The organism is Variovorax sp. OK212, assembly GCF_900112425.1.
In the GTDB taxonomy this organism is placed as follows: Bacteria; Pseudomonadota; Gammaproteobacteria; order Burkholderiales; family Burkholderiaceae_C; genus Variovorax.
The window spans coordinates 1-57,671 of the sequence record NZ_FOLP01000014.1 but is presented as its reverse complement, the minus strand read 5'-3'; the positions used below and the strand labels follow the sequence as shown (position 1 = coordinate 57,671).

Genomic DNA, 57,671 nt, shown 5'->3' with positions numbered 1-57,671 from the left:
CAGTTCGGCCGCAGCGCGGAAGCGGCGCGCGCCTGGGTCGACAGCACCGACGCGCCGAATGCGCGGCTGATCGCGGCGACGCGGGTGCGCGCGCACCACCTGCTGCCCTGGTCCTGAAAATCTCGCGGGCCGGGGAACGCCGGCGCGCGGGAGCGCTCGAAGCCTTGCCGGCGCGGGACGCCGGTTAGCATTCGCCGCCTCATGCCGACCATGCCTCTCACTTCTACTTTCTCTTTCGTTCGCGCCCCGGTTCTGCTCCTGGGCCTGGTGTCCGCCCTCGTGCTCGCCGGCTGCGGCACCGGTTCGCGCCGCGTGACCTACGAGCCCGAGGCCTTCGGCTCGACCACCACCCACACCCGCAACTACGAAGCCACCGAGGCCCAGACCTGCGAGGCCGCGCGCCGCGCGCTGCTGAGCCAGGGCTACATGATCACGGCGGCCAATGCCGACCTGGTGACCGGGCGCAAGAGCTTCCAGCCGGCGGCCGAGGTGCATGTGGAGGTCGAATTCCGCATCGTCTGCGCGCTCGAGAGCACCCGCGGCGGCAAGGTGACCAGGAGCACCGTGGCCTTCGCCACCGCGCTGCAGGACCGCTACGGCATCAAGAAGGTCAACAACTCGGCCAGCCTGGGCGTGGGGGCGATCGGCTCGCTCTCGCTGCCGTTCTCGGGCAGCGACGACGCGATGGTGAAGGTGGCCAGCGAGACGCTGACGGACGAGCGCTTCTACGACCGCTTCTTCTCACTGCTCGACCGCTTCCTCGAAGGCCCGGACGGGGACAGCGAGGCCGAGGCGCCCGCCGAATCTCCTGCGGCACCCGCGGCACCCGCGGCACTTGCAGCACCAGCGGCCGTTGCGTCGCCCACGCCGCCTGCCTTGCCAGTGCCGCAGGCCGCCCCGGCCGCCGCGCCCGCCGTCACCTACCCCGTGAACTCGTCGCCGAACCGCGGCTGACCTGGCGGCGCGGGCCGCCTGGGTGCGTTGCACCTTTCGAAAATAACAAGACACGTCTTACAATCTGGCCGTGTCTTCCCCCACCCCAGATCCGGCGCTCTGCGCCACGCGCCTTCGCAGCGCGGTGTCGCAGCTGGCCCGCCAGTTGCGCAGCGGCAGCGTTGCGCCCGACGGCCCCAGCGTCGCCAAGCTCAGCGTGCTGGGCCAGCTGCACCTGCATGGTCCGTGCACGCCCACGGCGCTGGCCGCGCTCGAACGGGTCAAGCTCCAGTCGCTGACCCGGCTGCTGGCCGAGCTGGACGCCGAGGGCTGGACCGCGCGCACGCCGCACCCGAGCGACGGGCGCCAGTGGCTGCTGTCGCTCACGCCCCAGGGCACGCGCCGCCTGAAGGCGCTCATGCGCTCGCGCGAGGCGGCGCTGGCCGAGGCGATCGGCGCGCAGCTCGACGCCGGCCAGCGCGCCCTGTTGCTGGAGGCCTGCGGGCTGATCGACGGCATCGCCGCCGCGCTCGACAGCGGCGCCAAGGCACCGACCCCATGAACGGCGCGCCGGCCCTGCAACGCCTCACGGGCTTCTGGCGCCATGGCCGCTGGCGCCCCGGCGTGCAGCTGGCGGCGGCCGTGGCGCTGGCCTGGGCCGTGGCCTCGGCCTTGCGCCTGCCCGAGAGCTTCTGGGCGGTGATGAGCGTGCTGATCGTCATGCGGCCTAGCGCCGGCTCCACGCTCGATGCCGGCTGGGACCGCGTGCGCGGCACCGCGGCCGGTGCGCTGTGCGGCCTGGCCGGCGTCTACCTGCAGCACCACGGCGTGCCGGCGCTGCCCGTCACGCTGGCCATCGTCATGCTGCTGGCCTTCGCCGGCGCCGCGGTGCCCCGCCTGCGCAGTGCGCCCGTGGCGGCGCTGATCATCCTGTCGGCCAGCGGCATTGCCGGGCACTCGGCGCTGCAGGTGGCGCTGCTGCGCATGGCGCAGATCGGCATCGGCGTGGGGGTGGCGCTGGCGGTGTCGACCTTCATGTCGGAATACCACGCGGGTGTGCGCTTCGACGAGGGCTGCGCCGCGCTGCTGCGTGGCATCGCGAAGCGCATGGCCGGCGCGCAGCGGCCTGCCGAAGCGCAGGCGGAACGCATTCATGCCGCCACGCGCGCGTCGCTCGGCCGGCTGGCCCTGCTGGCCGGCAGCGCCGACCTCGAAGCCCGCTGGTGGCGGCGCGGCGCGGCGGCAGGTGGCGCAGGCACGGCCCGCGCCTACCGCGACAAGGCGCGGCTGGCAGCACGCATCTTCCAGGACGCCGTCATGCTCGACCGCGTGTTCCGGCAGGCGAAGGGCGCCCAGGCCGACCCGTTCTGGCGCGATGCGGCACAGGCCGCGGGGGCGGCCGTGGCAGGCATGGCCGAGGCCTTGGCGGGGAAGGGTGCGCCCGATCTGGCGGACCTCGCGCGCGTGGCCACGGTGCAGGCCACGGCGCTCAACGCGTTGCTCATCGCGCCGCTGAGCCTGCTGCTCGACGACCTGCAGCGCATGCAGCGCTGCATCGCCGCGCCGGCTGTACTGGTTGCGGGTTAGCGCACCAGCGTCGACTTGCCGAACAGGCTCTCGATCAGCTCGACCGCCACTTCGGCCGTCTGGTTGCGCACGTCGAGCGCGGGGTTCAGCTCGACCACGTCGACCGAGCCCAGCCGGCCGGTGTCCGCGATCATCTCCATGCACAGCTGCATCTCGCGGTAGGTCGGCCCGCCGCGCACGCCGGTGCCCACGCCCGGCGCATCGGCCGGGTCGAGGCAGTCGAGGTCGAAGCTCACGTGCAGGTGGGTGTCTTCGTCCACGTCCTGCAGCGCCTCGGTCATGGTGGTGCGCATGCCGTGCTCGTCGATGTGGCGCATGTCGAACACGTTCAGGCCCAGCGTGCGAATGGCTTCCTTCTCGTCGCCGTCCACGCTGCGGATGCCGATGAAGCGGATGGCCTCGTGCGCCAGTGCCGCGCGCTCGCCGCTCCAGCCCGTGAGCACCGCGGGCCCGTGGCCGAGCAGGCACGACACGGGCATGCCGTGCAGGTTGCCGCTGGGGCTCGTGGTCTCGGTGTTGACGTCGGAGTGCGCGTCGAGCCACAGCACGCGCAGCTTCTTGCCGCGCTTGCGCGCATGCCAGGCCACCGCGCTGATGGAGCCGATGGCCAGGCAATGGTCGCCGCCCAGCATCACGGGCACGTGGCCGGCACCCAGCGCGCCGTCGACCGACGCATACACCGAGCGGTTCCACGCAATCACCTCGTCGAGGTGGCGCAAGCCGTTGGTCGGCGGCGCCCACGGCGTGGCCGGGCCCGCGAGGTTGCCGCGGTCGATGACCTTGTAGCCCTGGCGCACCAGCGCTTCGGGCAGGCCCGCCACGCGCAGCGCGTCGGGGCCCATGCCCGCGCCGCGCACGCTGGCGCCGATGTCGGTGGGGGCGCCGATCAGTTCGAGGGTGGTGTTCATGGCGGGGCTCTCATGTCTGGCGGAGGGCGGCCCCCGCTGGCGGGGCGCCGGGCGACCCATTGTGCCGAGGAACCGATGACGTGCCGATGATCTGCCGTGCCCGGCGCGGGCGCAAGGCGCAATGTTCACGCCATGTTGCCGGAACAAGATGCGCCGCGGCCGCGCGACAGGCGCCGCACGGAACACACCATGCGCACCTTCCAAACCACCCTCGTCCTCGAAGTGATCGTTTTCGGCGCCTTGTTCTTGCTGGCATCCGCCGCGGCGGCCATGGTGATCGCCGGCTTCGACGCGCCGCCGCCGGCCGGCGACGAACCCCGCCGCGACGGCCGCTACAGCCTGGGGCAGGCCACGGGCTGCGAGGAGCTCCTGCACAAGCTCGAGCGCGAGGAAGAGCAGCGCCTGCGCTACCGCGAGCCCGAGCGCCAGGTGCCCGACCCGCGCCGGGACGGGCGCTACAGCGAAGGCCGGCCCGCGACCTGCGCGGAGCCGCGCAAGCGGCCGCGGCGGGAGGTGCGTGAGGTGCGTGAGGGGCGAACGGAACGGGAAGGGCGCGGAGAGCGCCAGCTCAGCCCCGGCTGAGGCCGCGCCCGCCTAGCGGATGTGCTGCCACAGGTACGCGTAGCCCAGCGCGTCCATGAAGGCGGATTCCTTGTTGTCCGTGGCCGCGCTGTGGCCGCCTTCCATGTTCTCGTAGAAGCGGCTGTCGTGGCCCAGCGCCACCATCTTCGCGTGCATCTTGCGCGCATGCACCGGGCCCACGCGGTCGTCGCGCGTGGAGGTGGTGAACAGGGCGGGCGGGTAGGCCGCGCCCGCTTTGGCGTTCTCGTAGGGCGAGAAGGTCTTGATGAACTCCCACTCGTCGGGCTGCTCGGGGTCGCCGTACTCCGCAATCCACGAGGCGCCGGCCGACAGCTGCGTGTAGCGCCGCATGTCGAGCAGCGCCACCTCGCTCACGATCGCGCCGTACAGCTGCGGGTACAGCGTGAGCATGTTGCCCATCAGCAGGCCGCCGTTGCTGCCGCCCATGGCGCCCAGGTGCGCGGGCGAGGTGATGTTGCGCGCGATCAGGTCTTCGGACACGGCCGCGAAGTCCTCGCAGGTGCGCAGCCGGTTCTCCTGCAGCGCGGCCTGGTGCCAACGCGGGCCGTACTCGCCGCCGCCGCGGATGTTGGCAATGACGTACACGCCGCCCTGCTCGAGCCACGCGCGGCCGATGCTGCCGCTGTAGCTGGGCTGCAGCGCAATCTCGAAGCCGCCGTACGCGTACTGCAGCGTGGGGTTCTTTCCGTTGGCCTGCAGGTCCTTGGCGGAAATCTCGAAGTAGGGCACGCGCGTGCCGTCCTTCGAGGTGACGAAGTGCTGGCTCACGCGGTAGCGCGCGGCGTCGAAGAAGGCGGGGCTGTCCTTCAGCACCTGGGGCTCGCCCTGGCCGATGGTGCCGATGTAGAGCGTGGTCGGCTGCAGGAAGCCGCTCACGGTCAGGAAGTAGTCGTCGTTCTCGTCCTCGTCGATGCCGCCCGCCGCGATGGTGGACAGCGCCGGCGCGCCGCCCAGGCTCTCGCGCGTCCACGGGCCCTTGCCGTCGGCCGGTGGCGTGAGCACCTCGAGCCGGTTCACCACGTCGTGCATCACGTTGACGATGAGGTGGTGGCGCGTCCATGAATGGCTGTCCAGCGCGGTGGTGTCGTCGGGCTCGAACAGCACGGTGAGCTCGCGCTTGCCGGCCATGTAGTCGTCGAACTTCGTGGCCAGCAGCGAGCCCGACTTGTAGGTGGCGCCGCCCACGGTCCAGTCGGTGCGCGGCTCGATCAGCATCCACTCGCGCGTGATCTCGGCCAGCGAGTCGTCGGGCACGTCGATCTTGGCAAGCGTGCCGTCGGCGGCGCGCAGCCAGGTCTCGCTGTCGTAGAAGTCGATCTGGCGCGAGACGAAGTCGCGCTCGAAGCCGGGCGTGTTGTCGCGGTAGGCGCCCACGGACATGTCTTCGTGCAGGCCTTCGTACACCGTCACCGCGCTGTCCAGCGGCGTGCCGCGCCGCCACTGCTTCACGATGCGCGGGTAGCTGGAGCTGGTCATGGAGCCGGGGCCGAAGTCGGTGGCCACGTAGAGGTGGTCGATGTCTTTCCAGCCCACGTGGTTCTTCGCCTCGGGCAGCGTGAAGCCGCCTTCGACGAAGCGGCTCGTCTCCAGGTCGAACTCGCGCACCACGTCGGCATCGGCGCCGCCGCGCGACAGCGAGATCAGGCAGCGCTTGTAGTCCGGGTCGAGGCAGTCGGCGCCGTGCCAGACCCAGTTCTCCCGGTCGGCGGCGGCCAGCGCGTCGAGGTCGAGCACGGTCTCCCATGCGGGCTGCGCCTTGCGGTACTCGTCGAGCGTGGTGCGGCGCCACAGGCCCTTGGGGTGGTCCTTGTCGCGCCAGAAGTTGTAGAAGCGCGCGCCGATCTTGCTCACCATCGGAATGCGTTCGTCCGAGTCGAGCACCTCGAGGATGCCCTGCTGGAGCGCCTCGAACGCAGGCGACTTCGCACAGGCCTGCACGGTGAGCGCGTTCTGCTCGCGGGCCCAGGCGAGCTGCTTTTCGCCGTCGATGTCTTCGAGCCAGAGGTGGTCGTCTTGCGAATGCGTCGAAGGCGTCGATTGTGTCGAGGGCGTCGGGGGGAGGCTGGATGTCATGGCCCCAGTGTACGGAGGCCGTGTGAAAGAGGTCGTGCACAAGCCCCCGTACAAGCCCCCGTACAAGCCCCCGCACGCGCGCCTGTGAGCAGGTGTTGCAGCCCCCTTTTGAACACGCGTGACTTTTTCATTACTTCGAGCGGCTTCGGGCAAACCCCTGTCCCGCCGGTGCCTTCCCCCCGGTGGAAACACTGAAGAACGCGGGGCCCACGAACGCAATGCCCGCGCTATCCTGCCGAACGGCGCATGCCCCACCAAGGAGACACAACACATGAAACACCTGAGCGGTCTTGATGCCACCTTCCTGCACCTGGAAACGCCGGAAATGCCCATGCACGTGGGCTCCCTGAACGTGCTCGACCTGCCCAAGGGCTACAAGGGCGACTTCTACGAAGACGCCAAGAACTTCATGGCCAGCCGCATCCACCTGGCCGACGTGTTCACGCGCAAGCTCGCGCTGATGCCCTTCGACATGTCCAACCCGGTGTGGGTCGACGACGAGGACATCGACCTCGACTACCACGTGCGCCACATCACGCTGCCCAAGCCCGGCACCAACCGGCAGTTGCAGCAGTACGTGGCGCGGCTGCATTCCACGCTGATCGACCGCAGCCGGCCGATGTGGGAGTTCTTCATCATCGACGGGCTGAAGAGCGGCCAGGTGGCGCTCTACACCAAGGTGCACCACGCGGGCATCGACGGGCAGGCCGGCGTGGAAGTGGGCAAGGCCATCTTCGACCTCGAGGCCACGGGCCGCGTGGTGAAGCCGCCGCGTTCGCGCCCGCGCGGCAGCGGCTACCAGCTGGGCATGGCCGAGCTTGCAACGGCGGCGCTGCGCAACACCGCGCAGCAGTACGTGAAACTCTTCAAGATGGCGCCGGCCATCGCGCGCGCCATCGGCGGGCTGGCCAAGCCCGACGAGAAGGCGGCCGAGAAGGACACGGCCGGCGCGCCGAAGAAGTTCAACCTCTTCGCGCCGCGCACCTCGCTCAACGTGTCGATCACCAACCAGCGCACCTTTGCCGGGCGCACCATCTCGCTGGCCGAGACCAAGTACATCGCCAAGCATTTCGGCGTGTCGCTCAACGACGTGGTGATGGCCACGGTGGCCGGCGCGCTGCGCCACTACCTGGCCGACAACAACGAGCTGCCGGCCAAACCGCTGGTGGCCGGCGTGCCGGTGAGCCTGCGCGAGGCGGGGGACCAGACGGCCAACAACCAGGCCAGCATGATCCTGGTGAGCCTGGCCACCGACATCACCGACCCGGTGCAGCGGCTGAAGGCGATCAACGCGTCGTCGAACTCTTCGAAGTCGACCATGAACCGCTTCAAGGCGGTGATCCTGGACGACTTCCCGACCTTTGCCGCGCCCTGGCTGGTGTCGGGCATCGCCTCGATGGTGGGCCGCTCGGGCCTCGTCAACCTGCTGCCGCCGGCCGCCAACGTGGCCATCTCGAACGTGGCGGGCGCGCCGTTTCCGATGTACTTCGCGGGCGCGCTGGTCACCTGCTACTACCCGGTGTCGATCGCCAGCCACGGCACGGCGCTCAACGTGACGGTGCAGAGCTACAACGGCCGCATGGACTACGGCCTGATCGCCTGCCGCCGCGCGGTGCCCGACATCACCGAGATCGGCGACTACATGCTGGCCGAGCACAAGCTGCTGATGGAGCTGACGCAGAAGCACCCGGCCGCCGCCGGTGCGGCGCCTGCGCCGGTGCCGCCGAAGACGGTCGAAGAGCCTTCGGACGACGAGGCGCCCGCCGCGGCCCCGGCGGCAAGGAAGACGCCGGCCGCGCGCAAGAAGGCGCCGGTGAAGGTCGCGGCGAAGAAGGTTGCGGTGAAGGCGCCGGTCAAGGCATCGGCCAAGGTTCCGGTGAAGGCCCCGATCAAGGCGCCCATCAAGGCTGCCGTGAAGGCCGCGGCAAAGAAAGCGCCCGCCAAGGCAGCGCCGAAGCCGGCGGCCCGCAAGGCCGCGCCGGCCAAGCGCGCCGCCGCGCCGCGTGCCGCTGCGGCATGATCGGCGCAGGTCGCCGGGCCTGGCGAAGAAGATTCGGGAAAATTGGGGCAGTTGGACTAGTTTTCCAACCGTTCTAGTTTTCCAGGCCTAGGCCCTGCAGAAGAAGATAGGCCCATCGCGATCGACAGACACCCGTTTCCTTCGCGAGCCCATCAACTTCAAGGAAATCACCATGTCCACGCAAACCACCATCGCTTCCGCAGCCCTTCACGTCGTCGGCCAGTACAACGACGCCGGCAAGACCCTGGTCGGCGCCTACCGCACCGGCGTGCACCGCCTGCTGGGCGGCGCCGCTTCGCGCTACAGCGAATTCCTCGGCAATCGCCAGATCCCGCTGGTGAGCGAACAGGTGAAGGCCAACCTGATCGGCGCGCAGGAAAAGATCAACGGTTTCCTGGCCAACCGCCTGGACATCGACACCGGCCGCATCGTGTCCGTGATGGACCGCATGGCCGCCGGCACCGCCAGCGGCATCGAAACCGTGGCCGGCCGCGTGGCCCGCGTCGAGTCGCCGGTCGCCACCTCGGTGATCAACGCCCTGGGCGCGCTGAACCAGCCGATCGCCACCGTCTCGGTGCAGATCGCCGACAAGATCGTTGCCGGCACCAAGCAGATCGAAGCCCGCGTGAGCGGCGCCGAGCAAGCCGCGCCGGTGCGCACGGTGAAGGCCAAGGCCGCCGTGGCCAAGAAGCCGGTTCGCCGCGCTGCCGCCCGCAAGGCGGCCTGACCCCCGGGGCGCCTCGCGGCGCCCTTTCTCATTTTTCCGGTACCTGGAGCACTGCATGGCGACCCGTCCTGACGAAACTGCAAAGTTGAAGAAGAGGGCGGCACCCGCAAAGCCTGCAAGGAAGACGCCTGCGGCGAAGAAAGCCGCGCCACGCAAGGCGGCGCCCGCGGCCGGCAAGCCCGCGGAACCCGGCAAGGCCGAAGGCCTGCTGCGTGCCGGCCTGAAGGCGCTGGACAACGTGCGCAACGACGTCGCCAAGCGCCAGGCCAACGTCATCGAAGGCCTGCTCGGCATCGGGCAGGGCAAGGTGCCGGGGCTCGACGGCTTCGGCATCCGCAAGTTCGAGGACGTGTTCGACCAGCGCGTCGCCACCGCGCTGCAGCGCCTGGGCATGCCCGGCGCCGAAGAGGTGCAGGCCCTGCGCGACGAGGTTGCGACGCTGCGCGAACGCGTGGCGCAGCTCGAAGGCAGCCAAGGCACCCGAAGCCCCCAAGGCACCGCCGCCACCGCCAAGGCTGCCCCGCGCAGCCGCGCCAGGCGCTGAGCCGCCGAGCGACTACGCAAGCCGTTCGTGGCCAGTTCCAACACCACACGCGACCGCATCCTGCAGACCAGCCTCGCGCTGTTCAACGCGCAAGGCCTCGCTGCCGTGTCGACGCACAAGATCGCGGCCGAGCTCGGCATCAGCCCGGGCAACCTGCACTACCACTTCAAGGCCAAGCAGCTGATCGTCGAGTGGCTGTTCCGGCGCTTCGAGCAGCGGCTCGAGGCGCTGAACGGCTCCTCGGTCGCCATTGCCGCCATCGACGACCTCTGGCTCGCGCTGCACCTGCGCTTCGAGGCCATCGACGAATACCGCTTCATCTACCGCGACATGGCCTTCCTGGCCGGCGAATACCCCGCGCTGGGCCAGCGCGCGCAGGCCATGACGGCGCAGAACCTGCTGGCCGCGCAGGCGCTGTGCGAAGGGCTGGTCGCCTCCGGCGTGATCGAGACCAGCGCGGAGCAGGCGCGCATCCTGGCGCTGCAGATGGTCTTCACCACCACCTGCTGGCTGTCGTTCGAGCGCCTCGTGCCGGGCCGCGACGCGCTCGCGCAGGCCGACCCCGGCCTGGCGGCTTTCTACACACTCACCCTGGTTTCGCCGTATGTTTCCAGCGAATCGAGGGCTTACCTCGATTACCTGAGGGGTAAATACCTCGGATAAATGACGACGTTGTCCGACGGGGCGTTGGCTGCCACAGCCCCAGGTTCGCAATGAAGAAGATAAAAACCGACAAGGAGCCATCCACCATGACCACCGCCACCCATGCCAAGGAACCCATCGCACCGCCCTCGCGCCTGCTGCTGCTGGCCGAAGCCCGCGCGCTCTGGGAAACCGGCGCCGGCATCGCCATGTGGCCCCTGCTGCAGCTCACGCCGCGCGGCGACGGCCACCCGGTGATCGTGCTGCCCGGCCTGGTGGCCGGCGACGGCTCCACGCTGCTGCTGCGCCGCTACCTGTGCAGCCGCGGCTACGACGCGCACGGCTGGGGCCTGGGCCGCAACCTCGGTCCGCGCGAAGGCGTGGAAGACGGCATGGTCGAGCTGCTCAAGACGCTGCACGAGAAGAACGGCGAGAAGGTCAGCGTCATCGGCTGGAGCCTGGGCGGCGTGTACGCGCGGCTGCTGGCGTCGTCGTACTCGCACATGATCCGCAACGTCATCACGCTGGGCAGCCCGTTCTCGGGCAGCCCGCGCGCCACCAACGCGTGGCGCGTGTACGAGGGCGTGAGCGGGCAAAGTTCACACGATCCGCGGCGCATGAAGTTCGTGCAGCCCACCCCGCCCGTGCCGACCACCTCGATCTTCAGCCGCACCGACGGCGTGGTGGCCTGGCGCTGCAGCATCGAGAAGACCGGCCCGCAGTCGGAAAACATCGAGGTGATGGCCAGCCACCTGGGCCTGGGCGCGCATCCCGCCGTGCTGTACGCGGTGGCCGACCGGCTGGCGCAGGCCGAGGGCCAGTGGAAGCCCTTCAATCGCGGCTTGCTGGGGCCGCTGGTGTATCCGGACCCCGATCGCGAGATGTGATTCACGAAAGCACGAAGAAGCCGGCACTGCCGGCTTCTTCGTTTGCAGAACGTGACTTCTGACCTTGGTGCCCCGCGGCCCTGCCGGAACAATGGCGCCCGTCATGAACTGCACCCCGCATCGCACCCATCCCCGCGTCTATCCCCGCATCGCCCACGCCGACACCCTGCGCGGTCCCGGCCCCGGCCCCGGCAGCGCAGCCGGCCCGGAGCCCACCCTCGATGCACTCGACACGCTCACCCCGCATGGCGTCCGCAGGGCCTTCACCTCGGCGCTCGGCCAGGATGCGAAGCTGGACCTGCAGGTCACCTACACCATCGATTCACCTGCGCCCTCCACCCCTGGCGCCCCCGCCATGCCGTTGACCAGCCGGTGCCTCATGGGCATGGGGCTCGACCCGCAGGCGCTGCACGAGCAGGCCCTGGACAACCTGCAGCGCAAGGCCGGAGCGAACATCGCCACGCAGGACCTCACCGTGTACAAGGCGCTGGTCACGGGCCACGACCTCGAAGCCAGCATGCTGGTGCTGCCCGAGCTGTGGGCCCGGCTGTCGCGTGGCTTCAAGGGCGAGCTGATCGCGGCGGTTCCAAGTCAAAACGCGCTCTATTACATGGACAGCGGTGCCAAGCTCGAGATTGCCGGCGAACCGATCTCGGCCTCGACCATGCTGCAGCTCATGTGCTCGTCGGCGGCGCGCGTGAAGGCCGAAGCCGGCGCGCGCGGGCTCTCGGACCAGGTGATTGCGCTGACGCCCGAGGGCTGGAAGGTGCGCGGCACCTTCGAGGCGCACGCCGCGGCGCTGCAGGTCTAGCTGCAGCACCTTCGGTGCCGGACGACCGTCAGCTGCCGGCCCACACGTCCAGCACGTAGCGCTGGTCGGCAATCATCCGGTCCATCCACGCGGCGCTGTCGTGCCCGTGCTCGCGCGCCAGGTCGCTGAGCGTGCGGCGCACGTCGGGCTCCATGCGCGAGCCGTCGCCGCACACGTAGACCACGGCGCCGGCTTCCAGCAGCTGCCACACCTGTGCCGCCTGTTCGCGGATCAGGTCCTGCACGTAGACCTTGCGCTCGCCCGCGCGCGAGAACGCGGTGTGCAGCTTCATCACGCCGCGGTGCGCCCAGGCGTTGAGCTCGTCGGCGTAGATGAAGTCCTGCTCCGGATGGCGGCAGCCGAAGAACAGCAGCGCCTCGCCCACCGCGTGCCCCGCCTCGACCTGCGCCGCGCGCTCCTGCAGGAAGCCGCGGAACGGCGCGAGGCCGGTGCCCGGGCCGACCATGATCAGCGGGCGGCTCGCCTCGTCGGGCAGCCGGAAGCCTTCGGCCGTGGTCTCGCGCACCACGCCGTGCACCGTGTCGCCGGCTTCGGCGCGCGCCAGGAAGTTGGAGCACACGCCCTCGAAGGTGCCGAGGCCCGACTTCGCGGGCCCATTCACCACGCCCACCGTCACGCTGCACCTGCCCGGCGTCATCGTCGGTGAGGAGGAGATCGAGTAGTAGCGCGGCGACAGCGGCGACAGCATTTCCAGGAACACCGCGAACGGCACCTGGCACGCGCGGTGCTCTTCCAGCAGGTCGAGCAGCGACTTGCGCTTGTGCAGCACCTCGGCCTTGTAGGCGGCCTGCGAGGCTTCGTCGCTGCCCGACAGGGCCACCAGCTTCGGTCGGGTGAAGGGGCATTCGGTATGGGCCGCGAGCGTGGCGATCTGCTTGCGCGTGGCCACGTCCTGCAGCTCGACGTAGTCGCCCAGCAGGCGGTCGACCGCAATCACCTGTTCCACCGGCAGTGCCGCCTTGCGGCCCGCGCCCGCATGCAGGCGCACGTGGGCCGTGCGGTCGAAGCCGAAACGCGCCATCGCGCGCTCGACCTGCTTCGGGCTGTTGCGCGGCACCACGCTCAGGTGGTCGCCGGCGCGGTAGATCAGGCCCTCGGGCAGCATCAGTTCGACATGGCGCGTGGAGCGGACCGCCTCACCGTCGGGGTTGCCGCTACTGCTGCCGCTGCTGCTTTGCAGCTCGCGGTTCTCGATCACCCGCAGCGCCACCGCGCCCAGCGCGTCGACGATCGCGTTCTTCTGCGGCGGCGGCAGCTCTTCCAGCGTGTAGAGCGGCTCGCTCTGCACGGGCGTGCCGGCGCCGGTCTTGATGTCGAAGGCCTTCACCAGTTCAGGCCACAACGCATCGCTCCAGTCCTGGAAGGCGCCGTCCATGTCCTCGCGCGCATCGCCTTCGCCGCGCGGATGCACGCGCGTGGCGCCCAGCGCCTCGAGCCGCTCGTCGATGCGCCGCGGCACGGCCTGGTAGGTCGCGGCCCAGTCGGTGTTGCCGCAGCCGAACACGCTGAAGCGCACGCCGTTGAGCGCATCGTCGGCCTTGTCGAGCCAGCGGTGGAACTCGGCCGCGTTGTCGGGCGCCACGCCGTTGTACGAGGCGCAGACGATCGCCACCGCGCCGTTGGCCGGCAGCCGCTCGGCGTAGTCGTCCAGCGAGGCCAGCTGCGTGGAGAAGCCGCGCATCTCGCCGGCCTCGGCCAGCTGGCGCGCCAGGTCTTCGGCCGTGCCGAGGTTGGAGCCCTGCAGCACCAGCAGCGAGGTGCCGTGGCGCGCGGCCTGCGGCTTGCGTTGCGCGGGTTGCGTGGGCTGCACGGGCGCGGCCGCCGCGTCGGTCATGTTGCCGCGCGGGCGCGTGGCCGGGTCGCGCAGCAGCGCCTTGATCCTGAAGCCCTCGGGCTTGATGGTGAGCGCCTCCTTGATCTTCAGCTGGTAGCCCGTGTGGTCCACCAGGTTGAAGCGCTGCAGGATCATGCCCAGCGTGAGCACCGCCTCCTGCAGGGCGAACTGCCGCCCGATGCAGGCGCGCTGCCCGTTGCCGAAGGGCTTGAAGGCGTTCACCGGCCGCTCGCGCTCGGCCTCGCGCGTGAAGTTGTCGGGATTGAACTGGTCGGCGTTCTCGCCCCAGATGCCTTTGTCTCGATGCAGCGCCAGCGCATGCATGATGACCATGTTGTTCTTCTTGATCGTGTACTGCCCGCCGATCGTCGTGTCTTCCTTCGCGCGCATCGAGATGGCCGGCGCGGTGGGGAACATGCGCAGCGACTCCTTCAGCACCTGCATCACGTACTGCAGCCGGTTGACCTGCGCGTAGGTGGGCTTCTGCGTGGTGTCGGGGCCGAACACGTTGTCGACTTCGGCCTGCGCCTTGGCCAGCGCCTCGGGGTTGTTCAGCAGGAAGTAGATGGCGAACGACAGCAGCCCGCTGGTGGTCTCGTGCCCCGCGATGAGGAATTCGATGCACTCGTCGCGGATCATCTTGTCGGTGAGCTGCTCGCCGCTCTTCTTGTCCACGCCCGCGATCATGTAGCTCAGCAGGTCGGGCTTGGTGGCAATGTCGGCGCCGCTGGCGCGCCGCTCCGCGATGATGTCTTCCACCATCTTGTGCATGTAGCGGATGTCCTTGCGCTGCTGCGCAAGCTCCTTCTTCAGCATGAATTCCTCGAGCGGCAGGCCGCGGCGGTTCTGCACCGTCTCCAGCGTGCGCACCATCGCATCGACGAAGGGGTGGAAGCCCTCGCGGTAGAACGAGTTGAAGCGGTAGCCGAAGCCGCACAGGCCGATGGTGTCGAGCGTGAGCGCGGTCATGTCGCGCACCACGTCCACCTCTTCGTCGAAGTTCAGCCGCTCCCACTTGGTCACCAGCTGGCCCGCGATGTCCAGCATCATCGGGTGGTAGGCCTGCATGGCGCGCTGGCTGAAGTTGGCCAACAGGATGTTGTGCGGCTTCGACCAGGTCTCCTCGTGCGTGTCGGAGGTGAACAGGCCGTGCGACGCGGCGCGCAGCCGGCGCAGCGCGCCGCGCGTGCTCTTGTCGAAGCGTGCCTCCTCGCAGAGTTCGTCGACCAGCGCGGGCGACGACACCACGATCACCGGCATGCCCGGCATGTCGAGCCAGTAGATGCCGCCGAGGTCCTGCGCGATCTTCCACATGTCGAGCACGGGAGAGTCGGACCCGATCGACAGCAGGTTGCCGACGAAGGGCTTCTTCGCCGGATGCGGGATCGGGTAGAGCGAGTTTTTGCCTGCCATGGGGTGATGTGCCTTTGGAATGGACCCGCTTCGGATATCCGGGATGTAACAACCGGAGTATCCCGATGGCACGGGGGGCGGGCGGGGCGGGGATTCCCTTAGGCCCGGCGCCCCGCGGGTGCCGCCAGCCTGTTGACGCAAGCCGGTGCCGGGGGCGCCCCCTACGCTGCGGCCACCCCTTGCTTTCACCCCGCCATGCCATGCCTTCCGCCGGACCCGAGACCGAACTGAAACTCTTCGAAGCCCTGGACCGCGCCGCGCAGCGGCATCCCGGGGTCGAGGCCTACATCGACGGCGAACGCAGCTTCACCTTCGCCCAGGCCGCGCAAGCCAGCGAGCACCTCGCCACGGCCCTGTGGGACATGGGGCTGCGCCGCGGCGGGCGCATCGCGCTGCTGTCGCCCAACCGCATCGAATGGCTGCAGCTCTTCTTCGCGGCCGCGCGCATCGGCGTGGCGGTGGTCGCGCTGAGTCCGCGCTACCGCGACAGCGAACTCGCGTTCATGCTCGCCGACAGCGCCTGCCAGGCGGTGTTCACCGTCGGGCAGGTGGACGACTTCGACTGCGCGGCGATGTTCGAGCGCCTGGCGCCGCGGCTGCCGGCATTGCAGCAGGTGGTGACGCTCGACGGCGCGCGCTTCGCCGCCATGGCGGCGGCGCCGGTGCGGCGTGACCTGCTCGGCGCAGCGTCCGCGGCCGTGCGGGCGGACGACCTCGCGATGGTCATCTACACCTCCGGCACCACCGGGCAGCCCAAGGGCTGCGCGCTCACGCATGCCAGCATGCTCGCCTCGGCCTGGGGGCAGGCCCGCCACACCGGCATGCGCCCCGGCGAGCTGCTGCAGCTGGGAAATCCGCTCAACCATGTGGGCGGCATCACCTGCGGCGTGCTGTCGCAGCTGCTGGCCGGCGGCAGTTGCGAACTGGTCGGCACCTTCAAGGCGCAGACCGTGCTCGACATGGTCCGTCGGCGTCCGCCCGCCTTGCTGGTCGGCGTGCCGACCATGCTGACCCTGCTGCTGATGCACCCCTCGTCGGCGTCGGTCGACCTGGGCAGCGTGCGGCTCATCGTCACCGGCGGCTCGAATGCCGACGCCACCTTGCTCGCGCAGCTGAAGGCGCGCATGCCGGGCGCGACGGTCATGAACCTCTACGGGCTGTCGGAGTCCTCGGGCGCCTTGGTGATGTCGCCCGCGGACTGCGCCGACGACGACCTCATGCAGGCCATCGGCCAGCCCTTGCAGGGCGTGGAGGTGCAGGTGCGCGCCCCCGGCGGCGCCGTGCTGGCGCCGGGCGAGATCGGCGAGCTGTGCTTTCGCGGCCTGGGCGTGGTGCCCGGCTACATCGGCGCGGCCGCGGGGGCCGGCGCCTTCGGCGAAGGATGGCTGCACACGGGCGACCTCGGCCTGGTGGACGCGCGCGGCTTCATCACGCTCAAGGGCCGCATGAAGGACATGTACATCCAGGGCGGCTTCAACGTCTACCCGGCCGAGGTGGAGGCGCTGATCGCAAGCCACCCCGACGTGCTGATGGTGGCCGGCATCGGCGTGCCCGACGCGGTGCTGGGCGAGGTCGGCCGCTACTTCGTCGTGCCCAGGGACGGCCGCGCGCCGACGGTGGACGCGCTGCTCGCGCACTGCGCCGGCCGCATCGCCGACTACAAGATGCCGCGGCACATCGTGCTGCGCGAGCAGCTGCCGCTGACCCCGGCCGGCAAGATCCACAAGGCGCGGCTGCGCGACGAGCCCTCATGAGGCGCCGCGCGCCGGGCGCCCGGCGTCAGGGCCGGACCATCTTGCAGTCGGTGCCCTGCGCCAGTTCGTTGCCGGTGTACACGGCGTCGGTGCGAAAGCCGTAGTTGGTGCCTTCCCAGCCGACCTTCACCGCCTTGCCGTCGACCGGCGCGATGGTGTTCACCACCTGCGGCAGCAGCAGTTGGTGGTCTTCGCCGCGCATGCGCACCGGGCCCACCACCGAGTCGAAAGTGAGGTCTTCGAGCGCGCGCGCCACCTTGATGGTGTCCACGCTGCCCGCCTTGTCGATGGCCGCGGCCAGCAGGCGCGGCGTCATGTCGATGCGCGGCGCGAGAAAGTCCTTGCCCGTCTTGGCCTTGTAGGCCTTGGCCAGCGCGTCGACCTTGGGCGTGTCCGCCTCGCCCGGGTGCCATTCGGCCACCCACGTCAGCTGGCCCAGCTTGGCCTGCGACACCGCCGTGACCGTGCCCGGCACCGAGCCCGCGCTGTGGTTGAAGTAGCGCAGGTTGTAGCCCGCGTCGCCTGCCGCCTTCAGCAGCAGCGTCATGTCCTGGCCCCAGTTGCCGGTGATGACCGAGTCGGCCCCGCTCTGCTTCACGTTGGCGATGTAGGGCGCGAAGTCCTTCACGCGGCCGATGGGGTGCAGCGTCTCTCCGACGAACTGGATGTCGGGGCGCGCCAGGCCCACCAGCTGCTTGCCGTAGCTGGCCCACTGCTTGCCGTGCGCGTAGTCCTGGTTCAGCAGGTAGACCTTCTTCACGTCGGGCGTCTTCTTGATGTAGTTGGCCAGCGCCTTCATCTTCATCGCCGTGTTGGCCTCGGTCTGGAAGTGCCAGAAGCTGCAGGCCTTGCCCGTCATCTCGGGGTCGATGGAGGAGTGGTTCAGCACGATCAGCTCCTTGCCCGGGTTGCGCTGGTTCCAGCGCGCCACCGACTGCACCAGCGCCGTGACCACCGACGAGCCCGAGCCGCCCGTCACGATGGCGCGCGCACCCTGGTCGATCGCCGCCTGCAGCGCGCTCTGGCTTTCCTGCGCCGAGAGCTTGCTGTCGAACTGCAGCAGCTGCAGCTGGGTGCCGCCGAGCACGCCGCCTTTGGCGTTGATCTCCTCGATGGCGTACTGCGTGTGCATGAGCATCAGCTCGCCGACGTTGGCGAAGGGGCCCGAGAGCGGGTCGATGTAGGCGATCTTGTAGGTCTGCTGCGCGTGGGCCGCGCCTGCGATGCAAAGCAGAGAGGCAAGGGCGGTCCGCGCCAGTCGTGCCGATGGCGCCTTCTTGAACTTCATGGTGTGTCTCCGGGGATGGTTGTCAGTTCTTCGCTTGCAGGCCGATCAAGCGGCTGGCGAGCTTCGTCAGTTCGGCCACCACCTCGTCGGGCGACAGGCGTCCGCCCGGGCGGTACCAGCTGTAGAGAAAGCCCGGCAGGCTGCAGGCCGCGAGCGCGGTGATCTTGGTCTCGCCGAAGTCGAGGTCGCCGTCGCGGCGCGCCTCCTCGAGCAGCGGGCACAGCAGGTCGTAGAAGTGGTGCGCGAGCTTCTTCTGCGCGGCGATGTACTCGGGCCGGTACACCTGCGGCTCGCGGTACGCGAAGAAGGCGCAGGGGTGGTGCGTGACGGTCGCGCGAATCAGCCGCTCGATGCCCTCGAGCACCTTCTCGCTGGCGCGGCGCGGGTCGGCGGCCGCGAAGTCGAGCGCGGTGAAGCAGTCGACCGCGGGGCGCCACGACAGCGTCTCGAAGATCTCCTGCTTGTCGCGGAAGTAGTAGTACACGAAGGGCTTGGTCACGCCCAGCGCGCGCACGATCTGCGCCATGGTGGTGTTGGCATAGCCCTGCGCCGCGAACAGCTGCGCGGCGGCCTGCAGGATGCGCTCGCGCTGCAGGTCGGTGCCCTGCGTGGCCGCGCGCTGGCGGCCGGTGCCCTGCGGCAGGTGCGGCTGTGCCGTGGTTTCGCTCTGGTCCCCAGAGGGTTTGTGCCGTGTCGCGGAAGTTATACCCATGGGTAGGATTGTTCGTGCACCATGCGGCATTGGCAAGCGCCCGCCATGCGTGGGCGGCTATCGATAACCCTGAGAAAGTGACGCCATGGAGACAAACAAGACCGCAGCACACGCGCCGTACGCGCTGCGCGAACTGCCCGATCGCGTGGAGCAGCCGCTGCACGAGTACCTGCGCGCCCACGCCCGCGAGCGCGGCGGCAGCGCCGCCTGCATCTGGTACGGCCAGGCCATGAGCTGGGCCGAGCTCGACCGCGCGAGCGACGCCTTCGCCGCGCGTCTGCAGGCGCTGGGCGTGAACAAGGGCGAGCCCGTGGTGCTCTTCCTGAACAACTGCCCGCAGTACCTGGTGGCGCACTTCGGCATCCAGAAGATCGGTGCCATCGTCTGCCCGAGCGGTCCGCTCAACAAGGAGCACGAGCTGGCCTACCAGGTCAACGACCTGAAGGCCCGCGTGATCGTCGCGGCCGCGCCGCTGCTGCCCGTGGTGCGCAAGGTGCAGCCCGACAGCGCCCTGGAGCACGTGTTCGTGGTGCACTACGCCGACCTGCTGCCGGCCCCCACGTCGATCGACCTGCCGGCCGAGCTGGCCGCGCAACGCAAGGCCGAACGCAGCGTGCCCGAAGGTTGCGAAGACTTCCTCGCCGCGATGAAGACCGGCGCGAAGCCGCAGCCCGTGGCCATCGGCATGGACGACGTCGCGCTCATGACCTACACCTCGGGCACCACCGGGCTGCCCAAGGGCGCGATGCTGAGCTACGGCAACGCGCTGTTCAAGACGCGCGCCGCGGCCGACTGCAACGGCGTGGGCCCCACCGACGTGCTGCTGTCCATCGCGCCGCTGTACCACATCGCCGGCATGCTGATGGGCGTGAACGTGCCCGTGCTCAGCGGCGCCACCTCGGTGCTGCTGCACCGCTTCGACCCGCGCGCCGTGCTGCAGGCCGTGGCCACCTACAAGGTGAGCTGGTGGTACAGCATCGCGCCGATGAACGTGGCCTGCATGCAGGTGAGCGACATCGCGGGGTTCGACCTGTCCAGCCTGAAGATGAACCCGGTGACCAGCTTCGGCATCACCTTCACCGAGCCGCTGGCGCAGCAATGGCGCTCGCACGCACCCCACTGCACGTCGTTCGAGGCCGCCTACGGCCTGAGCGAAACGCACACCTGCGACACCTACACGCCGCACCATGCGCCGCGCTGGGGAACGCAGGGCATCGCCGTGCCGGGCGTGACCATCCGCATCATCGACACCGACACCCAGGCCGACATGCCGGTGGGCGAGGTCGGCGAAATCGTGCTGACCAGCAAGGGCTCGTTCAAGGGCTACTGGAACAAGCCCGAGGCCACGGCCGCCACGCTGCGCAACGGCTGGGTGCACACCGGCGACATGGGCAAGCTCGACGCCGACGGCTACCTCACCTTCATCGGCCGCTTCAAGGAAATGATCAAGGTCTCGGGCTACAGCGTGTTCCCCGAAGAGGTCGAGACCATCCTCATCAAGCACCCGGCGGTGGCGCAGGCGGCCGTCATTGCGCAGCCCGACGCCGAGAAGGGCGAGGTCGTGAAGGCCTTCATCGTGCGCAAGCCCGGCGCCACGCTCGAGGCCGACGCGCTGGTGGCCTGGGCGCGCGACAACATGGCAAGCTACAAGGCGCCGCGCGCCGTGAGCTTCATCGATGCATTGCCGACCACCGGCGCGGGCAAGGTGCTGCGCCGCCTGCTCAAGGACAAGGCCTGAAAGGTTCCCCCACGTGTTCTCCAAAGTTCTGATTGCCAACCGCGGCGAGATCGCCGTGCGCCTGGTGCGCGCCTTGCGCGACCTGGGCATTGCCAGCGTGGCCGTGCACGCCCGTGACGACGCGGCGGCGCTGCACGTGCAGCTGGCCGACACCGCCGTCGCGCTCGATGCGACCGGGCCCGCCGCCTACCTCGACATTGCCGCGCCGATCGCGGTGGCCAAGGCACAGGGGTGCGACGCGGTGCACCCCGGCTACGGCTTCCTCAGCGAGCGCGCCGATTTCGCGCAGGCCTGCGCGGACGCCGGCCTCGTGTTCATCGGGCCGACGCCCGAGCAGCTCGGCCTGTTCGGCGACAAGGCGCGCGCGCGCGCGCTGGCCGCCCAATGCGACGTGCCGGTGATGCCGGGCAGCGCGGGTGCGGTGACGCTCGCGCAGGCGCAGGCCTTCTTCGCCGAGCAGCATGCGCAGGGCGCGGGCGTGATGGTGAAGGCCATCGGCGGCGGCGGCGGGCGCGGCATGCGCGCGGTGCTGAACGCCGACGAGCTGCCCGAGGCGCATGCGCGCTGCATGTCCGAAGCCAAGGCGGCCTTCGGCATCGAGGGCGTGTACGTCGAGCGGCTGATGCGCAATGCGCGGCACATCGAGGTGCAGGTGCTGGGCGACGGGCAGGCCGTGGCCAGCCTCGGCGAGCGCGAGTGCACGCTGCAGCGGCGCTTCCAGAAGCTGGTGGAGATCGCGCCCAGCCCGTCGCTGCCCGAGGCGCTGCGCGCGCAGGTCACGCAGGCCGCGCTGCGCATGGCGAAGACGGTGGGCTACCGCGGGCTCGGCACCTTCGAGTTCCTGGTCGATGCGGCATCGGCGACCTTGCCTTTCGTCTTCATCGAGGCCAACCCGCGCCTGCAGGTCGAGCACACGGTGACCGAGGCGGTGACGGGGCTGGACCTGGTGCAGCTGCAGATCGAAGTGGCCGCTGGCCAGCCGCTGAGCGCGCTGGGCGTGGAGGCCGATCGCACGGCGCCGCAGCGCGGCTTTGCGGTGCAATGGCGCATCAATGCCGAGACGCTCGACGCGCAAGGCAACGCGCGGCCGTCGGGCGGCACGCTCGCACGCTTCGAGCTGCCGGCCGGCCCCGGCGTGCGCGTCGACACGCACGGCTATGCGGGCCTCGCGCCTTCGCCGCACTACGACACGCTGCTGGCCAAGCTCATCGTGCATTCGCCGTCGCCTCGTTTCGAGGACGCGCTGCGCCGCTCGCTGCGCGCGCTGGACGAATGCCGCATCGACGGCATCGCCACCAACCTGGCGCTGCTGCGCGCCATTGCGGCGCGGCCCGAGTTCGTCACGCAGGCGGTGCACACGCGCTTCGTCGAAGCGCACCTGGGCGACCTGCTGGCGGCCGCGGCGCTGATCGAGAAGCACGTGAAGAAGATGGCGGCCGCGCCGGCCGCACCCGCTGCACCCGCCGCGCAAGCAGCAGTTGCCGACGACGAGCCGAACGAACTCACCGTCAAGGCCCCGATGCCCGCGCGCCTCGTGCAGTTCGAGGTCGACATCGGTGACGTGCTGCCCGCCGGCGCGCAACTCGGCGTGCTCGAGGCCATGAAGATGGAGCACCTGCTGCACGCGCCCGTGGCGGGCCGCGTGGTCGCGCTGCTGGCCGCGCCCGGCGACTACCTCGTCGAAGGCCAGTCGCTGGTGCGGCTCGAGGCCGTCGACGCGCAGGCCGTCGAGGCCGAGGCGCGCACCGAGCATGACCTCGGTGCCATCCGCCCCGACCTGCAGAAGGTCATCGACCGCCACGCGCCCACGCTCGACGCCAACCGCAAGGCCGCCGTCGACAAGCGCCACGCGCAGGGCGGGCGCACCGCGCGCGAGAACATCGCCGACCTGTGCGACACCGTCGCCGACCCCGGCAACTTCATCGAGTACGGTGCGCTCGCCATCGCCGCGCAGACGCGCCGCCGCACGCTCGAGGACCTGATCGCCAACACGCCGGCCGACGGCATGGTGACCGGGCTGGGCAGCATCAACGCACAGCAGTTCGGACCTGAAGCGTCGCGCTGCGCCGTGCTGGCCTACGACTACACCGTGCTGGCCGGCACGCAGGGCATGCGCAACCACCACAAGACCGACCGGCTGCTGGCGGTGGCGCACCAGCTCAAGCTGCCGGTGGTGCTGTTCGCCGAAGGCGGCGGCGGGCGGCCGGGCGACACCGACATGCCGATCGTCGCGGGCCTGAACAACCACACCTTCAGCCAGTTCGCGGCGCTGTCGGGCAAGGTGCCGGTGGTGGGCATCGTGCACGGGCGCTGCTTCGCGGGCAATGCCGCGCTGCTGGGCTGCGCGGACGTGATCATCGCCACCAAGGGCAGCAACATCGGCATGAGCGGGCCGGCCATGATCGAAGGCGGCGGCCTGGGCAGCTTCGCGCCCGAGCAGATCGGCCCGAGCAGCGTGCAGTCGCGCAACGGCGTGATCGACATCCTGGTGGAAGACGAAGCCGCCGCCGTGGCCGCGGCCAAGCAGTATCTGTCGTACTTTCAGGGGCCGACCACCGGCTGGCAAGGCGCCGACCCGCGCACGCTGCGCCACGTGGTGCCACAGAACCGGCTGCGCGTGTACGACGTGCGCGCCGCGATGCGCGGCGTGGCCGACACCGGCTCGCTGCTCGAGTTGCGCGCGGGTTTCGGCGCGGGCATCGTCACCGCGCTCGCGCGCATCGAGGGCAAGCCGGTCGGGCTCATGGCCAACAACCCGCACCACCTGGGCGGCGCCATCGACGTCGAGGCGGCCGACAAGTCCGCGCGTTTCATGCAGCTGTGCAATGCGCACGGCCTGCCAATTGTTTCGTTGTGCGACACGCCGGGCTTCATGGTCGGCCCCGAAATCGAGGCGCAGGCGCAGGTGCGCCACGTCTGCCGCATGTTCATGGTGGCCTCGCACCTGCGCGTGCCGTTCTTCGCCGTGGTGCTGCGCAAGGGCTACGGCCTGGGCGCGCAGGCGATGACCGCGGGCGGCTTCGACGCACCCGTCTTCACCGTCGCCTGGCCCACCGGCGAATTCGGCGCGATGGGCCTCGAGGGTGCTGTCCGATTGGGTTTTCGCAAGGAGCTGGCGGCGGTGGCGGAGGGCGCCGAACGCGATGCGCTGTTCAAGAAACTCGTCGACCAGCAGTACGCGAACGGCGAGGCGATCCACATGGCGCAGACGCTGGAAATCGATGCGGTGATCGACCCGGCCGAGACGCGCACCTGGTTGGTGCGCGGGCTGAATTCGGCCACGCGGGCGCCGCAACCGGTCTCTTCGTACGTGGACACTTGGTAACCGTGCGCTAGACCTCGTCACGCAAAGGACAAAGCCGCTGCATAAACTGAGCGGCTTTGCCTGCATGACATTGGTTTCCCGTTGGCTCGTTCACTTGCGCCATTTGCGCGAGCTTGCCCTGACGCATTGGCTGGCCGCTTTCTGCCTGGCGGCGCTCGCATTCGGCGTGCAGGCGATTCCCACGGCAAGCACGCCCAAGCAACCCGCCGAAGCGCACTGGGTGGCAAGCTGGGCCGTGGCGCCGCTGGATTTCCGCGAGATGGCCGCGAGCCCGAGCGGGCCCAGCTATTCGCTGCCCGGCGGCAATGACCTGCGCGGGCAGACGCTGCGCCAGCAGCTCGAACTGTCGCTGGACGGCGAGCGCATCCGCATCCGCTTCTCGAACCGCTTCGGCAAGACGCCGCTGCGCATTGCCGCCGCGAGCGCGGCGCGCGGCACCGGCGCCGACGCGTTCTCGCCCGCCTCGCTGCGCATGCTGCGTTTCGGCGGCCGCACCAGCCTGACCATCGCACCGGGCGCGGACGCCTGGAGCGACGGCGTCGACCTGCCCGTGCAGGCCGGGCAGACCGTGGTGGTGAGCGCCTTCTTCGATCGCGCCACGCCGTTCTCCACGGTGTCCATGCCCGAGTCGGGCACGACCTGGGTGGCCGCCGGCAACGCCGTGACGGCCGCCAAGCTGAAGAACCCCACGCCGATGGTGCTCAACCAGATCATGACCGGGCTGGACGTGCTCACCACCAAGCCCGTGCGCACCGTGGTGGCCTTCGGCGACTCCATCACCGCGGGCACGTCGGAAGGCACCTTCGGCGCCTACCCCGACATGCTGGCCACGCGCCTGCGCGACACACAGCCGGCCGGGCAGGACATCGCGGTGCTCAATGCCGGCATCGGCGGCAACCGCCTGCTGACCGACGGCATCGGCCCCAGCGGGCTTTCGCGCTTCGAACTCGACGCCCTGCGCCAGAGCGGCGTGACCCATGCGATCGTGCTGATGGGCACCAACGACATCGGCCGCACCGTGTTCGCGCGCGTGCCGGGCGCCGAGCTGACGCCCCGCGACTGGCCCACGGCCGAGCGCCTCACCGAAGGGCTGCAGCAACTGATCAAGCAGGCCCGCGCCAAGGGTGTGAAGGTGCTGCTGGGCACCGTGCCGCCATTCAAGAACACGCCTTACTGGAACGGCGCGAACGAGGCCTTGCGCGAGGCCGTCAACCGCTGGATCCGCGGACGGCAGGACGTGGACGGCGTGATCGATTTCGACGCGGCGCTGCGCGACCCCGCGGACCCGCAGGCGCTGAACCCGCTGTTCGATTCGGGCGACCACCTGCACCCCAACAAGGCCGGCCACGCGGCCATGGCCGCGGCCGTCGACCTGCGCGAACTGATGGAGTGAGTGAGCGCTCGCAAGAGCATGAAGAGCGCGTCACAGCTTTACACAAGACTTCGCGTACGGCTTACAGGCGGTTCACATGGCGTGGGCAGCATGAAGGCTTCTCCAACAACTCATGAGGAGTCCTTCATGAAAACAATCGCATTGGCTCTTTCCATCGGCGCGGCTTCGCTTCTGTCGGTGGGTGCATTGACCGTCCCCACCGCCGCGCAGGCACAACCCGTGGTCACCGTGCAGGTGGCGCCGCCTCCGCCGCGCTTCGAACGCGTGCCGCCGCCGCGTCGCGGCTACGCCTGGGCGCCGGGGCACTATGAATGGCGCGGCGGCCGCCACGTGTGGGTCCGCGGTGTGTATGTGCGTGCCCGCCCGGGCTACGCCTACCGTGCGCCGGAATGGCGCCAGGACGGCGGCCGCTGGCAATACAGCGCAGGCCGCTGGGACCGCGACGGCGACGGCGTGCCGAACCGCTACGACCGCCGTCCGAACAACCCGAATCGCAACTGACGGGTGCCGGGGCCGTCGTGCGCGGCGGCCCCCGGTCTGCGAATCCCGGCCCTCGAGCTTCAGCGGATGCTGACCAGTTCGAGGGCTTCGTTGAGCTGGAACGCGGCGGCACCCGCGCCGCCCCGTGTCTGCGCCTCGAAGCGCACGACGCGGCCCAGCTCAGTCGAGTACCAGACGTTGGCGCGGTACCGGCCGTACTGGTTGCCGAACACGGCGCCCGCGTCCGGGAAGCGCTGCGTATAGCCCCTGTACTCGATGCGCACGACCTTGAACTCCTTGCCGCCGATGGTCAGCGCGGTGTCTTCCATCACGGTGGCGTTCAAGTCCATGTTCGCGCGTGAGCCGCCCAGCGTGGAGCTGTAGCGTGCGCGCCAGGCCGCTTCTTCCTTGAGGTTCTCCTTGGTCCAGCCGCCCGGCGGCATGACCGAATCGAACTCGCCCGCGATCGCCGAGGTGACGCTGACCACTTCGCCGCCCGGCTTCTCGACCCAGCCCCCGTTGTTGAAGCTGAGGCGCTCGTCCGTCGCCGCATCGGCGCGGTAGATCACCTTGCGGTAGGTGTTGGTGATGCGGTCGTGCAGCTGGTATTCGATGACGCTCGGCCGTGCCGTCGCCGGCATGGTGGAGGCCACGGATGCGAAAGCGGATGCCGATGCCGCAGACGGCGGCAGCTTCTTCGCGGCGTCGACCGCCAGGCGGCCGCGCGCCGGCAGTTCCGTGATCCAGGACGCGGGCATCGCGAGCCTGGCCGCGGCCGAGCCCGCGGGCGCCGCGCTGACGAGGCCGGCCAGCCGGCCCTGCGCGTCGAACAGGCCAGCGCCGCCAAGACCCGCCTCGGGCGCGGCGGCCAGCTGCAGCGCCTCGAGCTCGCCGGCATTGCCGCGGCGCAGGCCGGAGAGCATGCCGATGCCCAATGTCAGCTCCCTGCCCCTGGGCGAACCGACGGCGTACAGCGGCATGCCCACCTGCAGTGCGCTCGCCGGCGTGATGCCGAGGGCGGGCGCGTTGAAGTTCGCGATGCGCAACTGGCAGAGGTCGCGCTCGGCGTCTGGAAACTCCAGCGTCGCGCCGTAGCTGACGTTGTCGCGCTTCACCGCCACCGCGCTGGCTTTCGCGAGCAGCTGGCAGCTCGTGACCGCGCTGTTGGGGCCGGTGGCGACCGCGCTGCCGGTGGCGAGCACCTTGCCTTGCGCGTCGCTCGCCTGCACCACCCAGACGCTGGACGACACGCGCGCGAAGAGCGCGTCGGGGGCGAGGTCGGGGCCGTGGCGCGCCTCCTGGGCGGACGCGGTGGCAACCGTCAGCGCGATCGCGAGGGTAGCGAGGGTGGCGGGCGTGGCAAACGCCGGGCGCGCCGGGGAAGACTTGAATCTCATGGCAGGTGTGGTCTCAGCGGTTGGCCGGCAGGAGCAGCCGCAGGTCGTTCAGGGGTGTCCTGGCAAACGGCGCGGCCTCGGACGCAGAGGTGGCCGCGACGCGCGGCGGCGGCGCAGGCGCAGGCGCAGGTGCAGGTGCGGGCGCGGGCAGTGGGGTGGGGATCGCCGCGAGAGGCTGAGCTGCCACGGCGGGCTGGGCGGCAACCGCGGCAGCGACCGCGACCTTAGGGGCGGCAGGAGCACCAGGAGCATCAGGTGCCGCGGCGGCCTTCACGCTCCTGGCGGCGGGCAGGCTGTCGTCGTACGCCAGCGATTGCAGTTCCTTGCGGCCTTCCGCCTCGGACACGCGCTCGAAGCCGGGGCGTCCGACGGCAATGCCGAAGTTGATGCTCATCAGCACGTAGGCCGTCTGCCTGGGCCGCAGCACCACGTTGATGGTGGCTTCGGCCTCGGTCCGGGCGCTGGCCCGGTAGGTGCCTGCCGGGCGGTCGATGTAGAAGAAGCTGTTGGGCCGCGACTTGCCGACCACCTGGCCGTCGACCACCACTTCGGGCTGCAGCGCGGCGCCCATGATCGAGTTCCGGTAGAAGTAGATCCGCCCCTCGTTCTCGCCGAGCGACGGCATGCTGCCCGCCATTTCCGAAAACCGGGGCCCGCTGGCCGAGCACCCGAACAGGCCGGCCGAGAGCACGGCCAGCAAAACTCCACCCATCCAACGTCGCATCGCGCCTCCTCGTTTGGCGCAGGATGCTACACCCGCTTACAAGCGGGCTGAAGGGTTACAGGGCTACAGGGGACAGGTGTCAGCGGAAGACGACCGTGCGGTGCCCGTTGAGCAGCACGCGGTGCTCGCTGTGCCACTTCACCGCGCGCGCCAGCACCTGGCTCTCGGTGTCGCGGCCGCGGGCCGTGAGGTCTTCGACCGTGTCGGTGTGGTCGGCGCGGGTGACGTCCTGCTCGATGATCGGGCCTTCGTCGAGGTCGGCCGTCACGTAGTGGGCCGTGGCGCCGATCAGCTTCACGCCGCGGTCGTGCGCCTGGTAGTAGGGCTTGGCGCCCTTGAAGCTCGGCAGGAACGAGTGATGGATGTTGATCGCGCGGCCGGCCAGGTTGCGGCACAGGTCGTTGCTCAGGATCTGCATGTAGCGCGCGAGCACCACCAGTTCGGCGCCCTCGGCCTCGATGATTTCCAGCTGCCTGGCCTCGGCCTGCGCCTTGGTCGCGGCCGTCACCGGGATGTGGTGGAACGGCACGTTGTAGCTGGCGGCCAGCTGGTAGAAGTCGCGGTGGTTCGAGACGATGGCGCGCACGTCGATGGCCAGCAGGCCGCTCTTCCAGCGGAACAGCAGGTCGTTCAGGCAATGGCCTTCCTTGCTCACCAGGATCACCGTCTTCATCGGCTGCGCCGCGGCGTGCAGCTGCAGGTTCATGCCGAAGCCGGCGGCGAAGGTCTGCAGCGCCTCGCGCAGCACGGCCTCGCTGTGCTCGGCGCAGGCGAAGCGCACGCGCATGAAGAACAGGCCGGTGCCGTGGTCGTTGTACTGGGCCGCCTCCTCGATGTTGGCGCCGCGTTCGAGCAGGAAGCCCGACACGGCGTGCACGATGCCCGTCCGGTCGGGACAGGAGAGGTTCAGGATGTAGGCGGGCGCGATGTGCGTGGGCGTAGTGGTCGTCATCAGGGGCGTCATTGTGGCAGGGGTGCCAGAATTGCGATTTTCGTCGACCCCATACCCTCAGGAGCGAGACATGGCCCATCAGGACTTCAACATGGACAACCAGTGGTTGCCCTTCACCCCCAACCGCCATTTCAAGAAAGACCCGCGCGTCTTCGTGGCGGCCGACGGCATGGAGTTCACCACGCACGACGGCAAGAAGGTGATCGACGGGATCTCCTCGCTGTGGTGCGTGGGCGCGGGCCACAACCGCAAGCCGATCAACGAGGCCATCAAGAAGCAGCTCGACACGCTCGACTACGCCACCGCCTTCCAGGTCAGCAACGACCGCGCGTTCGAGGCGGCCGAGCGCATCGCCGCGCTGGCGCCGGGCGACCTCAACAAGGTGCTGTTCTGCAACTCGGGCTCCGAAGCCGCCGACACCTCGATGAAGGTGGCGCTGGCCTACCACCGCGCGCGCGGCGAGGGCCACCGCAACGTGTTCATCGGCCGCGAGAAGGGCTACCACGGCGTGGGCTTCGGCGGCATGTCGGTGGGCGGCATTCCGGGCAACCGCAAGGTCTTCGGCTCGGCCTTCCTGCCGCGCGTGGACCACATGCGCTTCATCCATGACCCGGTGAACCACGCCTACATCCACAACGAGGAACCGGTGTGGACCGAAGACCCGCTGGTCGAGCTCGAGACGCGCATCCTGCCGCTGCACGACCCGAGCAACGTGGCCGCGATCATCGTCGAGCCGGTGGCCGGTTCGGCCGGCTGGTACCTGCCGCCCAAGGGCTACCTGAAGCGCCTGCGCGAGATCTGCGACAAGCACGGCATCCTGCTGATCTTCGACGAGGTCATCACCGGCTTCGGCCGCATGGGCACCAACTTCGCGTCCGACTACTACGGCGTGGTGCCCGACATGCTGAACTTTGCCAAGTGCGTGACCAACGGCGTGATTCCGCTGGGCGGCGTGATCTGCCGCGACAAGCTCTACGACGCGATGATGAAGACCGACGCGCCCGAGCACGTGGTCGAGTTCTTCCACGGCTACACCTACTCGGGCCACCCCGTGGCCTGCGCCGCGGCCGTCGCCACGCTCGACCTGTTCAAGCAGGAGAACCTGTTCTCGCGCGCCGGCGAAATGGGCAAGGTGCTGGGCGATGCCTTCCACAGCACGTTCAAGGGCCTGCCCAACGTCGTCAGCATCCGCAGCCTCGGCCTGGCCGCGGCGGTGGAGCTCGCGCCCATCGCGGGCACGCCGGGCAAGCGCGCGTACGACATCTTCCTGGACTGCTTCCACAAGGGCGCGCTGGTGCGGCCCGCGGGCGACGTGCTGGTGATCGCGCCGCCGTACATCGTGGAGAAGTCGCACATCGACACGCTCGTGAACACGCTCGCGGATTCGATCAAGGCACACGCCTGAGCCGCGGCGGGTTCGCCCGCCATCGACCCGCAGGCCGCAAGGAGCGTTTCGCTCCTTGCGGCTTTTTTTCGCGCGTCTTCAGGCAACCATGCGCGTTCCTGCGTGCTCTCGCGTGCTCTTTTCGCGCGCCGGCGCGCCGCGCGGCCTCGGTGTTGGTTCGGCGCAGTTCTACCGATTCCCGGGATACCGGCCAGCGCACCCGGTCCATAGCATCGCCCTCCAGAAACTTAGCACTTACGAATTCATCGGGTGCGTTTTCCAGAGAGGGATCGTCATGCAACGCGTATTTCTTTTGGCGGTGGCGTGCGCGCCGTTGATGGCACTGGCCAACAACGTCGGCGAGAACACGTCCTGGCAGTTCCAGTCGAGCGCCGACAAGGTCAACCAGGCGGCCATCCAGGACATGGTCCGCAAGCAGAAGAGCGGCTACTACGCGGCCCCGGTCTACAACACGACCATCGGGCGCCAGTACAACTGCAACGTCTCGGCCACCTCGACCGGCAACGACGGCAACAACAGCACGGTGGCCAATTCGCCGTCGAACGCGGGGGCGACCTCGAGCGCTTCGGGCAACGACAGCCGCACGGCGGTCGGCACGCTGGGCGGTGCCACGGTGGGCACCTCGCAGGCCAATGCCGGCGCGGTGGGTTCGGCGGTGGTCGGCGGCACCAGCACGCAGGTGCAGGGCGCGGCCACCCAGGCGCTGAACTCGACCCAGGGCAACGCGGGCGCGCAGACCGCGAGCGTCGGCGGCAGCTCGGCATGCGCCTTCGGCGTGCTCAATTGAACGGGGCACGCACCATGCACATGACTCGCAGATTCACGCTCGCCGCCACGGCGCTTGCCTCCATCGTGCTCGCCGGTTGCGTCGCCGCGCCGCAGCAGCGCTTCGCACCCGGCGAAGCGCCGGTCGTTCTCGGCCCCTCGGTGCGCGACAACATCACACCCATGGAAGCCGTGCTCGCCTGCTACGCCGACCACGTCGCGGCCACGCGGCGCCCGCCCATCGTCATCGGCGTGGGCGACGTCAAGGACTACACCGGCAAGTACAGCATCAACGAAGGCAACGCCATCACGCAGGGCGGCGCGCTCATGGTGTATTCGGCCCTGGGCAAGCTCGGCGGCGCGGTGAGCATCGCCGAGCGCTTCGACCCGGTGATCGCCGAGCGCGAGCTGGCCTACGCCGACCGCCGCCAGCTCGGCGACGGCCGCGCGCACCAGCTCGGCGGCCCCGGCGGCGGACAGAACGTGCCGTGGCTGCCGTACTTCGGCGGCACCATCAACAAGTCCGACTACTTCATCGTCGGCGGCATCACCGAGCTGAACTACAACATCAACTCGGGCGGCGTGGAGGCCGCGGTGAACCAGGTGGGCGTGAAGGCGCGCACCTTCAGCCAGTCGGTGAGCGTGGACCTGCGCATCGTCGATACCAAGTCGCTGATGGTGGTGCGCACGGTGAGCCTGACCAAGCAGTTCAACGGCTACGAAGTGGGCCTGAACGTGTTCCGCTTCTTCGGCAGCAAGCTGTACGACGTGGACATCGGCGCCAAGGGCCAGGAGCCCGTGCAGATGGGCGTGCGCGCCGCGCTCGAGGAAGGCGTGGTGCGGCTCATGGCGGCCGTCACGCAGGTCGACCACCGGCCCTGCATGACGATGCGCCCGGGCACCGGCGAACCGATTGCGCTCACGCCCGCGGCCGAGCTGCGCAAGGTCGACAACCCCGGCGACGCCACCGCGGGCGGCACGGCGCAGGCCATGCCCGTGACGCAGGGCGGCGTGGCCGTCAACGCCGGCGGCCCGGGCGGCGCGCGCCTCACGGGCAACGCCACGCAGGTGTCGTTCGACTTCGGCGCCACCACGCTCGGCGGCAGTTCGCTCTCGCTGCTCGACCAGATCGCCGGCGCCGCCAGGAAAGGCGCGACCGACATCGTGCTGGTGGCGCGCGACACCGAGAACTGGGATGCCCGCAAGCGCGACGAGCTGACCGACCAGCGCATCGCGGCCGTCACCTCCGCGCTCGCCAACCGCGGCGTGGCACCGGCCGCCATCAGCGTCACCTGGCGCCCCGACGCGGCCGACACGTCGATCCACCGCGACGGGCCGGGCCTGCAGGAGATCGCCAAGCTGCGCGTCGGCAGCCCGGTGGTCGGCGGCGCCGTGCCTTCGGCCGCGGACGGCACCGTCAAGGGCGACTGAGCCACCGCTCCCGCAATTCCCCCAATTCCCTTCATCTCCCCCGTCTCCCGCAGCGCGCCCGTGCCCATGCGCAGCCGTGCGCGCCGCCTTCTTTTTTTCCGACCCTGACCGCTTCCAACACCCGAGGAGTCACGCCATGAAAGCACGCAAGATCCAAAGCCGGGCCGCACGCGCGCCCATGTTCAGCCGCAGCACCATCGCCACGGCCGTGGCGACGGCGTTGATCGCCGCCTCCGGGGCGCAGGCCGCGGAAACGCTGGTCGATGCCACCTACCACGGCACGGCCACCGGCACGCCGACGGTGAACTCGGGCAACGCCAATGCCGCGAACGTCGCGGCGTCCATCACCAACGCCACGGTGGGCACCACCTCCACCGGCACGCCGTCGAACCCGAACCCCGTGGCCGCGAGCACCACCGGCAACCTGATCGGCGCCACCGCCACCGGCAACAGCTTCGCCAACGGCATCCAGCCGGCCACGCCCCTGCCGGTGAACAACGCGGCCACGCTCGGCGTGTCGACCAACACGGGCGTGATCAACAGCAGCGTGCTCAACAGCAAGCTGGTGCTCGAGTCGGCCGTGCTGCAAAGCGGCAGCGTGGTGAATGCCGACAACACCATCTCGGCGGCGACCACGCTCAACAGCGGCAGCTCGGTGGTGTCGGGCACGGCCGCGACCGGCGCCGCGCCGCAGGCGGGCAGCTCGGTGCTGACCTACCCGGCCGGCGCGCAGCTGTTCGACGCCAAGGGCAACATCGTGGTGACCTCGCTGCAGTCGGCCACCGGCGGCGGCTCGGAGGCGCGCGTGCAGGGCAGCCTGGTCGACCTGATGCTCACGGCCAACGCGGGCAACACGCTGAGCACGGCGGCGGTGCTCGAACGCAATTCGATCTCCGCGGTGCTCAAGGCCAACAGCGCCACCAGCACGGCCGAGATCCAGGGCAGCGCGTCCTTCGCGGGCTCGGCGGTGGTCGCCAACCTGCAGGCCAACGGCAACGGCATCCTGGCCACGCACTCGGCCGTCAACACGGGCTCGGTCGTCATGGGCATCGTGAGCGGCGCGCCAGCGGGCGGTGCCAACGTGCTGACCGGTTCGCTGTCGGTGCGCGGCAACGACATCTCCAGCGCGGCCACCGGCAACGAGGCGCTCGGCGCGGCCGGCGTGGCGGGCAACCGCATCGTGATCGGCGACCTGAGCGTGGCGGGCACCGGCACCGCCGCCACGGCCGCCAACAACAGCACGCACAACGGCGTGGGCGTGACCACCAACGTCAACAGCGACCTGGCCATCGTCAACAGCCAGGGCAACATCGGCGCGGCCACCTTCGCGCAGACCGACGGCGCGCTGATCCTGGCCGGCGTGCAGTCGAGCAAGGCCGGCGCGGTCACGCTGTCGGACAACGGCATCACGGCGGACGCCACCGGCAACACCGCGTCGAGCGCGATCGCCACCGGCAAGAACGCGGCCTCGTTCACGGGCACCGCGGCGGTGTCGAACCAGCAGGCCAACTTCTCGGCCCCGGTGACGGCGTTCATCACGCCCTCGGTGATCGGCGCGCAGACCGGCGAGGCACCCGCGCCCGGCGCCGGCCAGACCAGCGGCAGCGCGGTCACGGTGGCCGGCAACACCGTGGCGGCCACCGCGCAGGGCAACCAGGTCACGCAGAGCCTGGCGCTGCAGGCCGGCAGCGTGGCCATCGGCAACGGCAACGCCGTGCTCACCGGCGGCACGAGTTCCGACGGGCGTGTGTCCGCCGGCGGCGCCGTGACCATGAGCAACCTGCAGGGCCTGTACGACGGCGGCGTCGCGGCCATCAACATGGGCTCGCAGCTGGCACTGATCGCCAACGGCGGCGGCGCGGACGTCGCCAACAGCACGCTGGCGATGAGCGACAACCGCCAGGAAGCGGTGGCGCTGGGCAACGGCGCCACCCACACGCTGACCTTGAGCGGCAACGCCGTCGGCACGGGCGCGGGCATTGCGAGCGTGCAGATGGCCGATGCGAACTCGGGCGTCGGCGCGGGCCTGTCGAACCCCGAGGCGCGCGTGACGGTGAACGGCAACCTCGCGGGCGGCTCGGCCACGCTCAGCGGCAACCTGCAGCGCGCCATTGCCTACGGCAACGCGGCCACCAACACCCTGGGCGTGACCGGCGGTGCGCTGGCGGCCACGCCTTCGGCCGGCGCGGCGTCGAGCGTGAACGTCAACGTGGCGAGCGGCCTGCCGTTCGACAACAACGGCGCGACCCAACCCACGGTGCGCGCGGCCTACGGCATCCTCAACGACCAGTCGGTGCAGGCCAACATCAACACCTCGGCCACCGGCACCAACACGCTCGCGGTGACCGTCGGCGGCAACGTGTCCGACGCCAGCGTGGTGAACGACCGCAACGCCCTGGTCGCCGCCACCTACGGCAACGACGCGGCCAGCGGCCTCACGCTGAAGCTCGGCGACGTGAGCGGCGCGAACGCGGCGGTGGCCAACGTCACCAACACGCAGGCGGTCGCGGGCGCGGCCACCGGCGTTTCGGCCATCGCGGCCGGCGGCACGGTGGTGCGCACCACGGTCACGGGCACGCTGGCCGACGGCTCGGTGTCGAGCTCGGGCAACACGGCGCAGGCGCTGGCCTACGGCAGCCGCGCCACCGGCAACACGGTGGCGGTGAAGGCCAACAACATCGACACGGCGGGCTTCGCGCTGAGCGGTGCCACGCTCACGGGCAACACGCTGAACACCAACGCCGCCTTCAGCGTGCAGAACGCGCAGTCGGGCCAGGGCACGGTGTCGGCGCAACGCAGCGGCGGGGCCGAAGTGCTCACCACCGTCGTGGGCGCGGTCGCGGATTCGAAGATCGATGCCAGCGGCAACGCCACCCTGGCCGGCGCCACGAGCAACAGCGCGGTCAACGGCGTGAGCGTGGACGGCCTGGGCGTGGCGACCACCACGGCGGTGCAGAACCTGCAGCTCACCAGTGCAACGGTCACCTCGCTGACGGGGCAGGAGGGCGCCTCGCTCGCCAACAAGGACGGCGTGCGAGTGGTGCTGGGCGGTGCGAGCCTGCAGGGTTCGCAGGTCAGCGTCGACGGCAATGCGGCCAGCGGCTCGGCCACGGGCAACGCCGCGGCCAACCGCATCGACGTGAAGGGCGAGGCCATTGCGGTGGGCAACGGCCTGCCGCTGGGCGGCGCGGCCAGCGTGGCGGGCGCGGCCGGTGCCATTGCCGACCATGCGCTGTCGAACGTGCAGCTGGTGACCGGCACGGCGCCGATTTCCTCCAGGGTGGCGGCGGCCTTCGGCGTGGACACCCTGCCCGGTGCGCCCATGGCCGGCTCGACGCTGAGCGTGTCGAACAACGCGCAGGGCGCCAAGGCGGTGGCCAACACCGCCAGCAACGCCATCGCGCTCACGGCCACCGACGTTGCCGCCCGCGCGGCGCTGCTGTCGGCGCAGGGCAGCACGGCGGCGGTGTCGTCGCGTTCGTTCATGCAGGCCTTTGCACAGGCCTCGGCCACGGGGTCGTCGGTGAGCATCGCGAAGAACAGCAACACCGCGCTCGGCGTGATCAACGACGTGGACAACAAGCTGAGCGTGGCGGGCGGCAGCTCGGGCGGCGGCCTGCCGCTGCCGGGCGTGGCGCTGCAGGGCGCGGTGCCGTCCGCCAGCCTCGCGCTGGGCGACCAGGTGCTGGTGAACGTGCAGTCGGCCGGCACCTCGGCCACCGCCACGGCCGACACCGCGCTCTACAACGAAGACCGCGCGGTGCCCGTCAACGCGGGGCTGACCAACAGCAGCTTCGCCATCACCGGCAACGCGACCTACGCCGAGGCGGCCGCCAACCGCGCGACCAACGCGGCCTCGCTGGCCGGCGGCGCGTCGCAGTCGGCGCACACCGTGGTGCTGAACGCGCAGGACAGCAACGCCGCGGTGACCGCCAGCGCCAACAACGTGAGCCGCCTCACGCTGACCGGTGCCAACGCGCTGGCCGGCAGCAGCGCCACGCTGGAAGGCAACAGCACCGGCGCCGCCGCCACCGGCAGCGCCGCGACCAACAGCCTCGCGGTGAAGAGCGGCACCATCGCGGGCAGCTCGGCGCTGCCGGCCACGGCGCTGGCGGGCCCGGCGTCGGCCGTGGCCGTGCTGGCCGACCAGGTGCTGGCCAACGTGCAGCAGGGCACCGGCGCGGTGTCGGCCACGGCAACGGGCAGCACGGGCATCGACACCGCGGCGCTGTCGGGCGTGGGCACTTCGACGCTGAGCGTGTCGAACAACAGCCAGAGCGCGAAGGCCGTGGCCAACACGGCGCTCAACAGCGTGGCGCTCGAAGGCGCGAACGTGGCGGCGCGCTCGGCGCTGCAGTCGTCGCAGTCGGGCACGGCACCGGTGACGGCGTCGTCCACGCTGGAGCTGTTCGCGCCGGCCGCGTCGAGCAACTCGGCGGTGCGCCTCTCGGGCAACAGCAACACCGCGCTGGCCGTGACCAACGACGCGACCAACACGCTCGGCGTGGCCGCGGTCAACACGCGGCCGGTGGGCAGCACGGGCACGGCGACGCTGGCCGAGACGGGTGGCCCCGACAACGTGAGCGCCACCGGCGACCACGTGCTGTCGAACCGCCAGACGGCCGCCGCGACGGTCGGCAGCACGGCCAGCACGTCGATCTACAACGACGACCGCGCCGTGGCCGGCACGCAGGGCCTGGTCAACGGCGCGCTCACCGTGTCGGGCAACAGCACCTTCGCCGAAGCCTCGGCCAACCGCGCGGCCAACACGCTGTCGGTGGCGAGCGGCGCCACGCAGGGTGCGAGCGCCGGCATCGCCAACGTGCAGGCCAGCAGCGCCGCGGTGACGGCCACGGCCAGCACCATGGCCGGCGTGACGCTGGCGGGCGCGGTGCCGCTGAACGGCGGCAGCGTGTCGATCGACGGCAACAGCACCGCCGCACTGGCGCGCGGCAATGCGGCGACCAACGTGCTCGAGTCGAGCGGCGGCGCGGGCTACGGCCCCGCGGCGGCGGTGGGCTCGTCGAGCCTCGCGGGCACGCCGCTGGCGCTCAACGTGGGCGCGAGCGCGGCCATCCTGAACAGCCAGACCAACACCGGCGCGGTGAAGGCCGAAAGCATGGGCACCAGCTACCAGGTGGCGCTCAACGGCACGGCACTGGGCGCGGGCGTCTCGAACGGCACGGTCGGCGTCACGGGCAACGCGCTGGCCGCGCAGGCGGTGGGCAACAGCGCCACCAACCGGCTGACCCAGACCGCGTTGAACACCGGCACGCCGAGCGCCGCGGTGGCCAACTACCAGGTCAACACAGGCGCGGTGACCGCCACGGTGACGAGCGTGAACTTCGGCGTGGGCGTGTCGGGCGCGGTGGGCGGCAGCACGCTGCGCACGGCGGGCAACCAGATCACGGCATCGGCCACGGGCAACGCGTCGGTGTCGACGATCTCGGCGCGCTGAGCGAGGCGGGGCCGCGGGTCCATGGACCCGCTGGACGACAAGAAAGCCGCAGGCCTTCGGGCTTGCGGCTTTCTTTTTGTGCGCGCCGTGACGCGGAGGGAGCGTTCAGGCCTTCGGTTGCGGCCTGGACTGGCGCTTGAACTCCGCGCAGTAATCCTTCTCGGGCAGCGGCGGCGTGAACCAGGTCTTGTCGAAGTCGCCGGCCACCGTGGCGGTGGTCGCGGGCGCGGCCATCAGCCGCACCGACGCGACCTTGACCTCGTCCGGCAGGTGCTGCGGCACGCCCAGCGTGCGGATCACGTGGCCCGCGCCGGCGATCAGCAGCACCGTCTGGCCCGGCCGCCTGGCCTTGACGATGGCCTGCGCCATCGCGCGGTCTCGGCCGACCTGGATGCGCGTCATCGGCACGATCTGCGATTCGGGGAGCATCCCGCAGTGGCCGTCGCGCACGGCGTCCTGCTGCGCGGCGTAGGCCTCGCCGTTGAGCTGCGCGTCGAGCGAGACGTCGGCCATCGCGTCCTTCATGCGGGCGCGCGGCAGGTTGGCGCCGACCACCGGCACGCCGGCGCGCACCGCCACCATCACCGCCGGGCCGTAGCTGGCCCAGGGCCAGGCCTTGTCGCTCCAGTCGAGCGCGGCTTGCACCTGCGCCTCGGTGGCGGTGGGCGCGACGTGCGCGGTGCTGCGGCCTTCCTCGGCCATCTCGAGTGCCAGCGCGGCGAGGTGGCCGCGCGCGACCAGCGCCTCGACCGTCTCGCGCTCGATCGCGTGGTGCTCGGGCGCGTCGTGCTGCTCGCCGAGCAGCAGCGCGCCCACCGGCTGCAGCGCGTCGACACGGCGCGCGATGGGGGCATCGGGCGCGTCGGCGCCGGGCGCGAAGGCACCGCAGCCCGCGAAGGTGGCAACTGCGAGCAGGCCGAGCAGGGCGAGCGGGGGGAACAGCAGGCGGGAGGCCCGCGCGGGCCGGTGTGGAGGACGCATCGCGCCATACTATGCGGTCGCTGCGCGCACGCCGTGCCGTCCTTTTCCGCTTTCGCCTGTACGCGCCCGCCCTTGTCTCCTCGCTTCCTCGTTCGCGTGCTGGCCACGCTGCTCCTTGCGCTGGCCGCCGCGGGCGCCTGCCTGGCGCTGCACACGCCGCTGCCCTGGATGATCGGCCCGCTGCTCGCGGTGTCGCTGGCCTCGATGGCCGGGGCGCCGACCGCCAGCGCCACGCCGCTGCGCAACGCGGGGCAGTGGACCATCGGCACCGCGCTGGGCCTGTACTTCACGCCGCACGTGGTGTCGCTGGTGGCGGGCGTGTGGTGGGCGATTGCGCTGGCCATTGCCTGGGCACTGCTGCTGGGCTGGGGCTTCGGGCGCTGGCTGCACCGGATGCACGCGGTGCGCATGGCCCACGTGCCGCCGAGATCCATGAGAGCCACGACTTACTTCTCGGGCGCCATCGGCGGCGCGTCGGAGATGACGCTGATGGCCGAATCGGCCGGCGCGCGCACCGACCTCGTGGCCGCCGCGCACAGCCTGCGGCTGGTGGTGGTGACGGTGACGATCCCGTTCGCGATGCAGTGGAGCGGGCTGCACGGCCTCGAGATCAACCCGCCCGGTGCGCGCGACGTCGACCTGGGCGGGCTGGCGCTGCTGGCCGCGGCGACCGGCATCGGCGGGCTGGCGATGCGCGCGCTGAAGCGCACCAACCCGTGGTTCATGGGGCCGCTGCTGGTGGCGATGGCGTTCACCGTGGCCGGGCAGTCGCTGTCGGCGGTGCCGGGCTGGATGTCGAACGCCGCGCAGCTGGTGATCGCGGTGAGCCTGGGCGTGCGCTTCAGCCGCGAGTTCCTGCACACGGCGCCGCGCTGGCTGGGCTCGGTGGCGCTGGGCACCTTGGGCATGCTGGTGTTGTGCGGCGCGGTGGCGTGGCTGCTGGCCTGGGCGACGGGGCTGCACCCGGCCACGATGATCCTGGGCACCTCGCCGGGCGGCATCGCCGAGATGTCGATCACCGCCAAGGTGCTGCAGCTGGGCGTGCCGGTGGTCACGGCGTTCCAGGTGTGCCGGCTGGTGGCGGTGCTGCTGCTGGTGGGGCCGATGTTCCGGTGGATCTACCGCTGAAAAGCTGCCGAAGGCGGCAGTTGAATGAAAAAAGCGCCCCGCGGGGCGCTTCTTGCTGCCGGAAGACCGGAAAAGCCGAGGGGCTTGGCTGCCTCAGTGCACCAGGACCGGCGTGTGGGCCAGCTCGGCATAGCCTTCGAGCGTGTCTTCCACTTCTTCCTGGGTGGGGGTGTTGAGCTGCCAGGCGGCGATCTGCTGCTGGAACAGTTCGGCCCACGAGCCGTCGAGGTAGACCTCCTTGCCCGAACGCTTGTCCACGATCTCGAAGCCGTGGCGTTCCAGAACCGGCACATTGGGCTGCGCCGGCTCGTCGCCTTCATTGGGCTGCACGTGCACGACGACGAAAGACTCCGAGTCATAAAGCATGTTCATGGCGGGCCCTGTGAGAAAGTCGATGGCGTTCATGGGGGTTAGATAGCAATCAACGCGCCAGTTTCAAGTCTGGTTGTCTTTTTGTAAAACTAACGGTTTACTTTTTGCCTTTGGTCCCGATGATGTGACTTTCTCCTCAGTTTGCAGGTCCGGCGGGTAGGGGTTTGCGCAATTGGGCGTCAGCGAAGTCCCCGTTGGGTTCCGTCTGCTTGATGCGCACCGGCAGGTAGCCGTAGGCCGGGGCCAGCCACAGTTCTAGCTTTCGGTCGAACTCCTTGCGCGGGATGCGGGTGAGCTTGCGCGCGGCGTACTCGCCGGCCGGCAGGCTCACTTTTTCCTCCTCGCCGACCACGAAGACCCACATATCGGCATCGCGCGGCCCCACCGTCTGCACCGAGATCCGGGTGCCGGCCGGGTAGCGCTGCGGGCTGGCCGCCAGCAGCCCGCCGAGCTGCATCATCACGCTCATGCGGTCCTGCGCGCCGGGCAGCAGCGGCACCGGGGGCACGTTGCTGCTGAACACGACCTGCCCCTGGTCGCGCACGAAATGCGAGGCCACCTCGGACTTGCGGCTTTCGGAGTAACGCTCCGGCTCCAGGCCTGAAGGGCCGATGCGGCCGGTGCTGTGCCAGTTGAGCAAGGTGAAGAACACGGCCTTGAGCGTCAGCCGCCCGTCGTAGCGGGTGCCGTCCTGCAGCCACACCAGTTCGCCGAACACGCCCCGCTGGGGCGAGGCCCCGATCTGGCCCGTGGCTTCGAAGTCGAGCGTGACCGAGCCCGGAATCCTCAGTGCCTCGGTGCCGGCGATGGTGCCCGAGGCTTCGCCGCCGGCGGCCGCGGTGCCGGTTCCGGTGCCTCCGGCGGGGGACGATGCAGCCGCTGGCGCGCTCGCCGCCGCATCGGGTGGCGCCGCGCCTGCGTCGGGCGTGGCCTGGGCTACCGGTTCGGGTGCGTCCGTGGGCGGTGGCGTGGATGCGTCCGGTTCCGGTGCCACGGCAGCCGGGGCCGGGGTCGGCTTCGGGCGGGGCGGCGTCGGCGCGCGAGGGCGCCTCGGCTTGGGCGGCGGTGCCGGCCTGGCCTCGGCCGGTGCGGCCGCAGCCGGCGCCGGGGGGGTGTCGGAGGCGGGCGGCGCGATCACGATGGTGCGCGTGATGAACTTGTTCGCCAGCGGCGAGGGCTCCGGCCCGATGGCCATCGGCGCCAGCCCGAGCAGCAGCAGGTGCAGCAGCGCGACCAGCAGCGTGAGCCCGGCCATCGCCCGCCACGACGGACGCCCGGGCAGGCCGGGGGGCAGCGAAGGCAACGAGGACGGGGCGACGGACGTCGACATCAGTGTGTGGAGTGGGGCGCCGGCACGGAGGTTCACCAAGACCACCTCGGTACACTGCCGCCCGTTCAACCAGTTTAAGTGGGAGCGGCGCCCGGCCTCGTGCGTGCGCCGTGTCCTTCGTCCTCACGCACGTACGCACGCACGCATCGCACCGCACCATGAAACTCGCCACCCTGAAGGACGGCTCCCGCGACGGCCAGCTCGTCGTTGTCTCGCGCGACCTCACGCTCGCCCACTACGCCACCGGCATCGCGAGCCGGCTGCAGCAGGTGCTGGACGACTGGGGCTTCATGAGCCCGCAGTTGCAGGACCTGTACGACGCCCTCAACGGCGGCCGCACGCGCCACGCCTTCCCCTTCGACCCCGCCATGTGCATGGCGCCGCTGCCGCGCGCCTACCAGTGGGCCGACGGCTCGGCCTACCTGAACCACGTGGAGCTGGTGCGCAAGGCGCGCAACGCCGAGGTGCCCGAGAGCTTTTATCAAGACCCGCTGATGTACCAGGGCGGCAGCGACGACTTCCTCGGCCCGACCGACGACGTCGTCGTGCCCAGCGAGGCCATGGGCATCGACTTCGAGGCCGAGATCGCGGTCGTCACCGGCGACGTGCGCATGGGCGCCACGCCCGAGCAGGCGCTGGAGGGCATCCGCCTGGTGATGCTGGCCAACGACGTGAGCCTGCGCAACCTGATCCCGGCCGAGCTGGGCAAGGGCTTCGGCTTCTTCCAGAGCAAGCCCGCCACCGCCTTCAGCCCCGTGGCCGTGACGCTCGACGAGATCGGCGAGGCCTGGCAGAAGGGCCGCGTGCACCTGGCGCTGCAAAGCAGCTGGAACGGCCGCAAGGTCGGCATGTGCGACGCCGGCCCCGAGATGACCTTCCACTTCGGCCAGCTCATCGCCCACATCGCCAAGACGCGCAATGTGCGCGCCGGCAGCATCGTGGGCAGCGGCACCGTGAGCAACAAGGGCGTGGAGAAGAACGGCCACATGGACTGGCCCAAGGGCTACTCGTGCATTGCCGAGAAGCGCTGCATCGAGACCATCCAGACCGGCCAGCCGTACACCGAGTTCATGAAGTTCGGCGACACCATCCGCATCGAGATGAAGGGTGCCGACGGGCGCTCGCTGTTCGGCGCGATCGACCAGGAGATCGTGGCGGTCGGCGGACGGCCGAAGGAGGCGCCGGTGTCGCTGGTGAAGCCGCAACAGGGCGACGCACCGCCGAAGGCTCAGGAAGAGGCGGCTTCCGAGGACTGAACCGAAGCGGCGGAAGCGGCGGAAGGGGAAGAAGGGGAAGGCGCGCCGCGCAGCAGCTCCTTCTGCGACCGGATCCCCAGCCGCCGGAACGCCCGGTACTGGTGCGTGCGCACCGTCGTCAGCTCCACGCCGAGTTCGCGGGCGGCTTCTTTCGCCGTGCGGCCCGCCATCAGGTGGCCGATGACCTCGCGCTCGCGCAGGCTCAGCGCGAGCAGCCGCGAGGCCAGTGCCGGCTCCGCGGCCTCGCGCACCGCCACCACGCTGCGCCCGTGCGCCGCGGTGGCGTCGGCCAGCAGCGTGGCGTGCGCCTCGATGCGGGCGAAATCGGCCGCATCGAATTCCGGCTGCGCCAGGCTGCGGTAGAAGCTCACCGCCACGCGCTGCCCCGTGGGCAGCAGCAACAGCACCGACGCACGCTCGCGAATGCCCACGTCGCCGTAGCAGACCGCGCGGTACGCGGGGTCGGCCACCTCGTCGGCGCGCTGGTGGCCCAGCCACAGCTGCGCGCGCTGGGGCAGCTTGCGCGCCGCGAGCCATGCCATGTTGGGGTCGAGCAGGTCGAAGCGCTGCGCCACGTAGCGCTCCGACGTGCGCTCGGCCGTGCTGCCGTAGCTGCTGGCGGCCGACACCGTCTCGATGCGCCCGGTGGCGCTCACCGAGAACACGGTGCAGAAGGTGACGGGCATCACGCGCTGCATCGCCTTCAGGTAGCTGTTGGCCAGGTGCGCCGTGCCCACGCCGGACAGCGCGTCGCCGACCACGGCGGCGGCCAGCGGGGTGTCGGTGGGGTGGATGCGCCAGCGTCTCATGCGGATCGGAAGTGAGGAAAAGGCAAAGCGGGAAATTCGGGCTAGGGGTAAATACCTCGTACGAAGTTATGACATTGCGGCGGCCCGCGCATCGGGACAATCCCGTCGCATGACGAACCCTTCCGCCGCCACCCCGGGCGATGCCGCCAGCGGCCCCGTGCCGCCGCCGGCCAGTGCCACCGAACTGCCGCCCTCCGTCGGCGCCTTCCACTACACGCGCTACAAGCCCTGGACGCCGCCGCTGGAGGGTGATGTCGAACCCGGTCGCCATCCGGTGGTGATCGCCGGTGGCGGGCCGGTCGGCATGGCGCTGGCGCTGGGGCTTGCGAACCACGGCGTGCGCTGCGTGATCCTCGAAGCCGACGACACGGTGTGCGCGGGCAGCCGCGCGGCCTGCATCTCGCGGCGCAGCCTGGAGATCATGGAGCGCCTGGGCGTGCTGAAGAACTTCATGGCCAAGGGCCTGCCGTGGAGCGTGGGCCGCAGCTTCTACAAGACGGCCGAGGTGTTCCGCTTCGAGATGCCGACCGACGCGCAGCAGAAGCTGCCGCCCATGATCAACCTCGAGCAGTACTACGCCGAGCACTACCTGCTGGAGGAAATCTTCCGCCGCAACGAGCAGACGCCGGGCCTCATCGACATCCGCTGGGGCACCGAGCTCACCGCGCTCGCGCAGGACGACGAGGGCGTGACGCTCGACGTGCGCAACGCCGAAGGCGCCTACCGGCTGCACGGCCAGTGGCTCGCGGCCTGCGACGGCGGCCAGAGCTTCGTGCGCAAGGCGCTGGGTCTCGCGCTGGAAGGCACGGGCTACGAAGGCCGCTACGTGATCATCGACATCGAGCTGCACAGCGGCCACCCGACCGAGCGCCGCGCGTGGTTCGACCCGCCGTGGAACCCGGGCTCGACCGTGCTGATGCACCGCCAGCCCGACGACATCTGGCGCATCGACTACCAGCTGCGCCCCGGCCAGAGCACCGAGGAGGCGCTGCAGCCGCCGGCCGTGGCCGAGTTCGTGCAGCGCCACCTCGACGCCATCGGCGAAGGCCACCTGCCGTGGAAGACGGTGTGGACCTCGGTCTACCGCGCGGGCGCGATGACGCTCGACAGCTACCGCCACGGCCGCATCGTGTTCGCGGGCAACGCGGCGCATGCGATGCCGATCTTCGGCGTGCGCGGGCTCAACTCGGGCTTCGACGACGCCGACAACCTCGCGTGGAAGCTGGCGTTCGCGGCCAAGGGCCTGTCGGACGCGGCCCTGCTCGACTCGTACTCGCAGGAGCGCATCGCGGCCTTCCACGTGAACGCCGAGAACGCGATGCGCAGCACCGAGTTCATGTCGCCGCCGTCGCGCGGCTTCGACCTGCTGCGCGAGGCAGCGCTGTCGCTGTCGGAAAAGCACCGCGGCATCGCGCAGCTGATCAACCCGCGCCAGACGCAGGCCGTGCGCTATGCCGGCTCGCCGCTCTCGAGCGAAGGCGAAGGCGAGGGCAACGACCTGCCCGCCGGCCCGCTGCCGGGCGAGGTCATGCCCGAGCAGCCGCTCGCGCAAGGCCACCTCAGCGACTGGATCGCCCCGAGCTTCACGCTGCTGGTGCTGCGGCCCGACCTGGCCGTGCTGCCGGCGGCCGACATTGCGCAGGCACTGCAAGGCGCGCTGCCTTTCGTGGTGCGCCGCATCGCAAGCTTGGGCACCGAAGGCGCCGACGCGCATGCATCGCCCGCCGTGTTCGACGCGCTCGGCGCACAGGACGGCGCGGTGTACCTGCTGCGCCCCGACGGCCACGTGGCCGCGCGCTGGCACCGGTTGCCCGCGGGCGCGCTGCAACCCGCGCTGGCCCGCGCCGCGGTCCGGCAAGTCCAGGAGATGTCCGCATGACCACGACGACCCAGCCCCTCTCTCCCGTTCACCCCCTGCACCCCGATGCCCGCGACCGCCTCTACGCCGAGTGCGCGCGCGCCATCACCGAAGCGGGCGCCGAGCGCGAATCGCTGTTCCTCGCGCGGCTCGCGCTGCTGCTGTTCGAGCAGGTCGGCGACGAGGCGCGCTGCCGCGCCGCGCTGGCCGACGCACTGCACGCGTTGCCCGTACCATCGCTGTCCGCTTCGTAAGCAAGCCTCTCAATCAACAAAGCAACTGGAGACTGATCCATGGATCGCCGCACCCTTCTCGCCACGCTCGCCTCCGGCGCCGCCGTGGCCGCCTCGCCCTTCGCCCATGCGCAGGAATATCCCGCGCAGCTCATCAAGTGGGTCGTGCCCTACCCGGCGGGCGGCGGCACCGACGTGATCGCGCGCGTGCTGGCCGAATCGATGCGCCAGACGCTGGGCCAGCAGATCGTGGTGGACAACCGCCCCGGCGCCTCGACCAACATCGGCGCCGACCTGGTCGCCAAGAGCAAGCCCGACGGCTACACCGTGCTGTCGGCCGACAACGCCGTGCTGGCCTTCAACGAGCACCTGTTCAGCAAGCTGCCGTTCAACCCCGAGAAAGACTTCACCTACATCGGCGCGATCGGCAAGTTCCCGCTGGCGCTGGTGGTGCACCCGGACTTCCCGGCCAAGACCTTCAAGGAGTTCCTGGCCTACGTGAAGGCCAACCCCGGCAAGGTCAACTACGCCTCGCCCGGCAACGGCTCGCCGCACCACCTGGCGATGGAAATGTTCAAGGTGCGCACCGGCACCTTCATCACCCACATTCCGTACCGCGGCGCGGCACCGGCCATGGCCGACGTGATGGGCGGGCAGGTGCCCTGCATGTTCCTGGACCTGGCCTCGGGCCTGTCGATCATGCAGGCCAACAAGGTGCGCGTGCTGGCCATCGGCTCGGGCGCGCGCAGCAAGCTGCTGCCCAACGTGCCGACGCTGGCCGAAGTGGGCGTGCCCAACACCGAGGTGTTCGCGTTCCAGGGCATCCTGGGCCCGGCCGGCTTGTCCGCCGCGGTGGTGAACAAGCTCAACGGCGACCTGAACAAGGCCTTCGGCACGCCCGCCGTGCAGAAGCGCTTCGAAGATTTCGGCATGGAAGCGATGCCCGGCACGCCGGCGCAGTTCGCGGCGCTGTCGCGCGCGGAGTCGAACCGCTGGGGTCCGATCATCAAGCAGGCCGGCATCAAGCTGGACTGACGCCCTGACGCCCGCAGCGGGCGTTCGCCTTGTGCGGCCTGTCGGCTGCTATTGGGCGAACGCCTTGCGCGAGCCGTCCTCGAAGACCTCGTCGTCGCGCTGCAGCTCGCCGTTCTCGTCCCACACGCGTTCGCGCGTGATGCGGCCCTTGGCGTCGAAGGTCGATTCGGCCAGCGGCTTGCCCTTCTCGCTGAAGCGCTGGTGGGTGCCCACCGGAATCTGCCGGCTGCGGCCCACCACCTGGTAGCGGCCCTGCGCCGCGCGCTCGCCGCTGTCGTAGAACTCGGTGATCTCGACCGTGCGCATGTCCCCGCTGCTGCCGTAGGCCGACTTGCTGCTCGGCTGGCCGTTGAGGTAGTAGCTGTCGTCGACGATCGGCTCGCCCGCGCTGTTCCAGCGCTGGTCGCGCACCAGCGTGCCTTTTTCCGAGAACGCCTGCTCGCGCACGCGCACGTTGGCGCGCTCCACCAGCAGGTAGGCCGTTTCGCGGCGCTTCACGCCCTCCGACGAATAGTTCTGCTCGGTGCGCTGGTTGCCCACCGTCTCGTCGAGCACCGCCGTCTTGCCGTTGTCGTAGAAGCTCTGCGAGCGCGTGCGCTTGCCTGACACATACGCGAGCCGCGAGCGCAGGTTGCCCTGCGCGTCGAACAGCTCGACCTGCGACGCGCCGGTGCCCGCGAAGCCGCAAAGCTTGGCGTCGTCGACCGCCGGGGAGAGCGTGGGCGCGTCGGCGCAGCGCAGCGCCGACAGCTGGCCGCGCTCGGTGAACTCGGCCGAGGCGCGCTCGCTGCCGTTGCCGGTGTCGGGGTAGAAGACGACCCGGCGCAGCTTGCCGTCGGGGTAGAAGCTGCGCACCAGGCCGCGCTCCTGGCCGTCGTCGTAGGTGGCCTCGCGCAGCACCCGGCCGGCCGGCGAGAACTCGCGCGCGCGGCCCTGGATGTTGCCCTTGGCGTTGACGCTGTGCTCCTTGGCGAGCTTGCCCTTCTCGTAGATGCGCACCAGGCCCATGTACACGCCGTTCTGCAGCTGTTCCTCGCGCTGCAGCTCGCCGCTAGCGCGGTCCTTGCAGCGCATGAGGCCGGTCTTGCCGTCGGTGCTGGCGCCGTTGGAGGGGTTCACGCTGCGGCCGTTGAGGTCGCAGTCCTGCTGCGCGTGCGCGGCGGCCGCGCCGAACAGCGGGACCAGCGCCGCAAGCCCGAGCCGCAGCCATCGCCCCGGCTTGCCCGTGGGCGCGGCGGGTCTGCAGGGGGCGGCGCGGCGCGGGATCACTTGTCGTAAAGCGAGTCGAGGGAACGGAAACCCTTGACCTCGATCGGATTGCCGAACGGGTCGCAGAAGAACATCGTCCATTGCTCGCCCGGCTGGCCCTCGAAGCGCACCTGCGGCTTCAGCACGAACTCGGTGCCGGCGGCCTCCAGGCGAGCGGCCAGCGCCTGCCAGTCGGGCAGGGAGAGCGCCAGGCCGAAGTGCGGCATGGGCACCATCGCGTCGCCGACGCGGCCGGTACGGGTGGTGGCGAAGGGCTCGCCCAGGTGAAGCGAAACCTGGTGGCCGAAGAAATCGAAATCGACCCAGGTGTCGGTGCTGCGGCCCTCGGCGCAACCGAGGACGTCGCCGTAGAAACGGCGGGCGCCGTCGAGGTCACGAACGTGAAAGGCAAGGTGAAAGATGCTCTGCATGGTTTCGGATTATGGGCAGCGGTGCTGTGAGAATGCCGGACTTTCTTTCATCGTGGAGCAAGCCTTGCGGATACTCCGGATCCTCGTCGCAAAGATGCGCGACATCGATTTTTCGGCGCCGATGCGCCTCGTGCAACGCATGCCGCGCCAGCTCCTGGCGGGCACGTGCTGCGTGTTCACATTCGCGGCCCCTCTCGCCGCCCAAGCCGCCTGCCCCCCGTCGGCCATCGCCAGTCTCGAGAAGCCGGGCACGGCGCTGCGCAACGGCGTGGACCGCGGCGTGCTCTGGCGCATCGAGCGCGGCGGGCGCACCTCGTGGCTCTACGGCACGCTGCATGTGGGCCGCGGCGACTGGGTGCGGCCCGGCCCGACCGTGCAGAAGGCGCTGACCCAAAGCGACACGCTCGCGCTGGAGCTCGACTCGCGCGACGACGCCACCGCGCAGGCGCTGGCCCGCCCGGCCGACCCCGAGCTGCTGGCCCGCCTGCTGAGCGGCGAGCGCGCGCGCCGGCTGGAGCGCCAGGCCTCCGAGGCCTGCGTGCCGCCGGGCAGCCTGTCGCGGATGCAGCCCATTCTTCAGGTGACGGCGCTGTCCGGCCTGGTGGCGCGCGCCGACGGGCTCTACCCCGAGTTCGGCGTCGACGAATCGCTGGCCGTCTCGGCGCGCAACAGCAACAAGCCGATCGTGGCGCTCGAAAGCGCCGCCGAGCAGCTCAAGGTGCTCACCGGCGGCTCCGAAGCCGAAGAAGCCGAGCAGGTCGATGCCGCGCTCGACGAGCTGGAGTCGGGCAAGCTGCGCGGGCAGATCAAGGAACTGGCCGACGTCTGGGCGCGCAGCGACGCGGCCCGGCTGGCGCGCTATGCCGACTGGTGCGACTGCGTGAAGACGCCCGCCGAGCAGCGCCTGATGAAGCGCCTGCTGGACGACCGCAACCCGAACCTGGCCGACGGCGTCGAGCGCCTGCACGCCAGCGGCAAGGGCGTGTTCGCGGCGGTCGGCGCGCTGCACATGATCGGCCCGCAGGGCCTGCCGACGCTGATGGCCGCGCGCGGCTTCACCGTGACGCCGGTGCTGGTCGACGCGCAGGCGCAGACCGCGGCGCCCATTGCGCCCATGCCCGCGCCTTCGGCGGCGCCCAGGGCCACGGCGCGCGGCGGCAAGGCCGTGAAGGGCCAGCACGGCCAGAAGGGCGCACCGGCGGCCGCGGCCAAGGGCGGCAAATCGGCCAAGGCTGCGCCGGCTGCCAAGGGTGGCAAGGCCGCCGCCAAGGCACCGACCAAAGGCGCGCCCAAGGCCGCCTCCAAGGCCGCCTCCAAGGCCGCCGCCCCTGCCGCCAAGGGCAAAGTGCGCAGATAATCGCGACCGCCATGCACCTGCAGCGTCTGCCCACCCGCCTCGTCGGCCTCCTCGGCCGCTGGGTGCTGCTGTGGTTCGTGCTGTCGCTGGGCGTGGCGGTGGCGTCGCCGCTGGTGCATCCGCAGGCGATGGAGCTGGTGTGCTCCAGCGTCGGCTCCATCAAGGTGGTGGTCCACACCGAGGACGGCGCGCAGGAGCTGGGCGCCTCCCACATGGACTGCCCGCTGTGCGTGCTGACCGGCGCCCCGCCGCCGGCCATGGCGGTTCCCGCCTTCGATCTGCCCTTGCCGCTGGGCCGCGTGCTCCAGCCGATTCCCGCCGCGCGCCTGGCCGCGGCCACCGCCGCGCCGTTGCCGGCGCGCGGACCCCCGACTTTCTCCTGACGCTCTCAAAACCATAGCGGCATGCGCACGACTGACGTGCGCGTGCGGCTTTCTTGGCTCGAAGTTTCGTGGAGAAGGTTCCCTGTGAAAAAGCATTCCCGTGCCCTGGCGATCGCCATGGCATTCCCCATCGTCCCGTTCAGCGCGCCCGCGCTGGCACAGCAGGCGAGCGTCGCCGACACGCCTGAAGCGTCCGGCGGCGGCCGCGCGCTCGGCACCGTCACCGTGACCGGCGGGCGCCCCACCTCGCTGCCCGCGCAGATCCCGACCACCATCGAAGGCGTGACGCACGAGCAGATCGTGGAGACCGTCAACGCCACCGACAGCGAGGACGCGCTCAAGTACCTGCCGAGCCTGGTGGTGCGCAAGCGCTACATCGGCGACTTCAACCACGCCGTGCTTGCCACGCGCGCCTCGGGCACGGGCAACAGCGCGCGCTCGATGGTGTTTGCCGACGGCATCATGCTGTCCAACCCGCTGGGCAACGGCGCCACCTACGCGCCGCGCTGGGGCATGGTGTCGCCGGAAGAAATCGAGCGGGTCGACGTGCTGTACGGCCCGTTCTCGGCCGCGTATCCCGGCAACTCGGTGGGCGCGGTGGTCGACTACGTCACGCGCATGCCCACGCAGCTGGAGGCGCACGTGAAGCTCAGCGGCTTCGTGTCGAACTTCGATCTCTACAACAGCCATTCGTCGCCGGCCGGCCAGCAGCTCGACCTGTCGCTGGGCAGCCGCAGCGGCGACTGGTCGTGGTGGCTCAGCGCCTCGCGCACCCACAGCAAGGGGCAGGCGCTGGTGTTCGGCAACCGGCTGCTGAGCGCCGGAACCGTGGGTGGCGTCGGCAACGCGGGCACGCCCGTCACCGGCGCGGTGCCGGGGCTGAACCCGTCGAACCAGCCGTGGTGGCTGGTGGGCGGATCGACCATCTACGACACCACGCAGGAGCAGGCCAAGCTCAAGCTGGCCTACGACTTCTCGCCCACCGTGCGCGCCACCTACACGCTGGGCGCCTGGAACAACACCACGCACGGCGGCGTCGACACGTACCTGCGCGATGCCCTCGGCCGGCCGGTGTACGGCGGGCGCGTGAACATCGCCGGGCGCACGTACAACCTCGATTCACCGAGCGCCGCGCTCGCGCCCACCGAGACCGCGCTCACCCACTACATGCACGGCCTCTCGGTGAAGAGCCACACCGGCGGCGTGTTCGACTGGGAAGTGGCGGCCAGCCTGTTCGATTATTCGAGCGACACCTCGCGCACGCCCACCACCGCTCTGCCCGGCGCCTTCAACGGCGGCCCGGGCCGCACCACCGACATGGGCGGCTCCGGCTGGAACACCTTCAAGGCGGCCGGCACCTGGCGGCCCACCGGCTCGGCCGAAGGCGTGGGCGCGCACGTGGTCGACTTCGGCTTCCAGCAGGACACCGCGCGGCTGCGCACCAGCGTGGGCAACACGCTCGACTGGACCGGCGGATCGCCCGTCACGCCGTTCTCGGCCTTCAACGGCAACACCCGGCTGCAGTCGCTCTACGTGCAGGACACCTGGCGCTTCTCGAAGGACTGGAAGACCACGCTGGGCCTGCGCCACGAGCGCTGGGAGGCCTACGGCGGCCAGCTCGGCAATGCCAGCACGCTGCTGGACTTCAAGCCGCGCAAGAACAGCTACGACTCGCCCAAGGCCGCCATTGCCTGGCAGGCCACGTCCGACTGGCTGCTGAAGGCCTCGACCGGGCGCGCCGTGCGCATGCCGACCGTGAGCGAGCTCTACCAGGGCTCGATCAATGGCAACCAGATCGTGGCCACCGACCCGAACCTGCGCCCCGAGCGCTCGTGGACCACCGAGCTCAGCGCCGAGCGCGACCTGAAGGGCTGGGGGCTCGACGGCGTGCTGCGCACCACGCTGTTCTTCGAGAACACCAGGGACGCGCTGTACAGCCAGGCCCTCAGCAACCTCGTGAACACGGTGCAGAACGTCGACGCCATCCGCACGCGCGGGCTCGAGGTGGCGCTGAACGCGGTCGACGTGGGCGTGCAGGGCTTCGACCTGAGCGGCAGCCTCACGCTGACCCGCTCGAAGATCGCCGCCAACAGCGGCTTTGCGGCCAGCGTCGGCCACGACCAGCCGCGCGTGCCCAAGGTGCGCGCGTCCTTGCTGGCCACCTACCGGCCCGACGCCAGGTGGAGCTACACCGTCGGCGCGCGCTACAGCGGCAAGCAGTACGGCACGCTCGACAACAGCGACCCCAACGGCTTCGCGTACATGGGCTTCTCGAAGTTCTTCGTGGTCGACGCGCGCATACGCTACCGGATCGACCGGCAGTGGAGCGCGTCCTTCGGCATCGACAACCTGAACAACAACAGGTACTGGGCCTTCCACCCGTACCCGCAACGCACCTACGTGGCCGAACTCAAGTTCGACCTTTGACTCCCACAACCACCTTCAAGGACGACACCACATGAGCCCGAAGAATCTGACGACTACTCTCAAAACCATAGCGGCATGCGCAATGCTGACGGGCGTGAGCGCCGTTTTCGCACACGTCACGCTGCCGCCGGGCGCCGCCACCGTGGGCAGCGACTACAGCGCGGCCTTCCGCGTCGGCCACGCCTGCCAGGGCGCCAAGGCGACCACTGGCCTGGCGGTGCGCCTGCCCAAGGGCTTCGTGCTGAGCGACGCGCAGGCGCGCAAGGGCTGGAAGCTCGACGTGCAGAAGAGCGGCGACGGCGAAGTGCGCTGGACCGCCGAGACCCCCGACAGCGCGCTGCCCAGCAGCGAGCGCGCCGAGTTCGTGCTGCGCGGCAAGGTGCCCGCGGCGCCGGGCACGCTGTGGTTCAAGGTGCTGCAGACCTGCGACACCGGCGCGGCCGACTGGGCCGAGGTGCCGGCCTCGGGCAACTCGACGGCCGGCCTGAAGAGCCCGGCCGCCAGGCTGAACGTGGTGGCGCAGGGCGTGGCCACGGTCGACGTGCGCGACGCGTGGGTGCGCCAGTCGGTGCCGGGCCAGAGCGGCACCGGCGCCTTCATGAAGCTCACCGCGCCCACCGGCACGAAGCTGGTGAGCATCTCGACCCCCGCGGCCGGCAACGCCGAAGTGCACGAGATGAAGATGGAAGGCGACGTCATGAAGATGCGCGAACTCCCCGGCGGGCTCGAGTTGCCAGCGGGCCAGACCGTCGAGCTCAAGCCCGGCGGCTACCACGTGATGATGACCGACCTGAAGGGCGCATTGGCCAAGGGCGCCAGCGTGCCGATGACGCTGAAGTTCGAGGATGCCAAGGGCGTGAAGACCGCGCTGGACGTCACGCTGCCGGTGGGCGCGCCCGAGGGTGCCGATGCCGCCGGTGCGGCGCACGAGCACAAGCACTGACGCTGCCGGGCTTCGTCAGAGCAGCGCGTCGGGCGCCAGCGGTCCGAAGAGCCTGAGCATCAGCCGCAGCGACAGGCTGGTGTCGGGCTCGGTGGTGGCGTCCTTCAGGTCGCTGTCCTTCGGGGCGCGCCACACCAGCGCGCCGTCGACCAGTTCCACGTGCCATGAGCGCTCGGCCATGCCGCGCTCGATCTGTGCCGACGCCGCGCGCGACAGCTCGTTGCTGCGGATCAGCAGCGCGATCTCGGTGTTCTGCAGCTGCGAGCGCAGATCGAGGTTCATCGAGCCGACCACCAGCAGCCGGCCGTCCATCACCAGCACCTTGGAATGCAGCATCGCGCGCGATTCGCCGGTGACGCTGCCCGCTCCGCTCCCTGCACCGCTCCCGCCACCGCTGCTTCCCGTGGAGCCGAACACGCTGCCGAAGCTCGTCTGCTCGCTGCGCAGCTCGTACAGCTCGATGCCCATCTTCAGCAGCGCCTCGCGGTGGCGTGCGTAGCCCACGTGCGCCACCGGCGCGTCGTTCGATGCCAGCGAGTTCGTCAGCACCCGGATGCGCACGCCCCGCGCACGCGCCGAGGAGAAGGCCTGCAGCATGTCCTTGCCGGGCACGAAGTAGGGCGAAATGATGAGCAGGTCGGAGCGCGCCTGGCCGATCAGCTGCAGCAGGCCCTCGACCACGGTGTCGCCGCTGGCGGCCAGGTCGGAGGCGGCTTCCAGCGAGGCCACGCCGCGCGAGGCGCTCGCCTTGTCGTCGGGCCGGCTGACCACGAGGCCGGGCGCCTTGGCGGCGCCGGGGCCGGAGTCGGCGGCGATCTTGCCGGGCTTGTCGGCCAGCATCACGGCCGGCGCCCAGACGAAGGTGGCGGTGCGCAGGTCGAGCGGCTTCTCGTCCCAGGCGCGGGCGCGCTGCTCGGCGGTGGGGGGCGCGTCGGCGCCGGGTTTGTCGTCCGGGTCGCGCGTGGCTTGCTCGACCAGCTCCTGGTCGGCCTTCTTCGCGCGCTCGCGCATGGCCTGCAGCTCGTCGCGCGTCACCAGCGACTGCACCGGGTAGGCGCGCTCGTTGTTCCAGTAGCTGTCGAAGCTGCCCGACAGGTCCTGCACGATCGGGCCGGCCGCCAGCACGTCGACATCGACGAAGTTGCCGTTGGTCGCATTGCCGAAGTAGGCGTCGCCCAGGTTGCGCCCGCCCGTGACGCCGAGCACGTTGTCGGCCAGGAACAGCTTGTTGTGCATGCGCTGCTGGATGCGCGAGGCGTCGTCGATCGAGTTGAAGAGGCGGCTGAAGGTCGAGTCGCGTGAGCCGGCCAGCGGGTTGAACAGCCGCATCTCGATGTTGGGAATGAAGGCCAGGCCCAGCACCAGCGCGTCGCGCCCGGTGGTGTGGAAGTCGTCCAGCAGCACCCGCACGCGCACGCCGCGCTCGGCCGCCGCGCGCAGGCCGCGCACCAGCCGGCCGGTGCTGGCGTCGGCGTGGATGGCGTAGTACTGCAGGTCGAGCGTCTTCTGCGCGCCTTCGACCAGCGCGAGCCGGCTGCCGTACGCGGCCTGCGGGCCGCCCAGCAGCAGGAAGCCGGATTCGTAGCGCGCCTTCTCGGCCTGGCGCCGCTGCTGCACCAGGTCGGCCAGCGCGGTGCCGGTGGCCGGCGCCTGGATCGCGGTCGACACGGGCCGTTCGACGTTCTGCGGGAGTTGCGCGCAGGCGCCGAGGATCAGGAGCGCGAGCAGCGCGGCGGACCGGCGGAAAAACGGCTGGAAGGAAGAAGGCATGCGGCTTTCCCGGGGCTTGGAGGGAGAAGCCGCATGTATAGCCTAGTCGGCGGGCGCCGCGCGTCGGACGGGCGGACGACCGCGCTGGCGTTTCCTTATGGCGTCGAACTCAGCGCGCGGCGCCGAGTTCTTCCTGCCGCTCGAGGGCGGCGAGCAGTTCGTCGTCGATCTTCGCGTGGCGTTCGGCAAGCTCGGTGGCGCGCGAGGCGTCGCTGGCGTAGAGGGCGCCGCCGTCGAGCTCGAGCATTTCCGTGATGCGCTTCTGCTCGCCTTCGAGGGCCTCGATCTGGGCGGGGAGGGCCTCGAGCTCGCGCTGTTCCTTGTAGGAGAGCTTCTTGCGGGCGCCGGCCGTCTTGGGGGCGATGGCTTCCGCGGCCGGTGCGGAGGCGGGTGCCGCCGCCGGCGAGGCGGCTGGGGCGGAGGCCTGGCGCTGCTCGGCGATCTCGCGGGCGCGCTTGGACTGGACCAGCCAGTCCTGCACGCTGCCTTCGTACTCGCGCCAGCGGCCGTCGCCTTCATAGGCGATGGTGCTGGTCACCACGTTGTCGAGGAAGGTCCGGTCGTGGCTCACGAGGAACACGGTGCCGTCGTAGTCCTGCAGCAGGCTTTCGAGCAGCTCGAGCGTGTCGATGTCCAGGTCGTTGGTCGGCTCGTCGAGCACCAGCACGTTGGCCGGGCGCGCGAACAGGCGGGCCAGCAGCAGGCGGTTGCGTTCGCCGCCGCTGAGCGATCGCACGGGGGAGTTGGCGCGCGCGGGGGAGAACAGGAAGTCCGACAGGTAGCTCTTGACGTGCTTCTTCTGGCTGCCGATCTCGATCCACTCGCTGCCGGGGCTGATGAAGTCTTCCAGCGTGGCGTCGAGGTCGAGCTTGTCGCGCATCTGGTCGAAGTACGCCACCTGCAGGTTGGTGCCGCGGCGGATCTTGCCGCTGTCGGGCTCGAGCTCGCCCAGGATCAGCTTCAGCAAGGTGGTCTTGCCCGCGCCGTTCGGGCCGAGCAGGCCGACCTTGTCGCCGCGCAGGAGGGTACCGCTGAAGCCGCGGATGACGGTCTTCTCGCCGAAGGACTTGGTCGCCTCGGTGAGCTCGGCCACGATCTTGCCGCTGGACTGGCCCGAGGCCACGTCCATGTTGACGCTGCCCTGCACCTCGCGGCGGGCGGAGCGGCTGGCGCGCAGCTCCTGCAGGCGGGTGATGCGGCTCTGGCTGCGGGTGCGGCGGGCCTCGACGCCCTTGCGGATCCAGATCTCTTCCTGGGCCAGGAGCTTGTCGGCCTTGGCGCTGATCACCGCTTCCTGGGCGAGCTGCTCTTCCTTTTGCAGCAGGTACTGCTCGAAGTTGCCGGGGTAGGAGTTCAGCTTGCCCCGGTCGAGCTCGACGATGCGGGTGGCGACGCGGTTCAGGAAGCTGCGGTCGTGGGTGATGGTGACGATGCTGCCCTTGAAGTCGATCAGCAGCTGTTCGAGCCACTCGATGGAGTCGAGGTCCAGGTGGTTGGTGGGCTCGTCCAGCAGGAGGACGTCGGGCGCGGCCACCAGGGCCTGGGCCAGGGCGACGCGCTTGCGGGTGCCGCCGGAGAGGGAGCCGACGCGCGCGTCGCGGTCGAGGTGGAGGCGGTGCAGCGTTTCTTCGACGCGCTGCTCCCAGTTCCAGGCGTCGTAGGCCTCGATCTGCGACTGCAGGGCGTCGAGGTCCAGGCCTTCCGCGCCGGAGAGGTACAGGTCGCGCACGGCAATGACGGGAGCCAGGCCCTGGCTGGCGGCGGTGAAGACGTCCGAATCCATGTCCAGCGCGGGTTCCTGCGCCACATAGGCGACCCGGAGGTTCTGCTGCAGCTGCAGGGTGCCGTCGTCGGCCTTCTCCAGGCCGCCCAGTATCTTGAGCATCGACGACTTGCCCGCACCGTTGCGGCCGATCAGGCCGACACGTTCCGATTCGAGAAGAGAGAAGTCCGCATGATCCAGCAGCGGGACGTGACCGAACGCCAATTGGGCGTTGAGGAGTGTGATGAGTGCCATGTGGCGCGAATTATCGGAGGTGCCACCAGGGGAGGGCGGCCAGGGGAGAAGGGCTTCTCTATATAGGGGTGGTGGGTCGGTCTATATAGAGGCAGGAAAGGCGGAAGACTTTTCGCGTGAAAACTTTCGGCCAGTCTTGCGCGAGCCAAAAACTGCCATATACTCGAGGGCTTGGCTGACAGCGCATCGCAAGATGTTGCAGCGATCAAGCTCTTCGGGGCGAGCTCTTAGGAGTTGATTGAGTGGGTTGAGAAAAAGGTCTTCGAAA

Annotated in this window: 46 protein-coding genes (1 of these 46 running past the window's edge); 29 read left to right on the top strand and 17 right to left on the bottom strand. The window is 70.2% G+C overall.

The annotated features are described in order from the left end of the window. The 4 genes from BM004_RS29335 to BM004_RS29320 form a co-directional block, all read left to right on the top strand. A protein-coding gene (locus BM004_RS29335) for a nucleoside/nucleotide kinase family protein (RefSeq protein ID WP_093218741.1) crosses the window boundary here: on the top strand, positions 1 to 117 show its final stretch. 510 nt of this gene lie to the left of the window's left edge; 117 of the gene's 627 nt are visible here — the last part of the coding sequence; its start codon lies off the left edge, out of view; it ends in the stop codon at positions 115 to 117. Between the two features lie 93 nt (positions 118 to 210). Continuing rightward, the gene (locus BM004_RS29330) at positions 211 to 954 is read left to right on the top strand and encodes a DUF2242 domain-containing protein (protein ID WP_371270970.1); all 744 of its coding nucleotides are present in this window, start codon (positions 211 to 213) and stop codon (positions 952 to 954) included. 70 nt (positions 955 to 1,024) lie between these two features. After that, positions 1,025 to 1,495: a MarR family winged helix-turn-helix transcriptional regulator gene (locus BM004_RS29325; protein WP_093218737.1), complete on the top strand. Its 471-nt coding sequence runs from the start codon at positions 1,025 to 1,027 to the stop codon at positions 1,493 to 1,495. Then, positions 1,492 to 2,520 (top strand): FUSC family protein, encoded by a 1,029-nt coding sequence (locus tag BM004_RS29320; protein WP_093218736.1) that lies wholly within the window; start codon positions 1,492 to 1,494, stop codon positions 2,518 to 2,520. Before BM004_RS29325 ends, BM004_RS29320 begins: the two co-directional genes overlap by 4 nt. Here BM004_RS29320 and rocF read toward each other — a convergent pair. Then, on the bottom strand, positions 2,517 to 3,428 hold the full coding sequence (gene rocF, locus BM004_RS29315; protein WP_093218734.1) for an arginase: 912 nt from the start codon (positions 3,426 to 3,428) through the stop codon (positions 2,517 to 2,519). The genes BM004_RS29320 and rocF overlap by 4 nt on opposite strands. A gap of 189 nt (positions 3,429 to 3,617) precedes the next feature. On the opposite strand from rocF, the gene BM004_RS29310 reads away from it, so the two are divergent. Continuing rightward, entirely contained in the window at positions 3,618 to 4,010 is a 393-nt protein-coding gene (locus tag BM004_RS29310) for a hypothetical protein (RefSeq protein ID WP_143072551.1), read from the top strand. Positions 4,011 to 4,022: 12 nt separating this feature from the next. Here the strand turns inward: BM004_RS29310 and BM004_RS29305 are convergent, their stop codons facing one another. Next, entirely contained in the window at positions 4,023 to 6,104 is a 2,082-nt protein-coding gene (locus BM004_RS29305) for a prolyl oligopeptidase family serine peptidase (protein ID WP_093218731.1), read from the bottom strand. A gap of 271 nt (positions 6,105 to 6,375) precedes the next feature. Here BM004_RS29305 and BM004_RS29300 point away from each other — a divergent pair, with 271 nt between their 5' ends. From BM004_RS29300 to BM004_RS29275, 6 genes are all read left to right on the top strand, one after another. Then, the gene (locus BM004_RS29300) at positions 6,376 to 8,124 is read left to right on the top strand and encodes a WS/DGAT/MGAT family O-acyltransferase (protein ID WP_093218729.1); all 1,749 of its coding nucleotides are present in this window, start codon (positions 6,376 to 6,378) and stop codon (positions 8,122 to 8,124) included. Between the two features lie 172 nt (positions 8,125 to 8,296). Further along, positions 8,297 to 8,851, top strand: coding sequence for a hypothetical protein (locus BM004_RS29295; protein ID WP_093218727.1), 555 nt, complete (start codon positions 8,297 to 8,299; stop codon positions 8,849 to 8,851). An 85-nt stretch (positions 8,852 to 8,936) separates the two neighbouring features. Further along, positions 8,937 to 9,395 (top strand): phasin family protein, encoded by a 459-nt coding sequence (locus BM004_RS29290; protein ID WP_256220099.1) that lies wholly within the window; start codon positions 8,937 to 8,939, stop codon positions 9,393 to 9,395. 27 nt (positions 9,396 to 9,422) lie between these two features. Next, positions 9,423 to 10,058 (top strand): TetR/AcrR family transcriptional regulator, encoded by a 636-nt coding sequence (locus BM004_RS29285; RefSeq protein ID WP_093132811.1) that lies wholly within the window; start codon positions 9,423 to 9,425, stop codon positions 10,056 to 10,058. An 86-nt stretch (positions 10,059 to 10,144) separates the two neighbouring features. Next, positions 10,145 to 10,924, top strand: coding sequence for an esterase/lipase family protein (locus tag BM004_RS29280; RefSeq protein ID WP_093132813.1), 780 nt, complete (start codon positions 10,145 to 10,147; stop codon positions 10,922 to 10,924). Positions 10,925 to 11,027: 103 nt separating this feature from the next. After that, the gene (locus BM004_RS29275) at positions 11,028 to 11,735 is read left to right on the top strand and encodes a DUF1444 domain-containing protein (RefSeq protein WP_143072550.1); all 708 of its coding nucleotides are present in this window, start codon (positions 11,028 to 11,030) and stop codon (positions 11,733 to 11,735) included. 28 nt (positions 11,736 to 11,763) lie between these two features. Here BM004_RS29275 and BM004_RS29270 read toward each other — a convergent pair whose 3' ends face one another. Next, entirely contained in the window at positions 11,764 to 15,003 is a 3,240-nt protein-coding gene (locus BM004_RS29270) for a bifunctional cytochrome P450/NADPH--P450 reductase (protein WP_093218725.1), read from the bottom strand. Between the two features lie 200 nt (positions 15,004 to 15,203). Between BM004_RS29270 and BM004_RS29265 the strand changes: the two genes are divergently transcribed. Then, positions 15,204 to 16,757 carry a class I adenylate-forming enzyme family protein gene (locus tag BM004_RS29265; protein WP_093218723.1) on the top strand — a complete coding sequence of 518 codons (1,554 nt, stop codon included), beginning with the start codon at positions 15,204 to 15,206 and terminating at the stop codon, positions 16,755 to 16,757. Positions 16,758 to 16,782: 25 nt separating this feature from the next. Here the strand turns inward: BM004_RS29265 and BM004_RS29260 are convergent, their stop codons facing one another. Both BM004_RS29260 and BM004_RS29255 read right to left on the bottom strand, forming a co-directional pair. Further along, positions 16,783 to 18,045: a branched-chain amino acid ABC transporter substrate-binding protein gene (locus BM004_RS29260; RefSeq protein WP_093218722.1), complete on the bottom strand. Its 1,263-nt coding sequence runs from the start codon at positions 18,043 to 18,045 to the stop codon at positions 16,783 to 16,785. Between the two features lie 22 nt (positions 18,046 to 18,067). Beyond that, on the bottom strand, positions 18,068 to 18,757 hold the full coding sequence (locus BM004_RS29255; protein WP_093218721.1) for a TetR/AcrR family transcriptional regulator: 690 nt from the start codon (positions 18,755 to 18,757) through the stop codon (positions 18,068 to 18,070). A gap of 124 nt (positions 18,758 to 18,881) precedes the next feature. On the opposite strand from BM004_RS29255, the gene BM004_RS29250 reads away from it, so the two are divergent. The 4 genes from BM004_RS29250 to BM004_RS29235 all read left to right on the top strand — a co-directional run bounded on the left by BM004_RS29250 (position 18,882) and on the right by BM004_RS29235 (position 25,714). Next, a complete protein-coding gene (locus BM004_RS29250; RefSeq protein WP_093218842.1) occupies positions 18,882 to 20,495 on the top strand; it encodes an AMP-binding protein in 1,614 nt (537 codons plus the stop codon). A gap of 13 nt (positions 20,496 to 20,508) precedes the next feature. Further along, on the top strand, positions 20,509 to 23,820 hold the full coding sequence (locus BM004_RS29245) for a carboxyl transferase domain-containing protein (RefSeq protein ID WP_093218720.1): 3,312 nt from the start codon (positions 20,509 to 20,511) through the stop codon (positions 23,818 to 23,820). Between the two features lie 103 nt (positions 23,821 to 23,923). Next, entirely contained in the window at positions 23,924 to 25,213 is a 1,290-nt protein-coding gene (locus BM004_RS29240) for an SGNH/GDSL hydrolase family protein (RefSeq protein ID WP_256220098.1), read from the top strand. A gap of 126 nt (positions 25,214 to 25,339) precedes the next feature. After that, entirely contained in the window at positions 25,340 to 25,714 is a 375-nt protein-coding gene (locus BM004_RS29235) for a YXWGXW repeat-containing protein (RefSeq protein WP_093132828.1), read from the top strand. A gap of 59 nt (positions 25,715 to 25,773) precedes the next feature. Here BM004_RS29235 and BM004_RS29230 read toward each other — a convergent pair whose 3' ends face one another. The 3 genes from BM004_RS29230 to purU form a co-directional block, all read right to left on the bottom strand. Beyond that, entirely contained in the window at positions 25,774 to 27,090 is a 1,317-nt protein-coding gene (locus BM004_RS29230; RefSeq protein ID WP_093218718.1) for a S1 family peptidase, read from the bottom strand. Positions 27,091 to 27,103: 13 nt separating this feature from the next. Beyond that, positions 27,104 to 27,814: a DUF2846 domain-containing protein gene (locus tag BM004_RS29225; protein ID WP_093218716.1), complete on the bottom strand. Its 711-nt coding sequence runs from the start codon at positions 27,812 to 27,814 to the stop codon at positions 27,104 to 27,106. Between the two features lie 79 nt (positions 27,815 to 27,893). After that, complete coding sequence (purU, locus tag BM004_RS29220) at positions 27,894 to 28,742, bottom strand: formyltetrahydrofolate deformylase (protein ID WP_093132898.1); 849 nt, start codon at positions 28,740 to 28,742, stop codon at positions 27,894 to 27,896. 94 nt (positions 28,743 to 28,836) lie between these two features. On the opposite strand from purU, the gene BM004_RS29215 reads away from it, so the two are divergent. The 4 genes from BM004_RS29215 (at position 28,837) to BM004_RS29200 (ending at position 37,825) form a co-directional block, all read left to right on the top strand. Next, positions 28,837 to 30,171 carry an omega-aminotransferase AptA gene (locus tag BM004_RS29215; RefSeq protein WP_093132834.1) on the top strand — a complete coding sequence of 445 codons (1,335 nt, stop codon included), beginning with the start codon at positions 28,837 to 28,839 and terminating at the stop codon, positions 30,169 to 30,171. A gap of 274 nt (positions 30,172 to 30,445) precedes the next feature. Beyond that, positions 30,446 to 30,958, top strand: coding sequence for a hypothetical protein (locus tag BM004_RS29210; protein WP_093132836.1), 513 nt, complete (start codon positions 30,446 to 30,448; stop codon positions 30,956 to 30,958). A gap of 20 nt (positions 30,959 to 30,978) precedes the next feature. Beyond that, positions 30,979 to 32,367, top strand: a complete 1,389-nt coding sequence (locus tag BM004_RS29205) for a CsgG/HfaB family protein (RefSeq protein ID WP_256220097.1) — start codon at positions 30,979 to 30,981, stop codon at positions 32,365 to 32,367. A 136-nt stretch (positions 32,368 to 32,503) separates the two neighbouring features. Continuing rightward, positions 32,504 to 37,825 (top strand): beta strand repeat-containing protein, encoded by a 5,322-nt coding sequence (locus BM004_RS29200; RefSeq protein ID WP_093218713.1) that lies wholly within the window; start codon positions 32,504 to 32,506, stop codon positions 37,823 to 37,825. 105 nt (positions 37,826 to 37,930) lie between these two features. On the opposite strand, the gene BM004_RS29195 is transcribed toward BM004_RS29200, so the two are convergent. Beyond that, the gene (locus BM004_RS29195) at positions 37,931 to 38,806 is read right to left on the bottom strand and encodes a ChaN family lipoprotein (protein ID WP_093218712.1); all 876 of its coding nucleotides are present in this window, start codon (positions 38,804 to 38,806) and stop codon (positions 37,931 to 37,933) included. A gap of 72 nt (positions 38,807 to 38,878) precedes the next feature. On the opposite strand from BM004_RS29195, the gene BM004_RS29190 reads away from it, so the two are divergent. Beyond that, entirely contained in the window at positions 38,879 to 39,934 is a 1,056-nt protein-coding gene (locus BM004_RS29190; RefSeq protein WP_093218710.1) for an AbrB family transcriptional regulator, read from the top strand. Positions 39,935 to 40,027: 93 nt separating this feature from the next. On the opposite strand, the gene BM004_RS29185 is transcribed toward BM004_RS29190, so the two are convergent. After that, complete coding sequence (locus BM004_RS29185; protein WP_042673834.1) at positions 40,028 to 40,306, bottom strand: BTH_I0359 family protein; 279 nt, start codon at positions 40,304 to 40,306, stop codon at positions 40,028 to 40,030. Between the two features lie 136 nt (positions 40,307 to 40,442). After that, entirely contained in the window at positions 40,443 to 41,636 is a 1,194-nt protein-coding gene (locus tag BM004_RS29180) for a DUF3108 domain-containing protein (RefSeq protein WP_093218708.1), read from the bottom strand. Between the two features lie 158 nt (positions 41,637 to 41,794). On the opposite strand from BM004_RS29180, the gene BM004_RS29175 reads away from it, so the two are divergent. Beyond that, complete coding sequence (locus BM004_RS29175) at positions 41,795 to 42,892, top strand: fumarylacetoacetate hydrolase family protein (protein ID WP_093218840.1); 1,098 nt, start codon at positions 41,795 to 41,797, stop codon at positions 42,890 to 42,892. On the opposite strand, the gene BM004_RS42115 is transcribed toward BM004_RS29175, so the two are convergent. Beyond that, positions 42,865 to 43,701 carry a helix-turn-helix transcriptional regulator gene (locus BM004_RS42115; RefSeq protein WP_256220096.1) on the bottom strand — a complete coding sequence of 279 codons (837 nt, stop codon included), beginning with the start codon at positions 43,699 to 43,701 and terminating at the stop codon, positions 42,865 to 42,867. The two genes, BM004_RS29175 and BM004_RS42115, sit on opposite strands and share 28 nt — an antisense overlap. Positions 43,702 to 43,810: 109 nt before the next feature. On the opposite strand from BM004_RS42115, the gene BM004_RS29165 reads away from it, so the two are divergent. The 3 genes from BM004_RS29165 to BM004_RS29155 are packed head-to-tail and all read left to right on the top strand — an operon-like array spanning position 43,811 to position 46,827. After that, positions 43,811 to 45,580 (top strand): FAD-dependent monooxygenase, encoded by a 1,770-nt coding sequence (locus tag BM004_RS29165; RefSeq protein ID WP_093218707.1) that lies wholly within the window; start codon positions 43,811 to 43,813, stop codon positions 45,578 to 45,580. Continuing rightward, positions 45,577 to 45,813 carry a hypothetical protein gene (locus tag BM004_RS29160; protein ID WP_093132853.1) on the top strand — a complete coding sequence of 79 codons (237 nt, stop codon included), beginning with the start codon at positions 45,577 to 45,579 and terminating at the stop codon, positions 45,811 to 45,813. Before BM004_RS29165 ends, BM004_RS29160 begins: the two co-directional genes overlap by 4 nt. A 39-nt stretch (positions 45,814 to 45,852) precedes the next feature. After that, entirely contained in the window at positions 45,853 to 46,827 is a 975-nt protein-coding gene (locus BM004_RS29155) for a Bug family tripartite tricarboxylate transporter substrate binding protein (RefSeq protein WP_093132855.1), read from the top strand. 48 nt (positions 46,828 to 46,875) lie between these two features. Here BM004_RS29155 and BM004_RS29150 read toward each other — a convergent pair whose 3' ends face one another. Continuing rightward, a complete protein-coding gene (locus tag BM004_RS29150; RefSeq protein ID WP_371270952.1) occupies positions 46,876 to 48,096 on the bottom strand; it encodes a toxin-antitoxin system YwqK family antitoxin in 1,221 nt (406 codons plus the stop codon). After that, complete coding sequence (locus tag BM004_RS29145; protein ID WP_093218705.1) at positions 48,093 to 48,506, bottom strand: VOC family protein; 414 nt, start codon at positions 48,504 to 48,506, stop codon at positions 48,093 to 48,095. Before BM004_RS29145 ends, BM004_RS29150 begins: the two co-directional genes overlap by 4 nt. A gap of 64 nt (positions 48,507 to 48,570) precedes the next feature. Between BM004_RS29145 and BM004_RS29140 the strand changes: the two genes are divergently transcribed. The 4 genes from BM004_RS29140 (at position 48,571) to BM004_RS42520 (ending at position 53,616) form a co-directional block, all read left to right on the top strand. Next, positions 48,571 to 49,863 (top strand): TraB/GumN family protein, encoded by a 1,293-nt coding sequence (locus tag BM004_RS29140; RefSeq protein ID WP_256220095.1) that lies wholly within the window; start codon positions 48,571 to 48,573, stop codon positions 49,861 to 49,863. 11 nt (positions 49,864 to 49,874) lie between these two features. Next, positions 49,875 to 50,246 (top strand): DUF2946 family protein, encoded by a 372-nt coding sequence (locus BM004_RS29135; RefSeq protein ID WP_093218702.1) that lies wholly within the window; start codon positions 49,875 to 49,877, stop codon positions 50,244 to 50,246. Between the two features lie 117 nt (positions 50,247 to 50,363). Then, positions 50,364 to 52,673: a TonB-dependent receptor gene (locus tag BM004_RS29130; protein WP_093218700.1), complete on the top strand. Its 2,310-nt coding sequence runs from the start codon at positions 50,364 to 50,366 to the stop codon at positions 52,671 to 52,673. Positions 52,674 to 52,767: 94 nt separating this feature from the next. After that, positions 52,768 to 53,616 carry a copper chaperone PCu(A)C domain-containing protein gene (locus BM004_RS42520; RefSeq protein WP_371270948.1) on the top strand — a complete coding sequence of 283 codons (849 nt, stop codon included), beginning with the start codon at positions 52,768 to 52,770 and terminating at the stop codon, positions 53,614 to 53,616. Positions 53,617 to 53,631: 15 nt separating this feature from the next. Here BM004_RS42520 and BM004_RS29120 read toward each other — a convergent pair whose 3' ends face one another. The 3 genes from BM004_RS29120 to BM004_RS41830 form a co-directional block, all read right to left on the bottom strand. Beyond that, the gene (locus tag BM004_RS29120; protein WP_093218697.1) at positions 53,632 to 55,386 is read right to left on the bottom strand and encodes a phospholipase D family protein; all 1,755 of its coding nucleotides are present in this window, start codon (positions 55,384 to 55,386) and stop codon (positions 53,632 to 53,634) included. 109 nt (positions 55,387 to 55,495) lie between these two features. Further along, positions 55,496 to 57,403, bottom strand: coding sequence for an ATP-binding cassette domain-containing protein (locus tag BM004_RS29115; protein ID WP_093218695.1), 1,908 nt, complete (start codon positions 57,401 to 57,403; stop codon positions 55,496 to 55,498). A gap of 81 nt (positions 57,404 to 57,484) precedes the next feature. Continuing rightward, a partial coding sequence (locus BM004_RS41830) for a hypothetical protein (RefSeq protein ID WP_218152742.1) occupies positions 57,485 to 57,671 on the bottom strand: 187 nt, incomplete at its 5' end.

Bases quoted from the DNA above. Each gene is read 5' to 3' on its own strand.
- BM004_RS29180 (WP_093218708.1), bottom strand. From the start codon at position 41,636: ATGTCGACGTCCGTCGCCCCGTCCTCGTTGCCTTCGCTGCCCCCCGGC.
- BM004_RS29160 (WP_093132853.1), top strand. From the start codon at position 45,577: ATGACCACGACGACCCAGCCCCTCTCTCCCGTTCACCCCCTGCACCCC.
- BM004_RS29265 (WP_093218723.1), top strand. From the start codon at position 15,204: ATGCCTTCCGCCGGACCCGAGACCGAACTGAAACTCTTCGAAGCCCTG.
- BM004_RS29275 (WP_143072550.1), top strand. From the start codon at position 11,028: ATGAACTGCACCCCGCATCGCACCCATCCCCGCGTCTATCCCCGCATC.
- BM004_RS29185 (WP_042673834.1), bottom strand. From the start codon at position 40,306: ATGAACATGCTTTATGACTCGGAGTCTTTCGTCGTCGTGCACGTGCAG.
- BM004_RS29270 (WP_093218725.1), bottom strand. From the start codon at position 15,003: ATGGCAGGCAAAAACTCGCTCTACCCGATCCCGCATCCGGCGAAGAAG.
- rocF (WP_093218734.1), bottom strand. From the start codon at position 3,428: ATGAACACCACCCTCGAACTGATCGGCGCCCCCACCGACATCGGCGCC.
- BM004_RS29195 (WP_093218712.1), bottom strand. From the start codon at position 38,806: ATGCGTCCTCCACACCGGCCCGCGCGGGCCTCCCGCCTGCTGTTCCCC.
- BM004_RS29310 (WP_143072551.1), top strand. From the start codon at position 3,618: ATGCGCACCTTCCAAACCACCCTCGTCCTCGAAGTGATCGTTTTCGGC.
- BM004_RS29230 (WP_093218718.1), bottom strand. From the start codon at position 27,090: ATGAGATTCAAGTCTTCCCCGGCGCGCCCGGCGTTTGCCACGCCCGCC.
- BM004_RS29205 (WP_256220097.1), top strand. From the start codon at position 30,979: ATGACTCGCAGATTCACGCTCGCCGCCACGGCGCTTGCCTCCATCGTG.
- BM004_RS29260 (WP_093218722.1), bottom strand. From the start codon at position 18,045: ATGAAGTTCAAGAAGGCGCCATCGGCACGACTGGCGCGGACCGCCCTT.
- BM004_RS29175 (WP_093218840.1), top strand. From the start codon at position 41,795: ATGAAACTCGCCACCCTGAAGGACGGCTCCCGCGACGGCCAGCTCGTC.
- BM004_RS29295 (WP_093218727.1), top strand. From the start codon at position 8,297: ATGTCCACGCAAACCACCATCGCTTCCGCAGCCCTTCACGTCGTCGGC.
- BM004_RS29115 (WP_093218695.1), bottom strand. From the start codon at position 57,403: ATGGCACTCATCACACTCCTCAACGCCCAATTGGCGTTCGGTCACGTC.
- BM004_RS29235 (WP_093132828.1), top strand. From the start codon at position 25,340: ATGAAAACAATCGCATTGGCTCTTTCCATCGGCGCGGCTTCGCTTCTG.
- BM004_RS29200 (WP_093218713.1), top strand. From the start codon at position 32,504: ATGAAAGCACGCAAGATCCAAAGCCGGGCCGCACGCGCGCCCATGTTC.
- BM004_RS42115 (WP_256220096.1), bottom strand. From the start codon at position 43,701: ATGAGACGCTGGCGCATCCACCCCACCGACACCCCGCTGGCCGCCGCC.
- BM004_RS29280 (WP_093132813.1), top strand. From the start codon at position 10,145: ATGACCACCGCCACCCATGCCAAGGAACCCATCGCACCGCCCTCGCGC.
- BM004_RS29120 (WP_093218697.1), bottom strand. From the start codon at position 55,386: ATGCCTTCTTCCTTCCAGCCGTTTTTCCGCCGGTCCGCCGCGCTGCTC.
- BM004_RS29145 (WP_093218705.1), bottom strand. From the start codon at position 48,506: ATGCAGAGCATCTTTCACCTTGCCTTTCACGTTCGTGACCTCGACGGC.
- BM004_RS29135 (WP_093218702.1), top strand. From the start codon at position 49,875: ATGCACCTGCAGCGTCTGCCCACCCGCCTCGTCGGCCTCCTCGGCCGC.
- BM004_RS29300 (WP_093218729.1), top strand. From the start codon at position 6,376: ATGAAACACCTGAGCGGTCTTGATGCCACCTTCCTGCACCTGGAAACG.
- BM004_RS29130 (WP_093218700.1), top strand. From the start codon at position 50,364: ATGGCATTCCCCATCGTCCCGTTCAGCGCGCCCGCGCTGGCACAGCAG.
- BM004_RS29155 (WP_093132855.1), top strand. From the start codon at position 45,853: ATGGATCGCCGCACCCTTCTCGCCACGCTCGCCTCCGGCGCCGCCGTG.
- BM004_RS29225 (WP_093218716.1), bottom strand. From the start codon at position 27,814: ATGCGACGTTGGATGGGTGGAGTTTTGCTGGCCGTGCTCTCGGCCGGC.
- BM004_RS29165 (WP_093218707.1), top strand. From the start codon at position 43,811: ATGACGAACCCTTCCGCCGCCACCCCGGGCGATGCCGCCAGCGGCCCC.
- BM004_RS29210 (WP_093132836.1), top strand. From the start codon at position 30,446: ATGCAACGCGTATTTCTTTTGGCGGTGGCGTGCGCGCCGTTGATGGCA.
- BM004_RS29305 (WP_093218731.1), bottom strand. From the start codon at position 6,104: ATGACATCCAGCCTCCCCCCGACGCCCTCGACACAATCGACGCCTTCG.
- BM004_RS29330 (WP_371270970.1), top strand. From the start codon at position 211: ATGCCTCTCACTTCTACTTTCTCTTTCGTTCGCGCCCCGGTTCTGCTC.
- BM004_RS29215 (WP_093132834.1), top strand. From the start codon at position 28,837: ATGGCCCATCAGGACTTCAACATGGACAACCAGTGGTTGCCCTTCACC.
- BM004_RS29320 (WP_093218736.1), top strand. From the start codon at position 1,492: ATGAACGGCGCGCCGGCCCTGCAACGCCTCACGGGCTTCTGGCGCCAT.
- BM004_RS29255 (WP_093218721.1), bottom strand. From the start codon at position 18,757: ATGGGTATAACTTCCGCGACACGGCACAAACCCTCTGGGGACCAGAGC.